Source organism: Brevundimonas sp. 01N35 (assembly GCF_056399785.1).
On record NZ_JBFTRZ010000014.1, the window covers coordinates 1 to 54,453 of the forward strand.

Sequence of the window (54,453 nt, forward strand, 5' to 3'; positions counted from 1 at the left end):
ATAGACCACACTCCATTCATGACGCCGCTGGGGCCTAGCGACGGGGCGTTCGACCCGTCCATCGTAGAGGCTCCGGTCAGGGTCGAGGGGGTTACTCGGACCGTTCCAGGACCGCGTCGTCGCGCGGCCTGCCCGTCATGGGCGCCGGGGGTAGCCGCTAACAACGGCGCCTGCCCCGAGCTCATGTCCAACTCTTCGCGCGGGGCGTCGGCCTTCGTCGAAACGGTAAAACTCATCTGTCTCCGGGCGAAGGCCCGGCGCCCCGCCCAGCCCTCCACCGCCCGTGCCAGCACGAGGCGGGCGTCCGCGCTCAAGCAGCCCGAAGGGCGGTAGCGCACCCAAGATGTTTCCTTCTCCCCTTGCGGGAGAAGGTGGCAGGCGAAGCCTGACGGATGAGGGGTCTCGCCACCGCTGAAATGAAGGGGAAGTTCGATGGGGTAGTGCAACCCCTCATCCGACCTCGCTCGGCTCGGCCACCTTCTCCCGCAAGGGGAGAAGGGTTTACACCCCCAGGATCCAACCCTCTTCGCTCTCAACCTGGGCCACCAGGGCTTCATCCGCCGTCTTCGGCGGCGCGAACGCCTTCTGCAGCGTCCCCGCGTCATCCATCTGGGCGAAGGCTTCGGCGGCGGTGCGGACCTGGGCCTGGGTCTTGTATTCCTTGACGCCCTCGCCGTTGATCTTGCGCTTGGCCTCGAACAGGGCGGGCCAGACCTCGACGACCACGGCCGACAGCGGCTCGATGTCGGCCTCGGTCAGTTCGCGCCAGCCGGTGTTGAACGGCCAGACGGCGGCGGAGGCGCCCAGCTTGTCCAGCAGGCGGCGCAGCATGGGCACGCCCAGCAGGGTCAGGCCGCCGACGGCGCCCGCGCCGTGCATCTGCCAGACGCTCTTGGGCGGCAGCTTGTCCTTGCGCGCGGCGACTTCGGCGGCGCGGAATTCGGGAATGTCGGCGCCGGCGCCTTCGGGCGGCTTGGTCGTGGTCAGCCAGCGCTGAGCCTGGCTGGCGGGCGCGCCCCAGAAGGGCCAGGGCTGGTCGGTCATCAGCCGGTTCATCTTGGCCGCGACCTGATAGCGGTTGTTGGTGTTGTCGGCCTTGTCGACGACGTTGGCGGCCAGGAACTTGCCCATGGCCTCCCACGGACGACCGTCCAGCTTCAGCCGCGCGGCGGTGCCGGCGGGGAAGCCGAAGTCGAAGTCGAAACCGACCAGAACCCGGTCGCCGCGCTTCCTGTGTTCCGCCAGCAGGTCGGCGATCATGGCCTCGCCCTCGGCGCGCGTGGCGACGTTGTGGGTCTCGGTGTAGAGGCGGAAGCGCACGTCGCGCTTGGCCACGCCGATCCACAGGGTCTGCTCGCCCAGCTTCTTGCCCTCGGCGGCGGTCCAGTCGGCGATGATGTAGGCGTCGAAGAGACGGGCCACGGCGGGCTCCTGAAACACAGTAAACGGTAGAGGCCGGGGTTCTAGCCTTCCGCGGCGGGGGCGGGAAGGGCGATCAACGCTTCATCAGGGCTTCGACGTGCGACAACCAGCGGCGCCCCAGCCGCAGCGCCTCGGAGGGCGAGCCGGTGGAGGCCGGCAGGTCGGCGTTCCACAGCGCCATTTCAAACTCGGGGTGGCGGGCGTCGTTGAACATCAGCCGCAGCACCACCTGTTCGGCGTCGGGCGCGGCGACGTCCAGATCCTTGCGCAGGGCGCCGCGCCGGGCGCGGGCCACGACGTGGCCGTCGACGATGATCTCGCCGCCTTCGACCTCATCGAAGGCATAGACCAGGCCCTGGGAACCGCGCTTCCACAGCACCACCACCTGACCGCCGTCGAAATCCAGCGCCGCCGCCCGACCCTCGGCGGGCGACAGGGCCTCGGTGTCGGCCTTGTGGCCCAGGGATTTCAGCAAGGCGCGTTGCAGCCGCCGCTGCGGCTCCATCCACCACGACAGCATCAGGGCGCCGGTCGTCAGGAAGGCGGCGGTCAGGGCGATCAGCAGGATGACCCGGAACGCCTCGCTCATGGATCAGGCCTCCAGGTCCAGATCGACCACCACGGGGACGTGGTCGCTGGGCTTGTCCATGTCGCGGGCGTCGCGGTGGGTCTCGATGCCCCGGAAGCGGTCGGCGGCCTGGGGCGACAGCAGGGCGTAGTCGATGCGGATGCCGTTGTTTCGCTGCCAGGCCCCGGCCTGATAGTCCCAGAAGGTATAGGTGCCCTTGGGCTCCTGACCCAGGTCGTGGGCGTCCGACAGTCCCAGCCACTTCATGCCGTTCAGCGCCGCGCGCGTTTCCGGCTGGAACAGGGCGTCGTTGACCCAGTCCTCGGGCTTGGCCGCGTCGTCAGGGGTCAGGATGCAGTTGTAGTCGCCACAGAGCGCCATAGGCTCTTCATAGGCCAGCAGGGCCTTGGCGTGGTCGTGCAGACGCTGGAACCAGGCCAGCTTGTAAGGAAACTTCTCGGTGCCGAGCGGATTGCCGTTCGGCAGATAGATGGACGCGACGCGCACCGGAATCGGGGCCTCGATCACGGCCTCCAGATAACGGGCCTGTTCGTCGCTGTCGTCGCCGGGCAGACCGCGCCGGATGTCGGACAGCGGGAATTTCGAAAGAATGGCGACGCCGTTGTAGGTCTTCTGACCATGGGTCTCGACGTTGTAGCCCAGGCTCTCGAAGGCCTCGCGCGGGAATTTTTCGTCCACGCATTTGATTTCCTGGAAGCAGACGACGTCAGGATTGGCGGATTCCAGCCAGGCCAGCACGGTGGGCAGGCGGGCGTTGACCGAGTTCACGTTCCAGGTGGCGATGCGCATGGGCTAAGGCTAAGGCGAGCCGCGTTCACCGGGAAGGGGGCGGCGAAAACAAAGACGCCGCCGGATCGCTCCGGCGGCGTTTCGTTCGTTCGAAGATGAGGCGTCTCTTACGCTTGGGGCGCAGCGGCCGGAGGCGTGGTCGTCAGCTTGCAGCCGCCGCCGATCTGTTGGGCCGTGGCGCAGGGATAGACCTGCTGCACGGCATGCTCGGCGTTGAAGCGGACGATTGCGCCGTCGCCGCCGGCGCAGGTCATTTCGACAAAGCGGCCGTTGGCGTTCTGGCCCATCAGGCGGACTTGCCCGACGTCGCAGCCGGCGGCTTCGGAGCCGGCCAGCCAGGACTTGACCGTCGCGGCCTGCTCGGCCGGCGTGGTGAACTGGCAGGTGGCGTTCTGGCTGACGATTTGCAGGCACTCGGTCTTCTCCCAGCCCGAGGCGCCCTTTTCGATCCAGTAGCCGTCCGCGCCGGCGCAACCGATTTCATAGACGACGGCGCCGTCGCTCGACTGTCCGCGCACCTTGGTTTCATCGACTGTGCAGGGCACGCCGGCCTGGGTCGCGTAGGCTTTCAGGAAGCCCTGAATGTCCTGGTTGCCGGGCATGGAGCAGGTCTGGCTTGGCGGGGCTTCCGGGTTGGCCGCCCGGGCGTTGTCGGCTTGGCTGGCCAGGACCACGCAATCGGCGAACTGGGGCGGCGTGGAGGCGACGACCATGTAGCCCGGCCCGCCAGCGCAGGTTGCCTCGTAAATTTTAACCTGTTCGGCGCTGACGCCGAGCAGTTTGGCGTCCGTCACCTGACAAGACGTCGTGCTGGCGGCGAAGAGGGCTTCCACGTCGGCTTTGACGACGGCGGGATCGACCGGAGCGGGGGCTTTCTGGCGCTCGCGCTGTTGACGACGATCATTGCGGTCGCCGCCGATACGGCCAGGCTGAACGCGTTCGGTTCGGGTCGGTTCGTTGCCTGCGCGGCTTGCATCAGCGCCGGGTTGGTCCTGGGCGACGGCGAATGCGGGGCTCAAGGTCATGACGGCGAGGCCGGCTGCGATGCCCAATGCGCGGCTGAAACGTTTGATGGTCACGAAAAAGGGCTCCCTCGGCCTCTGCTGATGGCGAAAGCCTTGGCGGGGTCTTTCGGTTCGGTCAAGCGCCGCTACGCGTGACGCCTCTGGACCGGAACCGCGCAATCGGGTTTAACCTGCGAGGGTTGCGATTGGAGACGGACTTGGCGGACGGCGCGATAAGCGATGGGGCGGCGACGACCGCGCGCGGTCTGACCTATCCGTCAGGGCCGCCGCCGGAGGCGGGTCAGGCGGTCGAGGTCGCGTCGGGCGTGCTGTGGCTGCGGCTGCCGCTGCCGATGACGCTGAACCATATCAATGTCTACGCCCTGGCGGACGGCGACGGCTGGACACTGGTCGACACCGGGCTGAAGACCGAGGCGGCGAAGGCGGGCTGGGAGGCGGCGTTGGCGGGGCCGTTGGGCGGCAAGCCGGTCAAGCGGGTGATCTGCACCCATATGCACCCGGACCATATCGGCCTGGCGGGCTGGTTGTGCGCGCGTTTCAAGGCACCGCTGCTGATGTCGCGGCTGGAGTATGTGACGGCGCGGATGCTGATCGCCGACGAGGGCCAACCCGCGCCGGATTCGGGCGAGCTCTTCTATCGCGCCGCCGGGTGGAACGACGAGCAGATCGCGCGCTGGCGGACGGGATACGGCGGCTTCGGCAAGGCGGTGGCAGCTATGCCCTCGGCCTATCAGCGGCTGTCCGAGGACGATGTGGTTCGCATCGGCGACGGCGACGGCGACTGGCGCGTGGTGATCGGCGAGGGGCATTGTCCCGAACACGTCTGCCTGTGGCGCGAGAGCGACGGCGTCATGCTGTCCGGCGATCAGATCCTGCCGCGCATCTCCTCGAACGTCTCCGTCTGGCCGACCGAGCCGGAGGGCGATCCCCTGGGCGAATGGTTGCGCTCACTGGCGGCGCTGAAGGCGCGCTTGCCGGGGGACTTGTTCGTCCTGCCATCGCACGGCGAGCCCTTCTACGGCGTCACGACGCGGCTGGAGGCCTTGATCCGCGGCCACGAGGTGGCGCTGAAACGGCTGGAGCGGACGTTGAAGACGCCGTCGCGCGCCGTCGACGTCTTTTCCGCCTTGTTCGCGCGCCCGGTGGGCGACGAGGTGCTGAGCATGGCGACGGGCGAGGCCATCGCTCACCTGAACTATCTGGCCCGCGAGGGGCGGGCCCGACGAGACCGCGATGAGGCGGGCGTCGATTGGTGGACACTGACGGAGGCTGGACGATGAGCGAACACATCAAGGTCGATCTGGACGGCGGCGTCCTGACCGTCGCCTTCGATCGGACGGACAAGAAGAACGCCATCACCCAGGCCATGTACACGGCGCTGGCTGAAGCGACCGAGCGGGCCAAGGTCGACGACGCCGTGCGGGTGATCCTGTTCCGCAGCGAGGGGGATTCCTTCTCGGCCGGCAATGACATCGCCGACTTCATCGCCCTGGGCTCGCAGACCGGCGGCGATCTGGTCGAGATGGGCGTGTTCCGTTTCCTGAAGTCGCTGGCCGATCTGGACAAGCCAGCGGTGGCCGCGGTGCGCGGCCGGGCGGTGGGCATCGGCCTGACCCTGCTGCTGCATTGCGACATGGTGGTGGTGGCCGAGGACGCCCTGTTGTCTGTTCCCTTCGTCAACCTGGCCCTGGCGCCCGAGGCGGCGTCGTCCCTGCTGCTGCCGGCGACCATCGGCCATCAGCGCGCGTTCGAGCTGTTCGCTCTGGGCGAGGCCATCGACGGCAAGACGGCCCTGGCCTGGGGCATCGCCAACCGCGCGGTGCCGGCCGATCAGGTCGACGCGACGGCGCGTGAACTGGCGGTCAAGCTGGCGGCGCGCGCGCCCAACTCCATCCGCAAGACCAAGGCCCTGATGCGCGACGCCGAGACGCTGTGGTCCCTTATGCAGCGCGAAGCGCAGGCCTTCGGGTCGCAGATGCGCAGCCCCGAGGCGATGGAGGCCTTCATGGCCTTCAGCCAGAAACGGGCGCCGGATTTCTCCAAAGCCGGCTGATTCACGCAAACGCGATTGATTCGAGAGGGCAGGGGGTTTAGGCGCCGCAGATGAATGCTGTCGCCGCCCCAGTATCTGCTGAATCCGTAACGCCAGTCCGCATCGTGCGAGAACGATCGGGCGACGCCGCGGCCGTCGACGCCCTGGTGCTGGCGGCCTTTGGTCCCGGCCGCTTCGCCAAGACGGCCGAGCGACTGCGCGAGGCGGCGGCCCTGGCGGCGGGCTTCTGCGCCTTTGAAGGCGAGCGCCTGATCGGCTCGGTGCGGCTGTGGTCGATCACGGTGGGCGAAGCGCGATCCGTCTTTCTGGGGCCGATCGCCGTGGACGCCTCCAGCCGTCGCGGCGGACTGGGCGCGGAACTGGTGCAGGCCTGCATCGAAGAGGCGAAGGCGATGAAGCTGGACGGCGTGCTGCTGGTCGGTGATCCGCCCTATTTCTCGCGCTTCGGCTTCCTGCCGGCACCCTACGCCGTCCTCGCGGGACCGGTGGATCGCCGGCGCGTAATGTGGCTGCCGATCACAGAGGTTGAACCGGTCGGCGCGGTCCATCCCGTCGCCTGAGGGCCTGTCCGGCCTTCCTTTGCCGGTCGGCGCGCCCCATAGTTCGCTTATGACGAACCCCGCGACATCGTCCGGCCTGTCCGGCGTCGCCGAGGCCGCCCGCCAGGCGCCGGGCCGCGGCTTGCCGCCGGTCCATCTGTGGCATCCCGAACATTGCGGCGACATCGACATCCTGATCCGCGCCGACGGCGTGTGGATGCACGAGGGCTCGCCCATCGGCCGGCCCGCCCTGGTGCGGCTATTCTCGACGGTGCTGCGGAAGGACCCGGACGGCTATCATCTGGTCACGCCGGCGGAAAAGCTGAAAATCCGGGTCGAGGACCTGCCATTCCGCGCCGTTACCATGCAGGCGGCGGACGGCGTGCTGAGCTTCACGACCGATGTCGGCGACAAGGTCGAGGCCGGCGAGGACCATCCCATTGTTGTCGAAACGGACGCCGCGACCGGCGAGCCGGCGCCGCGCGTCCATGTGCGGGCCGACCTGTGGGCGCGGATCGCCCGTCCGGTCTTCTATGAGATGGTCGAACGGGCCGAGGCGGTGGAAGGGGGGCTGGTTGTCCGATCCGGCGACGCGATCTTCGCCTTGGGACCGCCCGGACTTGGGTTAGAAGCGGCGGGGCTGGAATGAGCTGCGACAGTCTGAGGAAACGACTGGAGGGCCGTCTGGACCCGGTGGCGTCGTGGACGCCCGAACGGACGGCGATCCGGTCGGATTACGACCTGAACCCCAGCGCGGCCCGACCGGCGCGTGAGTTGCGGCCCGCCGCCGTCCTTGTGCCGATCATCGTCCACGCCGACGGGCCGACCGTGCTGATGACGCGGCGCTCGGACAGTCTGGCCAGCCATACCGGCCAGATCGCCTTTCCCGGCGGACGATTGGACCCCGGCGAGACGGCGGGACAGGCGGCGCTGCGCGAGGCGTTCGAGGAGGTGGCTCTGGACCCCGGCGTCGTGGAACTGCTGGGGCTGGGCGATCCCTATGAGACGGGGACCGGGTTTCTGGTCACCCCGGTGGTCGGCTGGCTGACGGCCCCGCCGCTGGTCGCGCCCTCGCCGGATGAAGTCGCCGAGGTGTTCGAGGTGCCGTGGGACTTCCTGATGGACCCGGTCAATCACCGTCGCGACTATTACGACCCCGAAGGCGGCGCGCGGCGTTGGTTCTGGGCCATGCCGTTCGAGGAGCGCTACATCTGGGGCGTGACGGCGGGGATTTTGAAGGGGCTGTTCGGCCGGCTCTACGGCGACGAGATCGAGCCCCTGTCGGCGGCGGCCGAGGACGCGGCGTGAGCCATCCTTTGCAGGGGCGGGGGCTGGAAGGGCAGGCCTGGTTGACGGCCTCGGCGACCCGCGCGGTCATGGCGGCGCTGGCGACTGCAGGCGGGCCGGACTGCGCGCGCTTTGTCGGCGGCTGCGTGCGCAACGCCCTGATCGGAGCGCCCATCGACGACATCGACATCGCCACGACGCTGACGCCTGAGGCGGTGGTCGCGGCGTTGAAGGCGGCGGGGTTGCGCTCGGTTCCGACCGGGATCGAGCACGGCACGGTGACGGCGATTTCAGAGCGTCAGCCGTTTGAGATCACCACATTACGCCGGGACGTCTCGACCGACGGACGCCGCGCCACGGTGGCCTTCACCACGGACTGGGCCGAGGATGCGGCGCGGCGCGATTTCCGCCTGAACGCCCTCTATGCCAACGCGGACGGCGTCATTCTGGACCCGACGCGACAGGGGCTCGACGACGCCATGGCGGGGCGGATCGTCTTTGTCGGCGAACCGGAGGGGCGCATCCGCGAGGACTATCTGCGCATCCTGCGCTTCTATCGCTTCTACGCCTGGTACGGCCGGGGTGCGCCCGATGCGGCGGCGGTCGCGGCCTGTGCGGCCCTGGCCGAGGGCGTCGAACGCCTGTCGGCCGAGCGGGTGTCCAAGGAACTGCTCAAGCTGCTGGCCGCGCCCGATCCGCGTCCGGCGGTGCGGTTGATGGCCGAGGCGGGGGTGTTGGGGCGGGTATTGCCCGAACCTGCCGACCTGACGCTGCTCGAAGCCATGACGGGTCTGAGTGGCGATCCGGTTTTGCGCCTGTCGGCGCTGCTGCCCGCCGATCCGACGAAGGTGGCGGAAGTCGCCCGAGGACTGCGCCTGTCCAATGCCCAGCGCGACCGTCTGGTCGAAGCCGTGGCCGGAGACGCCCCGACGACGCTGACGGATCCGCAGGCGCGGGCGGCGATCTATCGCGACGGGCTTCAGGCCTTTGAAGACCGGGTCATGCGGGCCTGGGCGGCGGGCGGGGATGAAGCCGGGGCGCGGCGTCTTCTGGCCTCGGCTAGGGACTGGACGCGGCCGTCTCTGCCTGTCGGCGGGCGCGATCTGGCGCGGCTGGGGCTGACGCCGGGGCCGGAGACGGGACGGCTGCTCAAGGCCTTTGAGGACGGCTGGATCGCGGACGACTTCCCCGACCACGGTCACGAAGAGCGGCTCAGGGCGCTGTTGTCGCCGCCAGCGTAAACCGCGGATGACCGGGCGATGATCCGAGCCGGCCTTGCGGTCCGGTTTCGTTCCAGCAGGGCCAGATCGGGCGAGCGCCGGACCCGATCGATGGTCATGCCTGCGGGGGCAGGCAGGACCGAGAGGCAGGCGCCGCGCCGGGAGCGGGCGCACGACGCGGATCGCCGCTTGGCGATATCCGAGCGGGGCGTCGTCTGTCGACGGCTCTGCGAGCCCGACACGAAACCTCGCGCGCAACCGGACGGGCCAATCCCGGGGATTTGCCGGGTTTGCCGCGCGCCGCCCGCCTTCAACACGCCGGGGCGCCGGGCCTGAGCAGACTGATCCTCCAACCTTTGGAGATCATTCGATGAGCGACGACGCCAGCGCGCGGCTGGGCCTGCCCTATCTGGCGGCGGGACAATTGCAGAAACATGTGACGCTGAACGAGGCGCTGACGCGCCTGGACGCCCTTACCCAGACGGCGGTCGTCAGCCGCACGACCGTCGCCGAACCCCCCGCGCCTGCTGACGGCGCCCTTTATATCCTGCCGTCCAAGGCGACGGGCACGCACTGGGGCGGGCGACCGGCGGGAAGTCTTATGCGCGCCGAAACGGGCGGGTGGGTCGTCGTGGCGGCCCCCGACGGCGTGCTGGCGGTGGTGCTGGACAGCGAGGAGGTGCTCGTGCGCCGGGGCGGAGCCTGGGCCCCGCTGTCTTCCGGCGCGACCGAGCCGGTCACGGCCCTGCAGAACCTGACCCGGCTGGGCGTGAACACCGAGGCCGACGCGACGAACGTGGTGGCTGCCCGGCTGAACAAGGCGCTTTGGACGGCGCTGGAAAGTGAGAGCGGCGGCGACGGCGACCTGCGCTTCACCTTTAACAAGCAAGGGGCGAGCCGTGTTCTATCCCTGCTGTTCCAGAGCGGATGGGGCGGGCGGGCCGAATTGGGCCTGGTCGGCGACGACGACCTGAGGCTCAAGGTCAGCGCCGACGGCGCGACGTGGCGCGACGCCTTCTCCGTGGACCGGACCACGGGGCGAATGACCTTCGCGCGCGGGGTGGCCCGAAGGGAGACCACGGTCCTGACGACCAGCGGAACCTGGACGCCGCCTGCCTGGGCGCGCTGGGTCGAGGCGGTTTGCGTGGGGGGCGGCGGCGGCGGCGGTTCAGGCGGGACGGGCTCCCTGGGAACTGCGCGTTTCGGCGGCGGAGGCGGCGGCGCGGGCGGCGTCTCCCGCGGGCGTTGGCCGGTCGACGGCCTGACGGGCGGCCTTGTCGTGGCGGTCGGGGGCGGCGGCGCGATGGGAACCGGCGTCGGCGGGGCCGGCGGCGGGGGGGCGTCGAGCACAGTGTCGCTGGGCGGCGCGACGATCCTGACGGGCGAGGGCGGCAAGGGCGGGAACGGCGGGGGGGCGTCGTCCGGGCTGGGCGGCGCGGGCGGCGCCGGGCTGGTCCGTTCCAATGCGGGCGGAGATTCTTCCAGCGTGGCCGTCGGCGAGGCGGGACAGGCGCTCAACCGGCCCGACGGTCCGGGCGGCGGCGGAGCGGGCGGGGGAATCACCCCGACCAACGCCCCGTTCAGCGGCGGTTCCGGAGGCGACGGCGCGGCCCTGCATGTGCGCGCCGCGGGCGGCCTGGGGCGCGCGACGGCTGGCCTGTCGGGACAGGCGTCGCCCGTGGCGGCGCTGTCCTGGGCGGGCGGCGGCGGCGGAGGCGGCGGCGGCGGCGATACCTTCGGCGCCGGCTCTGCGGGCGGGGCTGGCGGCCTGTACGGCGGAGGCGGCGGAGGCGGAGGCGCAGCCTTTTCGGCCTCGGGCGTCGGCGGCGCGGGCGGAGCCGGCGTCGTCTGGCTTACGGCGATCGGATGAGCGCCATGACGCGATATTTCGACCGGATCGTCGAGGCGGAGCTGCTCGACATGGAGGTCTGGAGCGCGCCCGAGCGCCTGACCCCGGATGACTGTTTCGACCAGTTGGGCGCGGACTGGCGCAGGCCGACCGCCCCGCAGGATCAGGAGGAGGAAGGATGAGCGATACGAGCTTGGCCGAAGGCCGCTGGCTGTGGCGGCGGCTGTATGTTTTCGTCGCCAGCGCGGCGCTGTGGCTGTTGCTGGCGCGGACGGTGGGACGCACGGCGCCGGCCGACCTGCCGCGCGTGGCGGACGGGCTGATGGGGCTGATCGCCCTGATGCTGGTCCTCTATCTGGTGGCGCCGACGGCCCAGCAGATGATCGCCATGCTGGCCAATCTGCACCTGCGCCTGGCGACGCGAGGGCGGCCATGACCTTCCGTCTGTCGCAGCGCTCGCGCACCCGGCTGCAGGGCGTCCATCCCGATCTGATCGCCGTGGTCGAGGAGGCGATCCGCCTGACCGATGTGGATTTCATGGTCACCGAGGGGTTGCGCGATCCGGCGCGCCAGGCGGCTCTGGTGAAGGCAGGGGCCAGCCGCACGCTGAATTCGCGGCATTTGACGGGACACGCCGTCGATGTCGCGGCGCTCATCGACGGAGAGGTGCGCTGGGACTGGCCGCTGTATGGCCGCATCGCCGCAGCCTTCAAGGCGGCGGCGCGTCAGAGGGGCACGCCCCTGACCTGGGGCGGCGACTGGACCCGGTTGCGCGACGGCCCCCATTTCGAACTGGATCGCAGAGTCTATCCATGAATCGGGCCGCTAGCTGGGTCATGACCGGCGGCGTTTCATGCGAACCCTGACGCCCGCGGCATCTGGCCGGTCGTGCCGGATCCGGAGGCCGCCTATATGCGCCGCGGCGGATTTTGCCGGGCGACCGGGCAATTTTTGCCGGTTTGGCGCGGCGAAGGCAAAAATTGCCGACCTATCCAACATGGTTTACCAAAACTAACGACGTGAAAACAATGATTTATTGGGCCGGTGCGGGGTGGCTGTTCTGGCCTCGTCCTTGCACCTGGTCTTGTCGAGCAGAAAGCTCCCGGCAGCCAAAATGGCGTCGGACATCGTCGAAGACAAAGGATGGCCAAAATGGCTAACAGCATCAACACGAACGCTGGCGCTCTCGTCGCTCTGCAAAACCTCAACGCGACCAGCCGTGACCTCAACGTCACGCAAAACCGCGTGAATACGGGCATGAAGGTGTCTTCGGCCAAGGACAATGGCGCTATCTTCGCCATCGCCACCAATCAGCGCGCCGAAATGGGCGCCCTGGACGCCGTCAAGCAATCGATGCAGCGCGGTCAATCGATGGTCGACGTCGCTCTGGCGGCTGGCGAGGTGGTCGTGTCGGCCCTTAGCGAAATGAAGGCGCTGGCCGTGGCGATCGAAGCCGGCGGCAGCACGGAAACCGTCGCGGCTCTGCAGGCGGACTATGACGCCATGCAGACGGAAATCGACAGCGCCCTCGCGGGTGCGAACTTCGACGGCTCGAACCTGTGGACGGCCGGCGAAAACGTCATCACTGACACCAAGGCGACCGCTTTCGCCATCGGCGGCGTCACGGCTGACGGCACCCCGGCCGGCGCGACCGCCGCTGAAGTTGAAGCGGCGATCACCGCCTTTACCGCAGACATGGCGAAGCTGGGCACTCAGTCCAAGTCGCTGGAACGCCAAGTGACCTTCACCAGCAAGATGCAGGACGCCCTGGAAGTCGGTATCGGCAATCTGGTGGACGCTGACCTGGCCAAGGAAAGCGCCAAGCTGACCGCCCTGCAAACCAAGCAACAGCTGGGCGTGCAGGCGCTGTCGATCGCGAACCAGTCGAGCTCGGTTCTGCTCGGCCTGTTCCGCTAATAAGACGTTGCCGGGGGCGGGCCGAAAGGCTCGTCCCCGTCCGCACGTCGGGAGACAGGAGGCGCGGCCTGGCCGCGCAATAGGGAAATGGCAGACAATGTCGCAAAAGTACCTGGAGTAGCCTTCATTAATCCTGACGCCCTGGGCCAGGGTGTCGAAGTTCAGCGGCCGATTCAGCACGACAACGACGCCGGACGTTACCGCCTCACCATCGAGGAGGGGCCGAACGGCTTCATCTACAAGACGCGGGATCGGATCACCGGCGAGGTCATTCGTCAATTGCCTCGCGAAGACGTCGTGAAAATGCGCCACAGCCCGGCCTATGGGCCGGGTGAGTTGATCAAGACCAGGGCCTGATCGCCAAGTGGCTTGGACCGCGGCGCCGCCGGCTTGCCGGACGGCGTCGCGTTCGTTTCTGCGCCGTTAACCATACGCTCAGGAATCAGCGACATTCTGGCGCTCAGAATTTGAACTGGGGCTAGAAGCCATGACCAACAGCGTTCTCACCAATGCCTCGGCGCTCATTGCGCTCCAGAACCTCAATTCGACCAATAACAAGCTGGCGATGACCCAGAACCGGGTGAACACCGGCCTGAAGGTCCAGGGCGCCAAGGACAACGCCGCGACATGGGCGATCGCCCAGAACCAGCGGGCGGACACCGGCGCTCTTGAAGCCGTCAAGACCAGCATGAACCGGGCGACGTCGTTGGCCGACGTGTCGCTGGCGGCGGGCGAGCAGATCTCGGACCTGCTGATCGAGCTGCGTCAGAAGGCGACGTCGGCCGCGGATCCGTCCGCCTCGGCCGCCTCGCGCAAGGCCTACGACGATGAGTTCCAGTCGCTGCTGAAGTCGCTTGATTCCTTCGCCAAGAACGCCACCTTCGACGGCGAGAACATTCTAGACGGCGCCAGCGCCACGCCTCTGGATTTCCTAGCTAACGTCGCCGCCACTGAAACCATCACCATGAACCGGCAGAACTTGTCTCTGGCTGGTCTGGGTCTGGGCGGCACTCTCGATCTGACCAGCGCCGCCAACGCCGAAACGGCGCGTGCGCTCGTTGTGACGGCGCTGGACACCGCCAGCGCCAGCCTGGCCGAACTGGGCGCCCAGGCCAAGCAGATCGAGAAACACACCACCTTCGTCGGCAAGCTGATGGATTCGCTGGAAGTCGGCATCGGCAACCTGGTGGACGCGGACATGGCGCGAGAAAGCGCCCGTCTGCAGGCGCTTCAGGTGCAGCAGCAGCTTAGCGCCCAGGCGCTGTCGATCGCCAACCAGGCGCCGCAGATCATCCTGTCCCTGTTCAAGGGCTGATCTATCTGAACTGGCGGGACGCGCCGTGCCCGAGTGAGATCGGGGGCGGCCCGCGTCGGCTGGGGCGTGGCATCAGCCCATACAGGCTGGCCAGTCTCAGGATCATCCAACGCAGATACGACATGGGCTCATACCCCTTGCCAGTGACCGGCGGATAACGTCGATCAACCGTCGCCGTTCCGGGGTGATCTTAAACAGTTCGTTACCGAGCGTACGGCACACTGCCGGCGGGAGCGCATCAGCCTGTGATCAACAACAGCTATCTTCTCGGAATGTACGGGCTGGCGCCGACGACCTCGGGTTCGTCGGGCGCGGCCTCGACCGTGAAGAAGCAGCCGACCGCGCCGTGGAACGCCTCGGTCAAGCCGCAGGCCCAGTCCGACCTGCTGCGCACAGCCCTAAGCGGACGACGCTTCATCAATGAAGCGACGACGTCGCTGGATATGCAGAGCGTCTCGTCGGGCGATTATCGCAAGATTTTCGCCATGTATCAGGGGCTTTCCATGCTGGAGGCCATCACCCAGCGCGCGGGTCAACGCGGCGTCAGCGCGTTGGAAAACGGTCAGCTTTCCAAACATTTCGATGCGGGCATGGCGGAACTGTCCGCCTTTCTTCGAGACTCGACATTTGACGGGCTGCGGATGGTCGAGGGGGTCTCGGCGACCAAGGCGCAGACGGGGGCCGGCGTCGCCCGCGACTCGGCGAAATACATCACCGGAGCGATTCATACCGGGGCCGTGACCGACGCGGTCGCCGCCTTCCAGGGCGACGTGCAGTTCAACATTACCGTGAAGTCGGTCGCCGGCGTCCAGACCATCGCCATCGACCTGGACGATATGGGGACCGAGCCGCGTACGCTTCAGTCGGTTGTGGCGCACATCAACGGCAGGCTGGAGGCGGCAGGGGTCCAGACCCGCATGAGCCGCGAATTGCTGCCGTCCGAACCCCGCGTCATCAAGGCCGGCGACAAGACCATCACCTTGCCCGCCGGCGCCGACAAATGGGCGTTGAGCGTTCAGGGCGTTTCGGCCGAGACTGTCAGCTTCGCGCCCGTGGCGTCGGCCGACGCCGTCTATGTGGTGCAGGGCGTAGGAAACGCCGGCGGTCATAATGTGCTGAAATTCCAGGAAGGCGCTGCCAATGCAACGGGCGCGGCCTTCTGGGTGGATGGGCAAATCGGGCAGTCATCCTTGCCGGACGGCGTTGAAATCGTCCGTGCCAGCGCTGTCGGTCCCGACGGCTCGATGTGGATTGTCGCCGACGTCAGTGCGGGAAACTCGACCCAGCCGATCAAGGGCCAGGGCGACGTCGTGCTGATGAAGCTGGATTCGGCCGGACAGGTGGTGATCAGCCGCGCGCTGGGCGCCGCGTCGACCGCCAGCGGCTACGCCATTTCCGTGGGCGCTGACGGCCGCGTGGCCGTGGCGGGCTCGGTCATCGGCGCGCTCGAGCCCGGCGCCGCGGGCGCCGCCGCCAATCTGGCCGACAGTTTCGTGACCGTGTTCGACGCCAAGGGCGTGGAGCAGTGGACCCAGCGCCGTGGCGCCAAGGCGGCGGACGAGGCGACGGCGGTGTCGTTCGGCGCTGACGGCCGCGTCTATGTCGCCGGACGTTCGCAGTCCGCCATGCCGGGCGCGATCGCCACGGGCGGCTGGGACGGCTACGTTCAGGCCTTCAGCGAAACGCAGGTTCACAGCCTGGCGCCGATCACGGCGACCGCCAGCGGCGTCACCCAGTTCGGCACGGCAGGCGACGACAACGTCCAGGCCATGACCGTCGACGGCGACAAGCTTTACACCGCCGGGATCGAGAACGGCCGCATGGTGGTGCGGCGCTTCCAGGTCGACGTGACCGGCGCGCCGACGCTTCTGTCCACCCGCGATCTGGGTTCGGCGGGCAGCGGTGAAATCAGCGGACTGTCCGTTGTGAACGGCCAGGTAGTCGTCGCCGGCGCCACGCGTAATCAGGCGCTGGATATCGGTCAGGTCAACAACGCCCATGCCGGGGGCTTTGACGCCTTCGTCGCGGTGATCTCCGATGGTCTGACGGCCTCGGCGAACGACCGGTTGACCTATTATGGCGGGGCGGGCGACGATTCCGCCGCCGACGTGAAGATCGTGGACGGCAAGGTTTGGCTGACCGGGGTCTCGGACCGGGCCATCGGCGCCAAGCCGGAGGACCCGACCTCGGGCTATCTGGCGCGTCTCGACCCGTTAACCGGCGCGGTGGAGTGGGAGCAGATCTGGTCGGGCGCCAACGGTCAGGCCGCGCCCATGACCATCGCCGTTGCGGCGGGCGGGGCCAGCGTGCTGGACCGCTTGGGTCTGCCGCAGGGCGAGATTCCGCATGCCGATTCCAAGAAGCTGATCGATGTGACGGCGCTGCGGACCGGTGACCGCTTCTATGTGACGTCGTCCAGCGGCCGCTCCGTCGCCGTGACCATCGACGCCAAGGAAACCCTGCAGACCCTGGCGCGCAAGATCGAGACGGCCTCGGGCCGATCCCTCAAGGTCACGGTCAAGACGGACAAGGACTACGCCACCGGCATGGATGGCGACGCCAAGGTCACGTCGGGCGGCGTTCAGCGCCTGTCCATCGCCTTTGCCGACGGCCGCGACGGCGCCGTGCTGCGGGCGGGCGAGGCGGGGCGCGACGCCCTGGCGGCCCTGGGCCTGACCCCAGGCTATATCGGCCCCAAGAGCAGCGACCTGAAGACCTTTGGCCTGGACCTGCCCACGACGCTGAATCTGCGCGACGCCGATGCGGTCAAGCGGGCGAATGACAAGCTGGGTGCGGCCATCGTCACGCTGCGGAGCGCCTACAGGTCGTTGGCGCCGAAGAGCGCGACGCACGCGGTCACGGGCGAGGCTCCCGCCTATCTCAAGGCGCAGTTGGCCAACTATCAGGCCGCCCTCGCACGACTCACAGGCTGAGCGAGAGGAACCGCGCTTTAGGTTGACGCGTGGCGCGTCGCCGGGGTTATTGGGGCCATCATTGGCGTTGAGTCCCGCATGGCCCTTCCTAAAGACAATCGTACAGTCCTGATCGTCGGGGGCGGCCTGGCCGTCGTCGCGGCCGTGGCGGCCGCCCTGGTGTTCAGCGGTGGACGAGGCAAGCCGACCGAGCCGCCGCCGGCGTCGCAAGGCGGTCTGACCATCGATCTGGCCGAGGCGCCGTCGCTGGAGCCGGCGCGCGAGCTGCGTTGTTTCGTCAATGGCCAGTTTGTCGGACAGGCCACCCTGGCGGACTGCGCCCAGCGCAACGGCGTCGCCACCAGCGCTCTGGACGTAGGGCTGGACGCCACCGGCGCCCTGGCCGCTGCGCCGACCGCCGCCTTCGCGCCGCCGCCCCAGCTTCCGGCCAATCCGGCGGTCGAGCCCGCGCCGACCGATCATGGGACCGAGGTCGTGGAATCCGGCCGCCCGGCGCCGGCCGCCGCCACGGCCTGCCTGCGTCATACGGGATCGGAGTGGCGGTCGATCGGCAACGGCATGAGCATGGGCGCCTGTGTTCAGGCCCTTTACGCCGGGACATGCCTGCGTCCGGGTGAGGCCGAGTATGGACGCTGGGGCGACACGACCCTGCGTCTGGTCCCGCGTCGGGTCGAACAATCGAGCGACAACAGCCGCTTCCGCACCCTGGCCCAACAGGACCGCAACTGTCAGTTCCCGGAGCTGGGCCGATGAGCCGCAAGACCGTCGCTTCCGCCGTCGCCCTGGGCCTTGTGGGCCTGACCGTCGCCGCCTGCAGTCCGAAGGCCGTCCAGGCCCCGCGCGACGAGGGCGTCTGCTATCATGTCATCCCGGCCGAGGACGGCAAGTCCGCCCCCCAGATGAACGTCGTCGCCCGCGATCAGCCACAGATCGAATTCTGCGCCGCCCGACTTGAAGAAATGCGCCTGCGCTTCCTGCGCCTGGGCGGCAACAACCGCGACATGATCGGCGCCTATCAGGGGCAGTTCATCTTCATTGACCGGGGCGGGGTGGCCTTTGGCAAGACCCTGACGGGGCAGCGCTTCTTCGCCTTGACGCGGACCGGCGACGGCCGCCTGGCCATTCCAGGCGCCATCCAGCGCGAGATCGACGGTCGCCCCGTCGCCGTCGCCCCCAAATAGAATTCTCGCCCGCTCGGGCGTGAACAAAACTGGAACATTCCGTCGGGATCCGCTAGGGATCGGCGGCAAGAACATAAAAGGACATCGGTCATGGCGGGCAGCGTCAACAAGGTCATCCTCATCGGCAACCTGGGCAAGGACCCGGAAATCCGCACGCTGAACAGCGGGGATCGGGTCGCCAACCTGCGTATCGCGACCTCGGAACAGTGGCGTGACAAGGCCACCGGCGAGCGCAAGGAAAAGACCGAATGGCACGCGGTCGTCATCTTCAACGAGAACATCGTCAAGGTGGCCGAAAACTATCTGAAGAAGGGCTCGACCGTTTACATCGAGGGCTCGCTGCAGACCCGCAAGTACACTGACGCCCAGGGCGTCGAGAAGTACTCCACCGAGATCGTGCTGCAACGCTTCAACGGCCAGCTGACCATGCTGGGCGGCCGTAACGACAGCCAGGGCAACAACCAGGGCGGCGGCTATGGCAGCGGTGGCGGTCGCAACGACGACGACTACTCCTCGGGCTTCTCGACCGGCGGCGCCAACAAGCCCTCGGGTCCCAAGGAAAGCTACGACCTGAACGACGACATCCCGTTCTAAGGTCCGTTCGACCCAACGATCAGGCCGCGTCTTCCGAAAGGAGGGCGCGGCCTTTTTCTTGGCCACGGCGCCTTTGGGGGCGCAGGATCGTCATGCTCCGCTCATTCCGGCGGACGCCGGGATCCAGTCCTTTGGTCTCAGACTTGAGCCGTATGCCGACGTGGTGCGGGGGGCTCTCACTGGATCCCGGCGTCCGCCGGGATGAGCGGTTGGGGGGAAGCCTCGGGCCAGACTCGGTCAGCGGGCGAAGCGGCCCCGCGCGGCGGCGGCGCTCAGAGCCTGGCGGACGGCGGCGGTCAGTTCGGTCAGGGTCTGGACCTGTTTGACGCCGTAGGCCTGGGCCGTGATGTCGACGTTGCCCTTGCGCCAGAAGCCGTCGGGGGCCAGCACGATCAGCTTTCCGCCGCGTGCGTGCAGGCCCATTTCCAGCAGGCTGATGGGGCTTTGCGTGCCGGGCGCGAAATACATGACGATGACGTCGGCGGATTCCAGCGCGGCCAGTTCCCATTCGACCTGACGGCGGAACTCGGGTTCGTCCGACTCGGGGCGCCAGTTCGGGTTCCAGTCGGGGCGGCGGGGGTTCAGGATCACCACGTCCATGTCGGCCAGGGCCGAGGTCATCGCCGCCTGCCAGTCGGGCGCGCCGCCCATATCGATGCTGCCGCCCAGGAAGACCCGCGGGCGTCTGTCGTCGATGGGCAGGGGCTGAGGCGAGACCACGGCGGTCGGTCCCTTGGCGCTCTGCGCCAGCGCGGGCGCGGCGCTCAGGGCGGCGACGGTCATCATCAGGGCGGCCAGCGTGCGGTTCATCGATCCTGCCTCGTTTCGCGAAGTGGCGGGGGGCATAGCATCCCGTCGCGCACAGGGCAGGGCGCCAGGGTGGAAATGGGGATGGAAAAGAGCGGTCATCGAACGTGACGGGCCTTTCGCGCCCGCCTGTGGCATCAGGTCGCGGTGTCCTGCCAACGTCATTCCCCGCTCAGCCTGCTCGAGATCGGCGCCATCATCGCGGTGATGCTGATCTGGGGCGTGAACAACGCCGCCGCCAAGGTCGCGACCGAGGTCATGCCGCCGCTGATGGTGGGAGCCTTGCGCTTCGCCATCGCCGCCGCCTGCCTAGTCTGGTTCGTGCGGCCGCCCTTCCCGAACTGGAAGAGTCTGCTGATCATCGCCGTGGTGGGCGGTCCGATCCACTATGGGCTGATCTATCTGGCCTTCTGGCTGGCTCATGACGTCAGCCCGGTGACGGTCTCGACCCAGTTGTGGATTCCGCTGACCTCGCTGTTCGCCTTCCTGATGCTGGGCGAGCGGATCTCCCGGGTGGCGACAATCGGACTGGTCATCGCCTTTGTCGGTGTGGCTTGGATGACGCTGGACCCCCACGCCTTGCAGGACTGGAAAGCCATCATGGTGGGCGCCGCCGGCGCCTCGGCCTGGGCGCTGACGACGGTGATCGCGCGGCGCACCACCTCCATACCGCCGCTGAAGATGCAGGGGCTCTTGGCCCTGATGGCCTTCCCGGCCCTGACGCTCGGGTCGGCCCTGTTTGAGACGGGTCAGTGGGAGGCCGCGCAGGTCGCGCCGCCTCTGGTCTGGGGCACCCTGGTCTGGGCGGGGCTGATTTCGTCGGTGTTTGCGACCAGTCTGGTCTTCTGGCTGGTGCAGCGGCGCGAGGCGGGGCGGGTGACGCCCTACCTGCTGGGCTCGCCGATCGTGTCCATCCTGATCGGCTGGCTGTGGATGGACGATGTGCTGACGCCGCAAATCCTGACCGGCGCCGCCATCGCCTTGGGCGGCGTCGTGGTCGTGACCTTGGCGGAGCGCGGCCTGCGCGCGGGCGCCGCCAAGGCCTGACCGTCGATCTTACTGGGCGCCGAGGACCGCGCAGGCCACGCGGTCGCCCGCACCGCCGATGGGCTGGCTGCTGTGGTCGTCGGGATTGGCGTGGATCACCAGGGCCGAACCGTCGGCGTCCCACAGCCACTGGCCGGGACCGTCCTGGCTGATGCGAGCGCGGGTGGTGAAGAACTCGCCATAGGCCGAACCGTCGGCGGCGGCGTAGAGGTTGGGCAGGTCGCCGTCGTCAGGACCTTGGGGGTTCAGCAGGCCATGCGCCTTTTTCGGGTCGCCGTGGTTGATGTGGGCGCCGGCTGAGGTGAAGGGGGCCGCGCACTGGCCCGTGGCGTGGATGTGGATGCCGTGCCAGCCGGGCGTCAGGCCCGTGGCCTCGACCTTGATCAGCAGGCCGGTGGGCCCTTGCGTCAGGGTCGCCTGGCCGATTTCGACGCCTTGGCCGTTGATGATGACGGCCTGACCCGTCTGGCCCGGCGTGGCGCGCGCCATCATGGCGGCGTGGTCCATGCCGGTCTGGCCGTGGGCGGCGTGGTCCATGGCGGCGTGGTCATGAGCCGGTCCGGGGCTTTGCGCCGAGGCGCTTGCGGCGATCAGGGAGGCCGCGACGGAGGCGGCGAGGGCGGAGACGGTCAGACGCATGGTTTTCCTGTCCTTTTGGGCATGGGGATATCACCGGCGTTTCTTTGCCACCACGGTCCCCGGATGCTAGAAACCGGAATAGCGGATCACGTTCCGATTCCGGCCATTTAAAGCCTGATTTCCTTGACCGACGACAGCTACGACAACGCCGCACCTTCGGCGCCCGGCGACATCTCCATCATCACGATCGAGGACGAGCTGAAACGCTCCTACCTCGACTACGCCATGAGCGTGATCGTCAGCCGCGCCCTGCCTGACGCGCGCGACGGTCTGAAGCCTGTTCACCGTCGCATCCTCTATTCGATGCACGACCTGAACATGACGCCCGAGCGGTCGTATTCGAAGTGCGCGCGCGTCGTCGGTGACGTGCTGGGTCGCTTCCACCCGCACGGCGACGCCTCGGTCTACATGGCCCTGGTGCGGATGGCGCAGCCCTTCTCGATGGGTCTGATGCTGGTCGACGGTCAGGGCAACTTCGGCTCGGTCGACGGCGATATGCCGGCCTCCATGCGTTACACCGAGGCCAAGATGGCCCCGGCGGCGGTGGCCTTGCTGACCGACATCGACAAGGACACGGTCGATTTCCAGCCGAACTACGACGAGAAGGAATTGGAGCCCGTCGTCCTGCCGGCGCGGATTCCGAACCTGCTGGTCAACGGCGCAGGCGGCATCGCCGTCGGCATGGCGACCAACATCCCGCCGCACAACCTGGGTGAGATCGTCGACGCGGCCGTGGCGCTGCTGGACAACCCCGACATGGGCGACGAGGCCCTGCTGGACATCGTGCCCGGCCCCGACTTCCCCACGGGCGGCGAGATCATGGGCCGCACCGCGCCGCGCAATGCGCTGCGCGACGGGCGCGGCTCGGTCATCGTGCGCGGGCGCGCCACGGTCGAGGAGATCCGCAAGGATCGCGACGCCATCGTCATCACCGAACTGCCCTATCAGGTGAACAAGCAGACCCTGATCGAGCGCATCGCCGAAATGGTGCGCGAGAAGCGTCTGGAAGGCATTTCCGACGTCCGCGACGAGTCCGACCGTCTGGGCATGCGGATCGTCATCGAGCTGAAGCGCGACGCTTCGGGCGACGTCATCCTGAACCAGCTGTTCCGCTACACGGCGCTGCAAAGCTCGTTCGGCGTCAACATGCTGGCGCTGAACCACGGCCGTCCCGAGCAGATGGGCCTGCGCAAGCTGCTGGAGCTGTTCCTCGAGTTCCGCGAAGAAGTGGTCATCCGCCGGGTCAAGTTCGAACTGGCCAAGGCCCGCGACCGCGGCCACGTCCTGGTCGGCCTGGCCGTCGCTGTCGCCAATATCGACGAAGTCATTCACATCATCCGCTCCTCGGCCGATCCGGCGGAAGCGCGCGAGCGGCTGCAGGCCAAGTCCTGGCCCGTCGGCGACATGATCGCCCTGGTCGAACTGATCGCCGATCCGCGCTCCGTGCTGATCGACGGCGACAAGCTGAACCTGACCGACGAACAGGCCCGCGCCATCCTAGCCCTGACCCTGTCGCGTCTGACCGGCCTGGGCCGTGACGACATCTTCGGCGAGGCGCGCGGCCTAGCCGACACCATCCAGGGCCACCTGACCATTTTGTCGGATCGCGCCAACGTCATCGCCATCATTCGCGAAGACCTGCTGGTGGTGAAGGGGCAGTTCGCCGTGCCGCGTCGCACCCTGATCGGGGAAGGCGATGCCGAGATGGAGGACGAGGACCTGATCCCGCGCGAGGACATGGTCGTCACCGTCACCCACGGCGGCTACGTCAAGCGTGTCGCCCTGAACGCCTATCGGACCCAGCATCGCGGCGGCAAGGGCAAGTCGGGCATGACGATGAAGGACGAGGACGCCATCACCGGCGTATTCTCGGCTTCGACTCACACGCCGGTCCTGTTCTTCGCCACCAACGGCAAGGCCTACAAGCTGAAGACCTGGCGCCTGCCGCTGGGCAACCCGCAGTCGCGCGGCAAGGCCTTCGTCAACCTGCTGCCCATCGAGCCGGGCGACAGCATCATGAACGTGCTGCCGCTGCCCGAGAACGAGTCGGAGTGGGACGACTACGACATCATGTTCGCCACCCGGTCCGGCGACGTACGGCGTAACAAGCTCAGCGACTTCGCCACGGTGAACCGTGCGGGCAAGATCGCGATGAAGCTGGAAGACGGCGACCGCATGGTCGGCGTGGCCATCTGCAACGCCGAGGACGACATCCTGCTGACGACCCAGCTGGGCCGGGCCATCCGGTTCAAGGCGGACGACGTGCGGGTGTTCAAGGGCCGGGATTCGACCGGCGTGCGCGGCATCCGTCTGCAAGCCGGCGACGAGGTCATCTCCATGGCAGTCCTGGGCCGCGTGGACGCTTCGCCGGAAGAGCGCGCCGCCTACGTCAAGCACGCCAACGCCATGCGCAAGGCGACGGGCGAGCACGAAGACGAAACCCCGGTCGAGGCTGACGATGAAGCGGTGGCTGACGCCGCCCTCAGCGTCGAACGCATCGCCGAACTGGGCGCGGCCGAGCAGTTCATCCTGACGGTCACGGAAACCGGCTTCGGCAAGCGGTCTTCGGCCTATGAGTATCGCCGCACGGGTCGCGGCGGGCAGGGGCTGACGGCCCACGGCCTGGGCGGTCGTGCCGGCACGCGTCTGGCCGCGGCCTTCCCGGTCGAGGACTCGGACGACCTGATGCTGGTCACCGACGGCGGCCAGATGATCCGCACCCCGGTCAGCCAGGTCCGCATCGTCGGCCGGTCCAGCCAGGGCGTGACCATCTTCCGCACCGGCAAGGACGAGAAGGTCGTCTCGGTCGAACGCCTGCCCGACTCGGGCGCCGACGATGACGCCGACGGCGTGGGCGAAACCGCGATCGAAGAGGGCGGCGAGGGCTGAGTCTAATCCTCCGCTCATCCCGGCGGACGCCGGGATCCAGTCCTTTGGCGTCAAGTGCGGCGTCGACCAAGGGCGAACGGCGGCGCGAATTGCTCTCACTGGATCCCGGCGTCCGCCGGGATGAGCGGAGGTTTGAGGTTTGCATGACGGCTGAAATGCAGATCGACGGCCGGCCCGCCAGCGCCGCCGACCTGGGCCATTTCGCCCTGTCCAACTACGGCGCCTTCACCTCGATGCAGGTGGAGGGCGGCGGGGCGCGGGGCCTGGACCTGCATCTGGCGCGGCTGGAGGCCGAGGCGGTCGAACTGTTCGGCGTCGCCGTGCCCGAGACGACGCTGCGCGACCGGATGCGACAGGCGCTGGATGGGCGTTCGGGCCGGTTCAGTCTGCGGATCAACCTCTTCTCGGACGCCGTCAGCCTGCGTGCGCCCGGCGCGATGGTCGAGCCGCGCGTTCTGACGACCTTGTCGCCGCCCGCCGCGCCGCTGACCACGCCTCTGCGTCTCCAGACTCAGGTCTATGCGCGCGAAGTCCCGCATCTGAAGCACCCCGCCACCTTCGGTCTGACCCGCGCGCGGCGTCAGGCGGTTCTGGCCGGGTTCGACGACGCCCTGTTCGTCGACGCCGACGGACGGATTTCCGAAGGTTCCATCTGGAACATCGGCTTCGTCCAGGGCGAGACGGTGGTCTGGCCCGAGGCGCCGATGCTGGCGGGGACGGGGCAGGCGCTGCTGGAGCGAGGGCTGACCGACGTCGGGTTGAGGTCTGAACGACGGGGCGTGAAGCGAAGCGACCTGGCCCGGTTTGACGGCGCCTTCATCTGCAACAGCGCCACGCCCGCCTGCGCGGTCGCCTCCATTGATGCCCACGACTTTGCGGATGACCGCAGCCTGGTTCAGCGATTGGCGACAACCGCATTCAGCCAACCGCTGCAACCGCTCTAACGCGTGTAGCTTGACCCCTGTCCTGTTCGTCCCATCATCATCGCGGGCAGGGGAGAAAAACGATGAGATCGGGACTTTGGCGCGGGTTGGCCTTGGCGGCGCTGAGCCTGGCGGGATGCCGAACGGCGCCGTCGCCGCCCGTCGTGGCTGAGGCGATCACCCCCTGTCCGAAGCTGGAGGCCAATGTGGTCTTCTCCTGCTGGTGGTCGGGCGATGATCGGCCGCTGAGCCACTGCGTACTATGGAAGGACAATGCGCCCGGTTGCGGCCTCGCGCCCAAGGCAGTCGCCTATTTCAATCGCGGCGCGCCGGGACACAGGGACGAGGGGTATCGTCCGGACGGAGGCTGGATGGGCATCTCCATCTTCGAAGATGAACTGGGGCGTGTGGGGCAGCGGTCGGAGAGGTCCACAGGTGAGCGTTTCCTGAGCCACCATTCGGAATCGCCGCTGATCGTCGCGGCTCGTGAACCCTTGCCGCCGCGCTGGCCACGTTGGCCGGCGGGACTGGAAGGCGGGCCCGAACAGCGGAGACCGCAATAGGGTCGACGTGGGGGTCGGCGTTGCTCGTTCAAAACCCGGTTATGACCGCGACGCTTGACCTGTTCCGGGTCCGTCGCACCTGCTAAACCGACGCGATGATGGGGAGCGACACCATGCGGATCGGGCTTTATCCGGGCACCTTCGACCCGGTGACCAACGGTCATATAGACATCATCGGCCGGGCCGTGAAATTGGTGGACCGCCTGGTGATCGGGGTGGCCCAGAATGACGACAAGGGGCCGCTGTTCACAACGGCCGAGCGCGTCGAAATGATGAAGGCCGAGGTCGCGCGTTTCGACGCCGATATTCAGGTGCGGCCCTTTTCCAGCCTGCTGATGCATTTCGCGGAAGAGGTGGACGCCAACGTCATCGTTCGGGGGCTGCGCGCTGTCGCGGACTTTGAATACGAGTTCCAGATGACGGCGATGAACCAGCGCCTCAACAGCGACATAGAGACCGTGTTCCTGATGGCCGATCCGCGCCATCAGGCCATCGCCTCGCGGCTGGTGAAGGAGATCGCCCGTCTGGACGGCGCGATCGAAAGCTTTGTCAGCCCGGCGGTCGCCGCCCAGGTTCGCGCCAAGGTGCAGCGCTAGATTTCAGGATACCGAATGAACCTCAAGATGCTTCTGGCCGCTGCTGCGGTCTCGATGATCGCGGGCGGCGCGGTCGCTCAGACCGCAGAATGGCGCACGGTTTCGCCTGACAATCTGTTGGTGATCGACACCTCCAAGGGCCGGGTTCTGGTCGAACTGGAGCCGCGCGCCGCGCCGAACCACATCGAACGCATCCGCACCCTGACCAATCGCGGCTTCTATGACGGGCTGAAATTCCACCGCGTCATCCCGAACTTCATGGCCCAGACCGGCGACCCTGAGGGCACCGGCGCGGGCGGCAGCGATCTGCCCGACGTCAAGGGTGAGTTCAGCTTCCGTCGCGGGCGCGACAGCGGCTTCGCGCCGGTCGAGAACAGCGGCCCGGGCCTGCGCGGGATCATGGGCAGCTTGCCGATCACGACCCAGCCGGACGCGCAGATGTTCGTCACCGCCGACTTCAAGACGACGGCCAGCGGCCTGTTCTGCCCCGGTGTGGCGGGAATGGCGCGGGCGGGATCGCCTGACAGCGCCAACAGCCAGTTCTTCCTGATGAGCGGCCAGAACGACAACCTGAACGGCGGCTACACGACCTTCGGCCGGGTGGTTCAGGGTCTGGACGTGGTCAAGGCGTTGAAGGCGGGCAGCGACGCCGAGGACGGCAAGGTCGCCAACCCGGATGTCATGACCAAGGTGCAACTGGCTTCGGCCCTGCCGGAGAGCCAGCGCCCGACCGTGCGCGTGGCCGTGCCCGGTTCGGCCGCCTTCAACACCGCTGTCGAGGCCGCCCGGGCCGCGCGCGGCGCCCAGTTCGGCATCTGTGACGTGCAGCCGGTCGTGCAGATCGCCGGCGGCTGAGTTTTCTGATCGGGGGAGGGGACGACGATGCGCTTTTCAACGGGTCTGGCGGCGGCGGCCGTCATGATGCTGGCCGGTCCGGCGGCGTGGGCGCAGGAGGCGGCGCCGGCTTCGACCGCGACCTTCGCCGCGACGGAGTGGCGCACCGTTCCGGCCGAGAACCTGCTGGTGATCGACACCAACAAGGGCCGCATCCTGATCGAACTGGCCCCCGAGATCGCGCCGGGCCATGTCGAGCGCATCCGCCTGCTGGCGGGGCGCGGCTTCTATGACGGCCTCGTTTGGCACCGGGTGATCGACCAGTTCATGGCCCAGACGGGCGATCCCCTGGGCACGGGCGACGGCCAGAGCCCCTATCCCGACCTGAAGGCCGAGTTCATCTTCCGCCGCGACGGCCAGACGCCGTTCACGGCGGTGGCCGCGCCCGCCGGGGCGGCGCTGGGCTTCCTCCATTCCCTGCCGGTCCAGACCCAGCCCGACGCCCTGATGGCCACGACGGCGGATCACAAGGTCCACGCCTGGGGTCTCTACTGCCCCGGCGTCGCCGGCATGGCCCGCGACGAGGCGCCCGACAGCGCCAACAGCCAGTTCTTCCTGATGCGTCAGCCCTATCCGGCGTTGGACAAGCGCTACACCATCTGGGGCCGTGTCGTGGCGGGGCTGGACGTGGTGCGGGCGCTCAAGGCCAGCCCCAATCCCGACGGCATCGTCACCGGCCCTGACCGCATGACGCGGGTGCGTGCGGCGTCCGACCTGGCCGAGGCCGAGCGGCCGACGGTTCAGGTGCTGGATACGGCCTCGGCCCGGTTCCGCTCTCTGGCGGACGCGGCGCGTCAGGCCAAGGGCGCGGACTTCTCGGTCTGCGACATCGACCTGCCGGTTCAGGTCGCCGGAGCGCCCGCCGCCTGATCGGCAGAGCCGGAGCGGCCCCGGCGACGGCGTCGGCGGGGTTTCTGCCGGTCTTCGCGCATCCGTTGCAGCAGCAGACCTTCGCGCAGGCCCCGGTCGGCGACCCGCACGCGCTCGCACGGCCAGGCGCGCTGCACCGCTTCCAGAATCGCTGCGCCCGCCAGCACCAGATCGGCGCGGTCAGGGCCGATGCAGCTTTCCGCCGCCCGTCCCGAGGGACCCAGGCCCTTTAGCCGCAGAGCCGCCGCCTCGCAGTCGCCGCGCGTCATCCACAGGCCGTCGACCAGATCGCGCTGATAGCGGCGCAGGCCCAGATGGATGCCGGCCAGGCTGGTGATGGCCCCCGACGTGCCGACCATATGCACCCGCCCGCTCTCGAACAGGGGGCGCACTGAGGCGTCGTTCGGTCCCCCGGCGGCCAGATGTGCGCCGACGTCGGCGACCATGGATTCGTACCAGGTCTCGGTGTCGTCGGACGGCTCAGGGTGGCGTTCGGCCAGGGTGACGACGCCCAGCGGCGCCGACATCCAGCCCTTACTCTCGAACCCGCGCGCGCCGCGCTTCATCCAGGACAGTTCGGTCGAGCCGCCGCCGACGTCGATGACCAGAACCGCCTCGGCCTTGGGATCGAACAGGTTCAGGCAGCCGGCGACCGATAGGCCGGCTTCTTCCGCCGGGTCGATGATCTTGAGTTTTAGCCCGGTGCCGCGACGGACCCGTTCGATGAAGGCCTGGCCGTTGTCGGCGGCGCGGCAGGCCTGGGTGGCGACGGCGGTCAGGCGGCTGGCCTCCAGACCCTTGCGGGCTACGCGCTCGGCGCACAGGGCCAAGGCGTCATAGGCCCGGTCCATGGCGCGGTCGTCCAGTCGGCCGGTGCTGGACAGGCCTTCGCCCAGACGCACGATGCGGCTGAAGCTGTCGACCACCCGAAATCCGTCACGCGCCGGGCGCGCGATCAGCAGGCGGCAATTATTGGTCCCCAGGTCGAGCGCGCCATAGAGGGGCGCATCACGACCGGAAGCCCCCGAATCGCGGGACTTCGTGGGCAGGGACCTCGCGTCGCGCCGTGCGGGCGCGCCAGGGGTCTCCGGCATGGGCCGAGCTTTCATGTGGGCGGTCCAAAACGGCGCCCGTCCCGATCAGCGTAAACCGGGAGCAACGGCCACGCCAAGTCCTTCCTGTCGGAAAGATGAACGGATCGCGATGCATCCGCTTCAACTTGCGGAGCGTATTGGATGCAGCATGACCCAGGTTCACACAGCCCGGTTCGGCCTCGGACAGATCGTCCGGCATCGCGACCACGCCTTCCACGGCCTGGTCATGGATGTGGACGCATCCTACGCAGGCCCGGCCGAAGAGACCGGCGTGGTCGCCAGCGATCAGCCCTTCTACAGCATCCTCGTCGCCGACGCGGCAGGCGGCCTTATCGCCTATGCCGCCGAAGAGGCGCTGGAGGCCAGCCCCGAGTCCGAGCCGCTGTCCCCCGACGACGAGCGACAGTGGTTCACCATCGACTCGCACGGTCGCCACGCGCCACGCTCGCAAACGCTGCAATAGCCGTGCGTGACGGCGGCCCGACGGCGCGCTAATCTACTCCCAACGGCCGTTAGAGCCGAGAGGAGCGTTCCCATGTCCGATTTCGAACACGTCTTTGAAGCGCCGCCCGAAGGCGCCGCCGCCGACTGGACCATCCCCCAGAACTGGGGGGCCTATACCGACGTCGAGCACGAGACCTGGAACACCCTCTACGCCCGGCAGATGAAGATCCTGCCCGGCCGGGCCTGCGACGCCTTTATGCGCGGGCTTCAGGCCCTGGACCTGAACATGGGCGGCATCCCCGACTTCGCGGTGATGAACCCCAAGCTGCAGGCCCTGACCGGCTGGACCGTGGTCTGCGTGCCCGGCCTGGTGCCTGACGATGTCTTCTTCGACCATCTGGCCCATCGCCGCTTCGTCTCGGGCCAGTTCATCCGGAAGCCGGATCAATTGGACTACCTGCAGGAACCCGACATCTTCCACGACGTCTTCGGCCACGTGCCGATGCTGACCGACCCCGATTTCGCCGCCTATATGGAGGCCTACGGCAAGGGCGGGCAGCGAGCGGCGTCGCTGGGGATGCTGGACAAGCTGGCGCGGCTGTACTGGTACACGGTCGAGTTCGGCCTGATGCAGGACCCGGCCGGGCTTCGCATCTATGGCGCGGGCATCGTCTCCTCGGCGACTGAGAGCGTCTTCGCCCTGGAGAACGCCTCGCCCAACCGCCTGGGCTTCGACCTCGAGCGGGTGATGAAGACCCTCTATCGGATCGACGACTTCCAGCAGGTCTATTTCGTCATCGACAGCATTGACGAACTGAAGGCCGTGACGCTGCAGGACTTCGGCCCGATCTACGCGCGGCTGAAAGGGGCGGAGGACCTGCCGATCGAGATCGTTTTGCCGAGCGACAAGGTCTTCACGCGCGGGACGCAGGCCTATGCGGCCAAGGGCGGGCGGTTCGCGGCCTGACGGAAGGCGCGCGGAAAAAACAGAGTCCAATTCGTCTGAATCGTCTGAAATCCTCCGCGGCGGTGGTCGGGAGGCCATGATGGGGCGAGGCGGCAGGAGGGCGAGGGAAAGCGTTCGGAACGCACGAAAACCCTGTGATTTTCCGGGATTGGAGCGCCGAGTTATGACGCCTCCCGCGATCCTCCACCGCTATGGTCTGCCTTCTCCCCCTGGGGGAGAAGGTGTCGTGCGGAGCATGACGGATGAGGGGGGCGCCGGCTTCGGGCTGAACCTTGTGTCTGTATCGAACCTACCCCTCATCCGAGCGGCTCCGCCGCCCACCTTCTCCCCCCAAGGGGAGAAGGATCATTTGGGCGTATCAGCATCAGCCCCTCTGGAACGGATAGAAGTCGCCGCCCAGGTCGAGGATCCGCGTCAGTTCGTCCAGGGCGCCGCGCGTCTCGTCCAGCAGGGCGGGGTCGGCCAGGTCGCTGGCCGTCAGGGTCTCGCGATACCAGCGCGTCGCCCAGGTCGAGAGGCGGGCGTGCAGGGCGTCGGTCATCCGCATGGCGGGGTTGGTCGCGGCCAGTTCCTCGTCGGTCAGGACGACGCGCAGACGCAGGCAGGCGGGGCCGCCGCCGTTGCGCATCGACTGGCGCACATCGACGTATTCCACACGACCGATGGGGCCGTTGGAGGCGGCGAGGCGTTCGGCGACTGCGTGGCTGCGGGCGTTGTCGCGCGTCTCGGTCGGGCAGATCAGGGTCAGGCGATCCTCGCCCGGAATCTGGATCAGCATGGAGTTGAACAGATAGGAGCTGATGGCGTCGGCCAGCGGCAGGTCGGCGGTCGAGACCTCGACGAACTGCGGCTCGAACAGGCCGTCGGCGGCGCGGCGGATGGCGGCCTTGGTCGCGTCCGTGTCTTCGAAGGCGAGTTCGTGGAAGAAGAGGGTGTCCAGGGCGCCGACGCAGACCACGTCATTGTGGAAGGCGCCCCCCACGATGGCGGCGCGCGACTGCTGGGCCAGAACCGGGCGACCAGCTTCGTGGCGGCGGACGACGGCTTCGGACGCTTCGCGCGTCTGCCGGGCGGGGAAGCGGCCGTCCCAGGGCGCGAAGGCTTCGCGGCCCCAGACCAGCAGATTGACCCCGCGCGCGCCGTGGGAGGCGCAGAGGCGGACGTGGTTGGCGGCGCCCTCATCGGCCAGATGGGCCACGGCGGGCAGGGCGTCATGGACGGCGAACCGGGTCGCGTCGGGGAAGAGGGCGTCCAGCGAGCGCTTCGTCTGGTGATGCTCCAGCGAGCGGTGCAGGTTGGTGTGCAGGTTGGCGGGGGTGAAATGCACCCGGCCGTCGGCGGCGTCGGCGCTGGGCGTCACCGTCGCGGCGTTGGCGGCCCACATGGGCGAGGCCGAACAGGCGGCGGCGGCAAACGCCGGGGCATCGCGCCAGGCCTTGGCCAGGACGGTCTTGTCGGAGCCGGTGAAGCCCAGGTGGCGCAGGAAGGGGACGTTCGGCCGTTCGTGCGGCGGCAGGACGAACTGGGGCAGGCCCAGGTCGGCCAGCCGCTTCATCTTGTCGAGACCCTGCAACACCGCCGCGCGCGGGTTCGACGCCTCGCCCTTGTTCAGGCTGGAGGCGAGGTTGCCCGGCGACAGCCCCGCATAGGAGTGGGTCGGCCCGATCAGACCGTCGGCGTTGGCTTCGATGGCTTGGGTCATGATGCTCACGAGCCCTCCCCCTCGAGGGGGGAGGGTTGGGTGGGGGTGTTGTCAGGAGGGGTGTCGGTGGGGCGCGGGAGGCGGGGCGGCGCCTCTTGCGTCAGAGCGTTCGATGGAGCGGCCTTACGCCATTCCCCGACCCCTTCACCCGCGAGGGGAAGGGGGGCTTTGAGGCGGATGGCTTGGGTGATTTCTGCGACGACGGCGTCGAGGTCGTGGGGGATGCGGCGGCTGTCGATGCGGAGGACGCGGTAGCCCTCGCTGGCCAGCCATTCGTCGCGTTTCAGATCACGCAGGGCGACGTCGGTACGGTTGTGGACGCCGCCGTCGACTTCGATCACCAGCCGTGCGCGGAGGCAGGCGAAGTCGGCGATATAGGAGCCGATCGGGGCCTGGCGCCGGATGCGGACGTCCAGCTTGCGAAGGCGTTCCCAGAGCTTGGCCTCGGTCCATGTGGGGATGGTTCGAAGATGGCGGGCGCGGGTGCGTTCACGCGGGGCGATGCGAGATGGGGTGGTGAAGGGTGTGGGCCCGCTCATTGGGCTGTCCGGTTCAGGGGCGCACGGAGCCTCCTGCGCATGGGAGGGAGATGGTGTGGGCGCACCCCCTCCCAACCCTCCCCCCTCGAGGGGGAGGGCTTTTGTGTGCGGGGTGAAGCGGGGTGAGAGGAGGTCAGTGTAAGCCCTTGATCTCGCTTTCGATGTTCTTGACCGCGCCGGCCTCGAAGCTGGCGACCGGGTAGGCGCAGTAGTCGGCGGCGTAGTAGGCGCTGGGGCGGTGGTTGCCGGAGGCGCCGAGGCCGCCGAAGGGCATGTCGCCGGCGGCGCCGGTGGTCGGGCGGTTGAAGTTGACCACGCCCGCGCGGATGCGGTTGATGAAGCGGTCCCAGTTCTTCGCATCGTCGCTGACGAGACCGGCGGACAGGCCGTATTTGGTGGCGTTGGCGGCGGCGATGGCGGCGTCGAAGCTCGGGACGCGGATGACTTGCAGGAAGGGGGCGAACATCTCTTCGTCCAGCACGTTCAGGCCGGTCACGTCGATGATGGCCGGGCGGACGAAGGCGCCGGGCAGATTGTCCACGGGGCCGGAGGCGCGGATGACCTTGGCGCCCAGGTCGATGCGTTGCTGCAGGGCTTGCAGGGCGGCCTGCGCCGCCTTTTCCGAGATCAGCGGCCCGGCGTAGGGCTCGGGATCGCTGTCCCAGGGGGCGAAGTTCAGGCGGTCGGACAGGGCGGCGACGGCCTCGACGACAGCGTCGCCGGCGGCGCCTTCCGGCAGGATCAGGCGGCGCGCGCAGGAGCAGCGCTGGCCGGTGGTGACGAAGGCGGACTGGACCACGATGCCGGCCACAGCCTCGGCGTCACGTGCGTCCCAGACGACCAGCGGGTTATTGCCGCCCAGCTCCAGCGCCAGGATGACGTGGGGATCGTCGGCGAACTTGCGCCGGAAATGCGCGCCTGCCGCGCCCGAGCCGGTGAACATCAGGGCGTCGATGGGCTGATCCAGCAGGGCGGCGCCGGTGTCGCGTCCGCCTTGAACCAGGTTGAACACGCCCTTGGGCAGGTCGGCGGCGTCCAGGCATTCGGCCATCAACTGGCCGGTCAGGGGCGTTTCCTCGGACGGCTTGAACACGACCGTGTCGCCCGCCAGCAGGGCCGGGACGATGTGGCCGTTGGGCAGGTGGCCGGGGAAGTTGAACGGGCCGAGCACGGCCGAGACGCCGTGCGGGCGGTGGCGCAGGGTGGCGCGACCGAAGGCGGTGTCGCTGCTGCGTTCGCCAGTGCGTTCGTCATAGGCGCGGATCGAGATGTCGACCTTGCCCGCCATCGAGGCCAGTTCGGTCTTGGTCTCCCACAGGGCCTTGCCGGTTTCGCGGCTGATGGCCTCGGCCATTTCGGGCGCGCGCTCTTTCAGCACGGCCTGATAGCGTTTGACCGCGTCGATGCGGTCTTGACGCGGGCGGTCGGCCCAGTCGGGGAAGGCCGCGCGAGCGGCCTCGACGGCGGCGCCGACCTGTTCGGTGGTGGCGGCCTCGCCTTCCCAGACGGTTTCGCCGGTGGCGGGGTTGGTGGAGACAAAGTGGGTCATGCGTTTTCTCCCCTTCTCCCCTTGCGGGAGAAGGTGGTCGCGTCAGCGACCGGATGAGGGGTTGCGACGACGTCTGCGAAGGCGTTGCAAGGATACAGGGTGGACGTCGCGGCGACACCCCTCATCCGACCTGCTTGGCAGGCCACCTTCTCCCGCAAGGGGAGAAGGGAACTCATTACGACTTCACCCGAACCGTGGCGCCGTCCTTGATATTCAGGGCGGCGGCGACGTCGGGGGTCATGCGGGCTGTGTCGCCGTCGACCAGGACGCGGGCGCGGACGGCGCGGAAGGCGGAGACGCTGTCGGTCGAGACCAGGCTGGGCAGGTCGACCTCCACCGCCTTCTCGATCCGGGCGGTCAAGACGCGGGCGTCGCGCACGGTGCGGATATTGTCGCGGCCGCAGGCCACGGTTGGCCCGGCGTCGAAGATGTCGATCAGGCCGTTGGGGCGGAAGCCTTCGCTTTCCAGCAAGGCCATGGCCGGCACGCCCTGCGGGTGGACCTTGCCGATCACGGCGCGGGCGGGCTCAGGCAGCAGTTCGACATAGATGGGGTGGCGCGGGGCCAGATCGAGGATGAACTGCTTGTCGGTCGAGCCGGTCATGCGATCGGCGTCGTCGAAGTCCATGGGGAAGAACTTGTGCGCCACATGGTCCCAGAAGGGGCAGTAGCCGTCGGGCGTGAAGACGCCGCGCAACTCGGCCAGGACGTTGTCGGCGAACAGTTCCGGCTGGGCGCCGATCAGCATGTAGCGCGACTGGCTCAGCAGGCGCCCGGCGCCGCCCTTGCGGCGGTCGGCCTTCAGGAACAGGGAGCCGACCTCGGTCCAGCCGGTGCACTCGTTCACCAGCACCAGGGTCTGTTGGGTCATCTTCACGCCCAGCGACGGCGACTGGACGGTGTTGTTGACCACGCGGAACGAGAAGAAGGGCCGCTTCAGCCCCACCGTCGCCTTGACCGAGCCGATGCCGTCGATGTCGCCCGTGTCGCCGTCTTCCAGCATCAGGGTGTACCAGGCTTCCTCGGGCGGGACGCGCCCCTGGAAGCTCTTCTGGCTCAGCTCCAGCCGCTCGCTCAGGACGTCGGCGTCTTCCGGCAGGCTGGTGAAGCCCGGGCCGGACAGGATGGCCAGTTCAAGCAGGTGATGGAGGTCGGCGGGGCCGGCAGGGCGAACAACGAGCATCGGTTACAGGGTCTCCAGTCGGAGCTGCTTCAGTTTCAACGCGTCAATCTCGCCGGAGGCGATCTTGCACAGGATCAGGGCCGACAATTGCGCCCGTTCGACGAAGCTGGCGGGCCAGGCGAACTCCTGATCCGAATGGATCTCGCCGCCGACGACGCCGAGGGTGTCGACATTGGGCAGGCCCGCGGCGTGCAGGTTGTTGCCCTCGCAGACGCCGCCCGATGGCTTCCAGGCGATGGTCTGGCCCAGCAGTTCGCCCGCGTCGCGGACGGCGTGGAACAGGGCGGTCTGGCTGGCGTCCATCGGCTTGGGCGCGCGGGTCATGCCGCCGTGCAGGTCCAGGGTCAGGCCGGGGAAGGGGGGCTCGGCGGCGATGGCGCGCACCGTGGCGTTGATCCAGTCGGAGGCCGCCTGATCCGGCACGCGGACGTTGAAGCGGACCACGGCGTTGTCGGCGACGACGTTCAGCGCCCCGCCGCCGGCGATCCTGGCGACATTGACGGTGACGCCCTCGCGCTGGCCGTTCAGGGCGTGCAGGCGGGCGGCGATGATGGCCGCGCCCGCAACCGCATTGGCGCCCTCATGGAAGGCGCGGCCCGCGTGGGCGGCCTTGCCCGCGACGATCAAGTGGAAGTTGCCGCTGCCCTTGCGTTCGCCGGCCAGCGTCCCGTCCGGCAGGGCGGGCTCATAGGTCAGGCCGATGTGGCCGCGCGCGCCGAGGTCAGCCAGCAAAGGGGCCGAGGCGGGCGAGCCGATTTCCTCATCGGGGGACAGCAGCACGGTCCAGCCGAGGCGAGCCTTGTCCGGGTGGGTCTCGAAGGCTTCGAGCGCGGCCAGCATGACGCTGATGCCGCCCTTCATGTCGGCCACGCCGGGACCGTTCAGGGCGCCGTCGGCGCGGGCGACGACGGTCTGGAAGGCGCTGTCGGCGGGAAAGACGGTGTCGTAATGGCCGGTCAGGACGACCTGGATCGGAGCCTCGGGCCGGGCGGTGATCTTCAGACAGTCGGCGTAGGATTCAGGGATCACGGCGCCGCTGTCGGCCACGGTGGTCGAGGCCTGGGTCGGCACGCGCACCACCTCGGCGGGCAGGCGACGCGCCTCGGCCTCCAGCACGTCCAGCATCCGCGCCAGACCGGCGGCGTTGCGACTGCCGGAGTTGATATTGGCCCATGCGATGGTCCGCGCGACGATCGCGTCGCCGCGCGCCGCAACATGGTCGAGCACGGCCTGGTCGTGGGGTTCGATCCGCATAACAGCGACCCTAGACGCGGCCAGACCAAAGGTGAAGGCGAGGCTGTTTCTCGCTCACGGGCTTGGGAAATGGGGGCGGCGCGGGATAGGTTTGCCGCCGCATTCTAGGAGTCGCGCATGAACCGTCGTTTCGTCTTCCCCAATCCGTTCGGTCCCGTCGATTCGGGTTCGACGGCGGCGGCGATGGCGCGCCTCAGCGGCTGGGGCTTCTGGCTGTGGGCGGCGGTAGGGCTGATGCAGGCGGCTCTGGTCTGGTTCAGCCCTGACGCCGGTCAGGCGGCCTTCCGCGGCGCGACGACGGGGTTCGCGGTCTTCTTCGCCGGGGCCGCCGCCGTTCTGGGCCTGATGCAATGGCGTCGTCCCAACCGAGTCATGCCGGTCTTCGGCCTGGCCTGGGCGCTTTATGAACTCAGTTCCTTCGGCGTCAGCCTGCTGGTCGGCGCGCCGCTGGGCGTGGCGGGCGTGCCGGTATGGGGCAGCGCGGTGGCGGCCGTCGCCATGCTGGTCTGCGCCGTCCTGCACGTCGGCGGCCTGCGAGGCTCGGCGGCGCTGGCGCGGCACGACCTCAAGGCCTAGGTGAGGGCTTCAGACAGGAGCTTCGCCATGACCGTGACCATCTTCCACAATCCGAAATGCGGCACCTCGCGCAACGTGCTGGCCATGATCCGCGAGAGCGGCGTCGAGCCGACGGTGGTCGACTATCTCAAGGCGGGGTGGGAGCCGGCGACGCTGGAGCATCTGGCCTCGGCTTCGGGCGCGGGTCTGAAGGGCCTGCTGCGCAAGAAGGAAGCCAAGGCGGCGGAACTGCTGGCCTCGGACGCCGACGACGCGGCCGTCCTGGCGGCCATGATCGAGAACCCGAACATCGTCGAGCGCCCGATTGTCGAGACGCCGAAGGGCGTAGCCCTGTGCCGTCCGTCGGAAGCAGTCTTCCCGCTTCTGGACAACCCGCCCGCTCGATTCGTCAAGGAAGACGGCGAGGTCGTCGGCGGCTGATCAGTTCGAGTTGCGGTTCCGGTTCGGACGGCGGTCGCTACGGTCGCCGCCGGGGCGGTCGCTTTCGCGGCGCCAGCGGATCGACAGGCTGGCGTCGCCTTCGCCGCCGACCTTGGAACTGACCGCCAGATTGCGGCGCACCTGCCATTCGACGTTGACCGCCGCCCCGCCCTGGCCGCCGCCGATGACCTCCAGATAGACGTTATCGGTGATGTAGCGGCCGCCCGCGACCGTCAGGCTGGACGCCTCGCCGCCGAAGGACAGGCGGTCCAGTCCGGCCAGTTCGCGCAGGTTGCCGATGACGTCGAAGCCGCCGCCGCCAGCCAGCGACGCCACGGCCGAGGCCAACTGCGCCGCCTCGAAACCTGACAGCTGAGACGCCGAGCGGCCGAAAAGCACCTGCGACAGAATCTCGTCCTGGGGCAGGGAGGGGGTCGAGGTCAGCTCGATCTTGGGCGCGGCGGCCGTGCCGGTGACCTTGATGGTCGCCGTCAAGGTCGGATCCTCGCGCACCGCCGCCAGGTTCAGGCGGATGCGGGCCAGATCGGTCGAGAGGGTCACCGAGCCGGTGTCGTCGAAGACGAAGCGCTTGCCCGCGAAATCGTAGTCGCCGCGCACCACGTTGGCGGTGCCGGTCAGCAGCGGCTGGGCGATGGTGCCGCGCACGCGGGCGTCGGCGGTCAGTTCGACGTTCAGGCCGCGTCCGCGCACGTGGATCTGGCGCCCGGTCAGGTTCAGGTTCAGGCCGATCTGCGGGCCGCGCGACCTGGCCTCGACCTCGACCGAATCGCCGCCGGGTCGGTTGATCTCGACCACGTCCATCTTCACCACGCCATTCGAGCCGGGCAGGTTGGGCGAGATGTTCGCCTCGTCGATGTTGAGGTCGCCGCTCAGCTGGATATTGCCGTCCGCGCCGCGCACCGCCGTCAGCACCCCGTTGGCGCGCGCCTCGGCGATGTCGTTGTCGATGACGCGGAAGCGGGTCAGCTCCAGCCGCAGGGTCGAGCCCGAGCCCTGACGCAGGCCGAGATTGCCGTTGCCGGTCACCGCACCCTTGAGGCCGTCGGTCGCATCGAACCGTTCGATCACGGCCTGGGTGTCGTCGAAACGACTGGCCAGGGTGACGTTTTCCAGGCGCAGTCCGGTCGAGCCGTCGCGGAAGGCGCCCTGAGTCAGGTCCAGCCGCCCGTTCAGGCGCGGTTCGTTCAGCGTGCCGCCGAGAACGGCGCGCGCGGCAACCTGACCCGACAGCGACTGGGCGCCGCCCAGGAAAAGGTCCCAGATGGGCTGGATCTGGCCGTTGATGGCGATCTGACCCGACATATCGCGGGTCCGGGCGACGGCCAGGCGCAACGGGGCGGCGGAGGCTTCGACCGGCAGGCTGACGTCGGCGGAGGCCTGAACCGCCGTGCCGTCGTTGGCCTGGGCCCGGACGCGCAGGACATTGTCGGTCAGGCTGGCGTTCAGAGTGCCGTCCACGGCCAGGCCGCGCGGGGCGTCGATGCTGCGCAGTTGCTTCAGATCGACGTTGGCCGAGCCGTTCAGCCTGTCGCCCGAGCCCTGCAGCGAGACGCGGCCGGTGACCTGACCGCGCAGGTCGGGGGCCAGCGAGCCCATTTCGATATTGGTCAGGTCGGCCTGAATGGCGCTGCCGGCCTTGTCCTGACGCAGTTCGCCGGTCAGGACGCCGCCGCCGACGCCGAGGTCGACGCGCACCACCCGGCCGTCGCCATTCAGGGCGACGATGGCGGGGGCGCGGGTGGTGAAGGCGACATCGCGCACGCGGCCGCCGCCGCGCAGGGTGACGCTCTGAGCCGGGCCTTGGCGCGAATATTCGCCCGTGCCGTTGAACTGGACCGGCGTGGCGCCGCCGACGTCGGCCGCGAGGGTGAAGGGCAGGCGTTCCAGCGTGCCCTGACCCTTGAGCGCCAGGCTGCGCACGACCCAGGTCGAGCCGGAGAAGCGCACGTTGCGGCCGGTCACGTCCAGAATGGCGCTTTGGTCGCCGCCGCCGTCGCTCAGGCGCACGCGGCCGTTGGCTTCGCCCGACGCGAGGAAGGCCCCCTGACGCGCGGTGAAGGTCAGGTCGGCGCTGGAGGGGAAGTTGTTGGACAGGGCGATCGCGCCCTGGGCTGTCACGCCGCCGGCGTTCACGTCCACCTCGGTCAGGCGGATGCGCTGGCCGCCGAGGAAGAAGTTGCCGGAAGCGCGTGCGGGACCGTAGTTCGAGCCGGAGTTGAGCACGATGCGACCGTCCGAGGCGTCGGCGCCCTGGCGGAAGCTGAGGATCAGGTCGGCGTTGGTCAGGATCAGGCCGCTGGCCGAGACCTTGTCGAAGGCGGCGCGCAGGTCGGCGCGCGGCTGGGCCAGGGTGCCGGTCAGGGCGCCGTTTCCGCTCATGGCGCCGTCGATGGCGACCGGGCCGACGCCGAACGGGCCGCGCGCGTCCCAGTCCAGCGCCAGACGCATCTGGCCGCCCTCGATCAGACCCTTGGCGCCCATGCGGCCGGCAGCGCCGGTCAGTTCGCTGCTGTCGACGGAGAGCACGCCGTGGCGCCATGATCCGGCGGCCTTCAGGCGCGGGGTCTGGCCCAGCAGCCGGTCCAGCTCGTCCATGCCGATCGTCATGTGCGAACCGCGCCCGTCGAAGCTGAGCGTCCACGGCGTGTCGCCACGGGCCTTTCCGGCCTGGATCGGGCCGCTGAACGAACCCTTGGCGCCGGGGCGGATGCGCGAAATGTCGGTGATGTCGGCGTCGCCGCGGAAGCTCAAGCCCCCGGTAATGCTGCGTCCGCCCGAACCGGTCAGGGTCAGGGCCTGGCCGCGCCCGTCGATCCTCTTCAATAGATAGGCGCCGTCGGCGGTGCGAGAGCCCTCCAACTGCGCGCGCGGCGTCGCGCCGAGCAGGGCGCCGATGATGCCGGCGGTCGAGCCGCCGACGGCGCGCGCGTCAGTCGAGGCGTCGAACCGTCCCTTGCTCCGGCTCAGGCTGAGGGGCCCAAAAACGCGGGCGGCGCGATAGCTGGCGATGTCTGCGTCGTGAAGGTCGGCCGCACCCTGCAGCGTCCAGGTGCTGGCGTCGCCCCGGAACACGCCCGCATAGGTCGTCGGCCCGGCCAGGGTGAACCCGACCAGACGGCTGAGCGAGGGGGTCGCGAGGTTCAGGTTCACGCCTTCGGGCGCGGTGCGATCCTTGAGGTTGATCAGGCCCTGCGCGCGCGTCGTGAGGTTCTCGGAGGTCAGGGTCCAGGCCATGCCCTGAACGTCGTCGCGATCCCGCACCGGAAGGCTGGCGAAGCCGAAACGGGCGGTCGTGCCGATCCGCCGGGCGAAGGGCTCCAGCAGGTCCGAGCCGGAGAAGTCGGCATTGCCGCCGATGCGCGCGCCGGTCTTGCCGTAGCGGCCCTTGACCGACAGGGGGGTGAAGTCGCCCGTCTTGACCACGACATCGACCACCTCTCCGTTGACCACGGCGACGGCCGAGAAGGGCTTGTTCGTGGAATAGCCCAGGGCTCCGGCGATCGGCCCGCCCTGGGCCTCGCCGGCGCGCAGGTTGACGCGCAGGTCCTCGGGCTTCTTGCCGATGACGGCCTTCAGCAGCAGGTGGTCGCCCTTGTGGTCCAGGCTGAAGGCGTTGACATTGATTTTCTTGTCGCCCTGACGCGGGACTTCCGCGTCGCCGCTCAGGGTCCAGCGACCGTATTCCTTGGAGAAGTCCTCCATCAGCTCGACGTTGGCGCTGAACTTGTCGATGTCGACCGATAGCGCCTGCGGACCGCTGGGCTCGATCTTGGGCTCCAGCAGGGGGCGGCGGATCACGCGAATCTGGTCGGCGGTGATCTCGGTGGCGTGGAAACGCCGCATCAGCAGCGGCCAGTAGGACCAGTCGACGCGGACGTTCGTCGCTTCCAGCCAGACCCCGTTCGCATCGGTGACCGTGACCCGGCCCAGGGTGAAGTCGTCGAACAGGTCGCCCTTCAGCCCCTCGACGTGGATGTAGCCATAGCGGCTGATCTTCTTGCCGGCGACGAAGCTGGTGATCAGTTCGCGGCCGGAATCCGAGACCAGATACATCCGTCCGCCGACGGCCAGAACGATGGCCAGGGCCAGGAGAGCCGCGACCACCATCCCCGAGAGGAAGCCGATCAGTTGCAGGCGCGTGCGTTTGCGCTTCGCCTTTTTCGCCGGCGTTTCGGCGGCGGTTTCCGCTTCGGAGTCGTGAGGCGGAGTGTCGGTCAAAACGCCTGGCCGATGCTGATGTAGAGCTGGAAGTTGGCGTCGCCTTCACGCCGGTCCAGAGGAACGGCGATGTCGGCCCGCACCGGACCGAACGGCAGTTTGTAGCGCACGCCTACGCCTGCGCCATAGCGCATGTTGTTGAAGTTCGGCGTCGCCAGAAAGCCGACCGCGCCCGAGTCGACGAAGGCGACGGCCTGGAATTTCTCGCCGATGTCGTGGCGCACCTCGATCGAGGTCTCGAACAGCGACAGGCCGCCGCGGGGCTTGTTGTTCGGCAGGCGCGGATTGATGCTCTGATAGGAATAGCCGCGCACCGAACCGCCGCCGCCGGAATAGAAGAGGCGGTCCGACGGCACCGTCAGCTCCTGACCGCCGATGATCGAGCCCAGCCGGGCGCGACCGGCCAACACCGTTCGGGCGCCGTCCTGCAAGGGCAGGTAGCCGGTCGCCTGGCCCTCGGTGCGCAGGAACAGAATCGTGTCCTCGCCCGTCACGGCGGTCGGCTGGGCCGAGAGATAGAGGCGGAAACCCCGGGTCGGATTCAGCGGATCATTGGAGCGATCCATGTAGGCGGCGCTGCGCGCGGTCAGGAGGGCGAGGTCGCGGTCGAAGGTGATCGGCGCCTGGGTGATCGGATCGAAGCGGTTCTCGGTATAGCGGCCCGCGTCGAGGCCCAGGCCGTAGGTGAAGAAAGAGGTCTTGCCGATGCGCTGCGTCAGATCGGCGGCCAGGGCGACGGCGCTGCGGTCGTAGGCGTCGGTCCGTTCGCGGACGAGATAGGACGACAGTTTCAGCGTCCGCCCGGGGCGGCCCCAATGCGGCAGGCTGGCCTCGCCGCCCAGGCGGCTGTCGATACTGGCGAAACGGAGCCCGTATTTCAGCGTCGCCGCGCGGCCCAAGCGGTTGTAGCGGGTTTGGAACACGTCCACGCCCGCGCCCTCGGCGGTCGAATAGGTGGCGCCGGCTTCCAGCAGGCTGCGAGGGCGGTCGGACAGGGTGACCATGACGGGGCGCAGACCTTCGGGCGTGACCTGGTCCAGGGGGGCCAGCGCAACGCCGACGCCGTCATAGACGCCGGTGTCCAGAATCCGACGCTCCAGTTCGGCCACGTTCTCGGGGTCGTAGCGGTCGCCCGCCTTCCACGGGGCCAGTCCGGCGACCCATTCGGGATTGGTCGGTCCACGCGTGCGCACCTGGACCCCATCCAGCCGCACCAGGGCGCCGGAGGCGATGTTGAAGGTCGGCTGCACGGTGAAGGCGGCGTGGTCGACGACGACCCGACGGGGCTCGGCCTTGGCGTCGGCATAGCCCTCGCGCGTCAGGCCGGCCACGACCCGCCCCTCGGCCGCCAGGATGTCGGCGGCCCGGCCCGGATCGCCCGGCTTCAGCGAAATGTCGGCGATCGCGACCGTTTCCGTCACGGAATCGGGCACGGGGGCGATCCAGTTGACCTTGGTTTCGCCCAGTTCGAAACGGTGTCCGGGCGTGACTGTCACGACGGCGACGGGCTTTTCCTCGCCCTCCACGTCATCCTGCAAGGTCGGTTGATAATAGCCTTCCGAGCGCAGAAGGGCCTCGGCCGATTCCATCGCGGTGCGCGCGCGCCGACGGGCCTCGAACCGGGTGGAGGGGGCGCCGTCCACGTCGCCGACGGCGCGTTCCAGTTCACGACGCAACTCGGCGTCGATGTCGCCGCGAATCTGGGCGCGCGGCTCGGCGGCGACCGGGTGTCCGCTGACAGCCCAGAGCGCCATGCCGGCGAGAAGGAGATGTGGCCTCGACGTCAAACTGCAACCTTGGCTCAGGGCGCGGGAATGGGGCGCGGGTACGGGCGCGAACGAGGGACGCGAACGCCGCGCCGACGGAATCAGTAGAACAGCGTATCGCTTTCGGGCTGAACCGTCTGTGCCGAGGTCCGTTGTTCGGCCGGCAGCGCGTCGACGGGCGGCGGAGCGTCCGCCGCGGGCGCTTCGGCCACGGCGGGAGCGGCCGATTCTTCGGCTGCGGGCGCGGTCGTGTCCTGAACCTGGACTTCAACCGTCTGAGCCTCGGCGGGGGGCTCGTCGCAAGCCGATGTCGCGGCGGCGGCGCCCAGGGCCGCGATCAGCAGCAAACGGTTCAGATTCAATCGGTTCATCGGATAATCCCCCTTATGGGGCAGCAAACGTCATCCGGGGAGCCCGGTTCCCTCTCTTGTTGAACGATCCAAGGTGAACCGCAACTGACCGCGAGGGTTGTTCTCATAAAATACGTGTCTTGCGGCGCCGTGGGCCTTGACCTCCCGACGCGAATGAACCAGAAACCGCCTCCGCAAACCGGCGACAAACTGGTTGGCGGAGAAGCGACCTAACAGGTTGATTCTAAAGCGTGCGCCCCTAGCTCAGTTGGTTAGAGCATCTGACTTTTAATCAGAGGGTCCTCGGTTCGAGCCCGAGGGGGCGTACCATTTTCCCCTTCATAAACAATGACTTGTTCTGGGCGTGTGGAGCCTGGATTTCGTCGGTTGCGTTTTGGGGCACATATGGGGCACAGCCGGTCTCCATTTTTTGACGCGTTTCAGCGCGTTTCAGCGCGTTTTTTTGCCCGCATGCCGGGCTGATTTGCTCGACCATCAGGGACGCGGCTCGCAGAAGGATGCCCGCCCTTCAACTTCATTCCACACGATGATCGGCGTGCGAGCGATCTTGCCTCCAATGCCGACGAGTCGATTTCGGCTATGAAGGAGGCGGGCGGATAAGCTGGCTGGGTGCTCTCGACTCCTTCGATAATATGCTTGGAGTTAGGACTGGCGCGCCTGTCGCCAGACGTCGGTCTGTGGCCGAACTCCTCACTGGCGCACACTCGATTCCTTGCGCCGCTCCGCCGGGGTGAGGTGGTGCGACAGGAAACGGCGTTGAGCAACATGCGCCTTGGGCCCAGCCAGTATTTCCGGAGGGCGGGATCGTCGGCGAACATGACCACGTTGCCGGCGCCGTTGTGCGCCGTCTGGGCCCAGACCGCGCCCGTCAGATTGCGGCAGTCCCTTTGGCAGATAGCGATTTTCGCTCCTTATGACGGCGGCGCTGATCTCTTTCTGCGGGGGGCGGCAAGCGGACATTGAGCGACAGAGGGCCCCGCCCAGCTGTCGGGAGATGCCCTTACTCAGCAGTGGTCGGGTCGATTACCGCCCTCACCGGCAAGATGCTGTTAGCAGGAAAGCCAGCCTGCTCCGCATGCTGCCGGATCATCTGCTCGTCAGGGGCCCGGTAGATGCAATAGATTTTGTCGTCAGTTACATAGCTTTGAACCCACTGGATTTCTGGTCCGAGGTTCCTGAGGACGGAACAAGAGGTCTGAGAGGCGTCTCTGAGATCCCCTGGGCCGAGTTGACCGACATCCGGCATTTCTCTCTCGATGACGAACTGGGGCATCCTGTCACTTCCCTGTCTGATTAGATGGTTTGCTGGCCCGGTCCCCCGGCAGTCGGGTCACGCAATAAATCACGTGGGGCTCGCTTTGAAAAGACGCCGTTCGTCGAAGTGGCGCGGACGCTTGCCCGCTGACGAAGCCTTAGTCAGGCGCCGACATCCGTCGCAGATCGGTTCCCAAGTTCGGTAATCGTTCGGTTTGCGAATTAGGCGCTGGGCAGTGTCCGCAGAGCGGTTGATCGTCGGCTTACTAATCGGTTTCGGGGGACGGCTAGGCTAGGCCCTGCGTTAGATTTGGCCGCGGAGCGAATCGGGGGCTCCGGTGTTGTATCGGCGCGGCGGATTCAAGCGCGCCGGGAGACCCGTATCATGGCGTATCGACCCACCTGGCAGGGACACCTGCGACTGTCCCTCGTGACCTGCCCGGTCGCGCTTTACACCGCAACCAACCCGGGCGGCGAAGTCCACTTCAACCTGATAAACCCCGAGACGAACAACCGAATTCGGATGGTGACGACAGACCCCGATACCGGCCCGGTCGAGCGGTCTTCCCTCGTGAAGGGCTATGCCGTCGCCAAGGACGAATACATCCTTCTCAGCGATGACGAGATCAAGTCGGTCAAGCTGGAGAGCACCAAGACGATCGACATCGAGCGGTTCGTTCCGGAAGAGGAGATAGACCGTCTATACTGGGACAACCCCTATTATCTCGCGCCCGCGGGTGCGATCGCGGAAGAGGCGTTCGCGGTGGTACGCGAGGCCATGCGGTCCGAAGGCAAGATCGCACTGGGCCGGGTGGTCCTGTCGACCCGCGAGCGTCTGCTGGCGCTCGAACCCCGGGACCGGGGCATTCTCGCCTATTCGCTGCGCACGCGCGGGGAAGTCCGTGACGCGCGGGACGTGTTCGGCGCCATATCGGACAAACAACCCGATCCGGCCATGATCGACATCGCTAGGCGCATCATCGAGCAGCAGGCCGGCCCCTTCGACCCCGACCAGTTCGTCGACCGCTACGAGGAGGCGCTTAAGGCGCTGATCGCCGCCAAGCAGAAGGGCCAGAAACCGGTGCGAGCGGCCGAACCGGAAGACACCCCGGTCGTGGACCTGATGGCGGCGCTGCGCGCCAGCCTTCAGGGCCCCGCGCCGCGAACCGGGGGACGCGGCCGGGCGCCGAAGCTCGCGGGGGCTCCGACCAAGGTCAGCCGTGCCTCGCCGCGACGTCGCGCAAGTTGACTCTAGCAAGGCAACGCACGATCTGGTTACGCCGGACGGTCGAGCTTCGCCTCCGGGGCCGGCTGTAGCGGCGGTACTTCAGCGCAGGGGAACGTCAGGCTAGTCCAACGGGCCTCACCGAATTTCACTCAGGTCCATTCGCGATCTGCTGACGTCAGGACCGGGCGCCGCAGTTCGGGTTTATAGCGCGCGGATTGGAGGCTGCAGCCCAACTGGGACGAGCGCGTTGACGGACCATGATCTCTGAAGACGCAAAATCCCTGGCTGTACGCGTCATCAATCGCCTGCGCGGCTACGGCATCGTCGTCTTCGAGAGGGATGGCCACATCACTCGCTGGCTGGCCGACGCCACAGCCGTGACGGGGTTCGTTGACGATGAGATTATCGGGCAGAGTATCGCGACCATATTCACCGAAGCGGACGAGGCCGCGGGGATCCATCGTCAGGAGATCGAAACGGCGCTTCGCCGGGGGTCCGCTGAGGACAGTCGTTGGCACCGCCGCAAGGACGGTACGCTCTTCTGGGCAAACGGGGCGACCTTGCTGCTGCAGGACGACGGCCAGGCCTTCGTAAAAATTTTTCGCGACGAAACCCACATCAGGCAGGCGGAAGAGCACCGCCTTCTTCTGTTGAACGAACTCAACCACCGCGTGAAGAACACGATCGCGACCGTCCAGTCGGTCGCCGAGCAGACCCTGCGGAGCGCCGGCGTGGCGGCCGAGGTGCGCCGCGACCTCTCCAATCGCTTCATCGCCCTGTCCCGCGCACATAATGTGCTGGTCGATCAGAATTGGGCGGGCGCCGATCTCAATGCACTCATCGCCGAGGCGGTCGCGCCTCACGACCAGCAACCCTCGCCGTTCCGCATCCAGGGCCCCAAGGTCTGGCTTCACCCCTCGCAGGCGGTCGCCTTGTCCCTTCTTCTCCACGAACTGATCACCAATGCGGCCAAATACGGCGCGCTCACCTTGGCTTCGGGCTGCGTGGACGTCAGCTGGAACGTCGGCGCCGATGGCGAGGGCCGCCGCTCCCTGGTTCTTCTTTGGCAGGAGACAGGAGGGCCTCCGGTCTCGCCTCCCGTCCGTCGGGGCTTCGGCACCCATCTTATCGAGAAGAGCTTTTCGGGGGGCGAGGGCGGCGCTCGACTTTCCTACGAATCCGGAGGCTTGAGGTGCGTCCTGACTATCAGTCTCATTGACGAGTGAGGCGGCTCAGGCCGCGAGATTCTGGTCGCTGAAAGTGGACGGAAGGAATGGGGAGCCTTTGGGCTCGACGCACGATCAGTCCCGAACTAGCGCAAGATGGGAAACTGCCGGCGAGGTGCCATAGTCGCAATCCGACCCTGAGCAGACATCCCGCTATTGGCATAGAGGATGCTGCGAGAGCGCAGAACGAGATCATCAACTGCCCTCCGGCTGGACAGGTCTCGAAGCGACGTGCCGCCATTCCGTTCCATACGAACGGCCGGCTGCGGCAAGACTGCCGAGTAGCATCGCCGAGTCGAAAAACGGACCGTCTGGAACCCATCGGCCTGTTCCGATCTGACTGTCGGATTCAGGAGGTTCCGATGCCGAAAAAGATCCTGCTGCGTTCCCGCGCCGGCGTGCAACTGGAGCGGCTGCCCCGTTCACCGAAGAACGGAGACGATCTTCCCCGCTTCCGGGTCTCTGACGCTCGGAGCGGCCTCTTGCTCATGATCCACGATGAAGGCGAGGCCCATCGCGCCTTTGCCAGGGCGGTAGCGGCACGTCTGCAGGCGCGCCCAATCGTCCCGAAGACCGCCCCGACGGCGGCAGGATTTTGATCGGATTCCACCGCCGTCGGGCTGTGACAGGTTCCGGTCGGAACAGCAGAGCCATTCTCCGGTTCACCAGCCGCATTCTCCCGCAAAGGAGCTTTGCTCGCTGGCACGGCCGCCGCGCCCGCCAGAGCCCCGGTAAACAGGCGGGCAACCAAACCCGGTAGGTTTGTCCGGTCCGGCGCCGAGGCCATCTTGTCGCCAGCCAACTCCCCGGCCGCCAGGATGGCGGAGGCAGCGACCAGGGGACTCCATAGTAGGGGCGGAAGCCCGTGACCGATGGCGATGCGGCCGCTGGCGGCAGACAGGGCCGTCGCCGCCACGGGGGTCATCGAGCGCTGTCCAGCGACCAGGCCGATAAGCAGGGATCTGATCAACGTCTTCTCCTGATGCTTCCGATGAACATGACAATCAAGCGCATGGACGAGACTGTCGTTGCCGATCGACCCGTGACAATGATCAGTCAGCCGGGTTGAACGGAACCCGCGCCGGCCGGATAGCGGGCATCGGCGCAGAGCGTGCGCAACTGGGCCCATGTGGCCTTGCCCTCGAGCTGGAACAACTCCGCCTGGGTATATCGCTTCTCCACTAGGGCCCTGCGCACCTCGCTCGGCACGCGATATCGACCGCTTCTGGCGAGTTCGAAGGCTTCTTCAATCACAGGCCGCCTGTTGGTCATCACGCTCTTCCTCCCGAAAGCTGGATCGGATGAACGCGTCGTCCCGCCAAGGTTTCCGAGTGTCCGCAAGCGGTCTCAAGCTCTTTGCGGACCAGGAATGCGGGCGCGAAGCAGGCGGCGACCAGCGGAACCGGGCTCGGCCGATCGGTTGAACGCAGGTGCGACGACGCAGGCAGGGCAATGCTGACTGGCTCGTCGGCAGTGGCCGTCCACGCCTTCAGCGACCGACTCAAACGCTGGCGAGGTCGACCTGGCGGATGTGCAGATAGCGACGGTTGAAGGCGGCGACGTCCCTGCAGCCTTTCCCAGGAAGGGAAGCTGATAGTCCGCTTGTTGCGCAGGATCAGCCCGTTTGCTCCAGCGCCTTCAGCGTCCGGTTGACGTGAACGGCGGTCGTGCCAGGGGCGTCCGCAAGCTGTTCCTGGGTGATGGGCAGCTCATAGCCTCGGCCGTCAGCCAGGCCCTGGCCTGCATTCGCACCGCGAACTCGCAACGCAGATGGGCCATGCGGGTCTTGGCGTCCGTGCGGCGGGCTCCGCTCGGCGGCCCCAGGCGAACCCAAGGTCGGTCTCGGCGTTGCAAGGCCATGGAACGTCTATTTGTGAAATTCTCGAACGCCGCCGCCAGCCTTGCCGGTCGGCCTTGGACCTTCGTCGTCTGTCTCGCCCTGGTCCTGATCTGGGGCCTCACGGGACCGCTTTTTCATTTCAACGAGAGCTGGCAGTTGGTTATCAACACCGGGACCACCATCGTCACCTTCCTCATGGTGTTCCTCATCCAGAACACCCAGAACCGCGACGGAGCGGCGATCCACGCCAAGCTGGATGAACTGATCCACGCCGTGGAAGCTGCGGACGAGCGGTTCATCGGCCTGGAGCGCCTGACCGACCGAGATCTCAAAATCATCCTCCAGCAGGTGGAAGAGCGCGCCCGGCGGTTGCAGGGCAGCGGACTGCCGGCTATTCGCACCCGCGCCGAGGACGGGGGGGGCGAAGAGTCTGGAGCAGCGACGGACCCTTCGCAGCCGCTCGAAGAGGGACCTCTAGGGGAGAACGTCCGCCACCATGGCGGCGGCGACCCAACGCTCTCAGGCGACGGCGAGAAGCGCCAGAGCGATAATGACAAGGGGCGGACGACGGGCGGACAACATCAGCGACGCTCCTGATCACGGCCTGGAGGGGGCTTGTCGCAGCCATACCCGGCGTAACGGGCGCCAACTCCTCCGCCTGGGTCTTGGGCGGAGGTCCGTCGGCGTGCTGACGACGGTCGCCCAGAACCTCCCGCATCGACTGAATACTTTCCTGCGGGCGCATCAGGGGAGCTGAGGCGTCCGCGGCCTGGAACTCGGAGAGACGACGCGCAACTTCCGCTGCGGGCCGCTGTCGCTGCCGTCAGGCGCGCTTCGATGCCAAAGAAGGGTGTGGCCGTGAAGAGACTTGCCCAGGTCCCGGACAAGGCGTGCGTATTCCGCCATGCGGAGGTGATCCCCCAGTTCAACTCCATCTCGGGGACGATACTTGAACACTCCTTCGCCAGGTGCCTTGAACCGTCGAGTCAGCCCGGATCTCGGAACGAAAGGCGGCGGAGCCGAAGAAAAGTCCGGCTGCGCTGGCAAGCTTGTGCAGGGGCCGTCGGGGCGCACTCCAGGCCAAGTTCGGGCGAAGCGCGATGGCTCCGCTTAACTCAAGCATACGGCGCCGGCTAAACGCTGCGTGGCTTCGGAAGACAGGAGAATATGTGCGCCGGCTCATGTCGGGCCAGGTTGTCCTGGGCTTCACGCCCCCGGCTTCGCCTTGAAGGTGTCGCCGATCAAGGTGGCGTCGGGGCCGTCAGGACCGGCGGCGCGTCGGGATTTCAGGCCGGTCCGTTTGACTGCCTCGTCGGATGTGGTGACGTCTGGCCTTCCCCCGGGCGCCGCCCCGTTGTCCTCGCGGCCCTTCGTCTGCTTACGATCCATCTTTTCTTACCTTTCCGCAGTATGGCCAGGGCCAAGCCCTCCTGGTTGTGGCGACCGCCGAAAGACAAAAAGCTCGACGATAGCGACGCGGCGCGGGAGCAGGCCTTCGGTCCCTACGGGAGGATGCCTGCGTCTCGTCATCGGACTGTGGCGCCCCCCGGCGTTCTCATGCGTTGATCGGCTTCACCGGAGGCGATCTTGATCGAAAGGCCAGATCTGACATCGACGACTGAAGCCTTGCAGGCGCGCGCCGGCGCAGCCTGGGCGCGCGTGAGACGCAAGGCGAACGCGCTGAAAGAGCACGTCGTGACCCGAGATCCCGTGTGGCTCGCTGTTCGTCATCCCGGACGCCCAGAGTTCGTGGCGCTGGGAATCCTCCTGACCGTGACGGCCGCGTTTCTGGTTTTTCTGATCTTGTTCGACTGGAACTGGCTGAGAGGACCGATCGGACGATCGGCGTCGGCATCGACCGGCCGGGAGATCGCGCTGAACGGCGATCTGGACGTGAAGCTGTTCAGTTGGACGCCGTCGGCGACGGTGCGCGGCCTGAGCATCGGCGGTCCTGCCTGGGCGCGGGAGAAGAAGACGGCCGAGGTGTCGCGGCTGGACGTCTCGGTGCGGCTGCGACGACTGTTCATTGGCCAGGTCGAAGTGCCGTCCCTGACGATCACGCGCCCGGTGGTCCATCTGATCGTCGACGAGCAGGGGCGACGCAGCTGGGACCTGAATCCGGACCGGCCGGACGACGGCCGGGGCGCGAAACTGCCGGTCATCCAGCGGCTGGTCATCAACGAGGGCCGCCTGACTCTTGACGAGCAGCGACGCGGGATGAAGCTCGACGCCACGGTCACGGCGCGCGAGGCTCGCTCCCCTGAGGACGGCGAAAGCGGCTTTCTGCTCGACGGCAAGGGGACCATGAACGGAGAGCCCCTGACGCTGCGCGTGACGGGCGGTCCCTTCATCAACATCCGTCGCGACAGGCCCTACGACTTCACGGCCGACCTGGCGGGCGCCGGGACCAGGCTGAAGGCCGACGGGTCCGTCACCCGACCTTTCGACCTGGGCCGTTTCAACGCCGTGCTGGAGCTGGAGGGGAGGGACCTGGCGGACATCTATCTGCTGACCGGAATCACCGCGCCGAACACCCCGCCCTACAGGCTGCGCGGGAGCCTGAGCCGGAACGGCTCCCTGTTCCGCTTCGCCGATTTCAGTGGACGGGTCGGGTCGTCGGACCTGTCGGGCGTGGTGGAGGTAAAAAAGGCCAACGACCGTCGTCGCGTGGATGCTCAGCTGGCCTCGCGCTCGCTGGACATCGACGATCTGGCGGCGGTGCTGGGGGCCCGCCCGCAGGTCACGAGCGGCGGCACGGTCGCGACCTCGGGCAAGCCCGGCAAGCTTTTGCCTGATGCGCCGCTGAGAACGGAGCGACTGCGCACGATGGACGGGACGCTGTCCTATCGCGCCGGTTCTGTGAAAGCCAATGCGCTGGACATCCGCCAGGTCCGGCTGGGCGCCGACCTGAAGGATGGAATTCTGAAGCTTGACCCGGTTTCATTCGCCTTCAGTCGGGGAGAACTCAACGGGACAGCTCGGATCGACGCCACCAGGGACACGCCCTACAGCGCCGTGGATTTTCGACTGGGCGGCTATCCTCTGGAATCGATCATTCCGGCGCGCGGCGGCGCGCCGACGGTCACCGGCCGCGCCCTTGGCCGGGCGAAGCTGGAAGGGCCCGGCGCCTCGATCCATGAACTGGCGGCCAATTCGAAGGGGACGATCAGCCTGGTTGTGCCTCATGGCCAGATGCGTTCGGCTTTCGCCGAGTTGCTGGGCATCAATGTCGGGGCGGGTCTGGCCAAGCTGTTGTCGGGAGACCAATCGAGCTCGGCGATCCGGTGCGCCGTCGCGAATTTCAGCGTCGCGGGCGGAACCGCCACGGCGAGCACTTTCGTGATCGACACCGACGTGGTCCTGGCGCAAGGGACGGGGACCATCGATCTGGGCGCCGAGACGCTGAATCTGAGGATCGACGGCAAGACCAAGAAGCCGCGACTGCTTCGGATCTGGGCCCCGATCACTGTCAACGGGCCGCTCGTGTCCCCCCGGCTCGGCGTGGACATTGCCGCTGTGGCGGCTCAGGGGGGAATCGTCGGGGCGCTGGCGACCCTGATCAGCCCGATCGCGGGACTGCTGGGCTTCGTCGACCCGGGCCTGGCGGAAGACGCCGACTGCGGAGCTCTGATCGCCGGCGCGCGCTGAGATCAAAGAGCTGCGGCGCTTCCTTCACTCGGTGCATCGGACCGCAGGGCTCTGCCCGGGTGCTGATGCCCTGTCACAGGCGATCACGGGTCTGAAGGACGTAGAGGGCGCGCAGACCCACCGCTCGTGGTGGGTGGCGCGTGCGTCCCTCGCAGGCGTGGTCGAGGACGGACGCAAGCTGCGGCTGCGGCTGACCGATGGTCTGGAGGCTCCGGTCTCCCGCGCGCGAGTCGGGGTCTTGCGTGAAGAGGGCTGGTTAACTGCGACGTCGGCGAATGATCCCGGCTGGTTAGAAAGTCGGCTGAGGGTCGCGTGCAGTCCTGGGCTCGACGATCTGCAGTCGATACCGGCCTGCCAGGAAGCGGATGACGGAAGCGTCAGCCTGGATTTAGGCCGATGTCGCGTTCCGGTGCTGGCGCCATGACCGCTCATGGCGCACACTGCCGACTTCTTGCTGCGACCGCCCCTGCCTCAAAACGCCGCCGCACGCGATGCGCGGCTTGGTGAGGCGGCGTCTGACTCACTCGGCACATGAAAGAGCCAGAAGGTCGCAGACGTGGGTGACGGGCGTCGAAGCTTGTTCTCGACGGCGCTACGCCGACCTGAGCGAACATGTAGTCTGATCGCTGGCGGCGTTACTACAACTTCGATTATGAGGGGGGCCGGGGGACGAGGAACGCCCCAGCTGGACCCGGCGGTCGGGTCGCTAACAGATTTAAGCGCTTTCCGATTTTCCTGGCGCGGCCTTCTCTCCTGAAGCGGCGCCCCGTATGGTCAGGCTGGCGGTCGTGGTGTCGCCGTGAGGAGGGGTGGGCGGATCAGAATGGCGAAGTATGATCCCCTTGCTCGATACCTGCGCCGCCAGAAGGCGGCGGCGGTCGAACTGAGTTTTCGTGACATCGAACGGATCGTGGGCGGCCTTCTGCCGAAGGCTTCGGCCGACCTCAAGTGGTGGCGGGTCGTGGATGCCCCTTCGGCGCTTCCGCAGCAGCGCGCCTTCGCCCAGGCGGGGTTCACGCCTGAACCGGATTTACGGGCTGAGCGTGTTCGCTTTGTGCGTATGGGCCTCCATGTGCAGGCCTATGTCTGAGCTGCGCTGAACATGAACGCCCTGTGCATGAGGCGCACATGGGGCGTATCCGGTTCCAGGCGTCGCAAAAGCAGGAAAAGCGCCCGACCCCGAAAAGCGAGGGGCTAGTACGTGTCGGGCGG

Annotated in this window: 55 protein-coding genes and 1 tRNA gene (1 of these 56 only partly in view); 36 read left to right on the forward strand and 20 right to left on the reverse strand. The window is 67.7% G+C overall.

All coding sequences use genetic code 11. The annotated features are described in order from the left end of the window. Positions 1–501: 501 nt before the first annotated feature. The 4 genes from AC1DJ5_RS13240 to AC1DJ5_RS13255 form a co-directional block, all read right to left on the reverse strand. The gene (locus tag AC1DJ5_RS13240; protein WP_441454927.1) at positions 502–1,422 is read right to left on the reverse strand and encodes a cobalamin biosynthesis protein CbiG; all 921 of its coding nucleotides are present in this window, start codon (positions 1,420–1,422) and stop codon (positions 502–504) included. Between the two features lie 73 nt (positions 1,423–1,495). Beyond that, entirely contained in the window at positions 1,496–2,011 is a 516-nt protein-coding gene (locus tag AC1DJ5_RS13245) for a hypothetical protein (protein ID WP_441454926.1), read from the reverse strand. Between the two features lie 3 nt (positions 2,012–2,014). Next, on the reverse strand, positions 2,015–2,800 hold the full coding sequence (xth, locus tag AC1DJ5_RS13250; RefSeq protein WP_477020913.1) for an exodeoxyribonuclease III: 786 nt from the start codon (positions 2,798–2,800) through the stop codon (positions 2,015–2,017). Positions 2,801–2,907: 107 nt separating this feature from the next. After that, positions 2,908–3,879, reverse strand: coding sequence for a hypothetical protein (locus tag AC1DJ5_RS13255; protein WP_477020914.1), 972 nt, complete (start codon positions 3,877–3,879; stop codon positions 2,908–2,910). Positions 3,880–4,022: 143 nt separating this feature from the next. Here AC1DJ5_RS13255 and AC1DJ5_RS13260 point away from each other — a divergent pair, with 143 nt between their 5' ends. The 17 genes from AC1DJ5_RS13260 to ssb all read left to right on the forward strand — a co-directional run bounded on the left by AC1DJ5_RS13260 (position 4,023) and on the right by ssb (position 18,713). Beyond that, positions 4,023–5,105, forward strand: coding sequence for an MBL fold metallo-hydrolase (locus AC1DJ5_RS13260; RefSeq protein WP_477020915.1), 1,083 nt, complete (start codon positions 4,023–4,025; stop codon positions 5,103–5,105). After that, on the forward strand, positions 5,102–5,878 hold the full coding sequence (locus AC1DJ5_RS13265) for an enoyl-CoA hydratase (protein WP_477020916.1): 777 nt from the start codon (positions 5,102–5,104) through the stop codon (positions 5,876–5,878). Before AC1DJ5_RS13260 ends, AC1DJ5_RS13265 begins: the two co-directional genes overlap by 4 nt. Before the next feature lie 50 nt (positions 5,879–5,928). Next, positions 5,929–6,438, forward strand: coding sequence for a GNAT family N-acetyltransferase (locus AC1DJ5_RS13270; protein ID WP_441454921.1), 510 nt, complete (start codon positions 5,929–5,931; stop codon positions 6,436–6,438). A 49-nt stretch (positions 6,439–6,487) separates the two neighbouring features. Beyond that, entirely contained in the window at positions 6,488–7,066 is a 579-nt protein-coding gene (locus AC1DJ5_RS13275) for a DUF1285 domain-containing protein (RefSeq protein ID WP_477020917.1), read from the forward strand. Continuing rightward, positions 7,063–7,725, forward strand: a complete 663-nt coding sequence (locus tag AC1DJ5_RS13280; protein WP_477020918.1) for a CoA pyrophosphatase — start codon at positions 7,063–7,065, stop codon at positions 7,723–7,725. Before AC1DJ5_RS13275 ends, AC1DJ5_RS13280 begins: the two co-directional genes overlap by 4 nt. Then, a complete protein-coding gene (locus AC1DJ5_RS13285) occupies positions 7,722–8,945 on the forward strand; it encodes a CCA tRNA nucleotidyltransferase (protein WP_477020919.1) in 1,224 nt (407 codons plus the stop codon). The genes AC1DJ5_RS13280 and AC1DJ5_RS13285 overlap by 4 nt, the downstream gene beginning before the upstream one ends. Positions 8,946–9,294: 349 nt before the next feature. Then, positions 9,295–10,794: a DUF2793 domain-containing protein gene (locus AC1DJ5_RS13290; RefSeq protein ID WP_477020920.1), complete on the forward strand. Its 1,500-nt coding sequence runs from the start codon at positions 9,295–9,297 to the stop codon at positions 10,792–10,794. Between the two features lie 5 nt (positions 10,795–10,799). Next, positions 10,800–10,955: a hypothetical protein gene (locus tag AC1DJ5_RS13295; protein ID WP_441454916.1), complete on the forward strand. Its 156-nt coding sequence runs from the start codon at positions 10,800–10,802 to the stop codon at positions 10,953–10,955. Beyond that, positions 10,952–11,209: a hypothetical protein gene (locus AC1DJ5_RS13300; RefSeq protein ID WP_477020921.1), complete on the forward strand. Its 258-nt coding sequence runs from the start codon at positions 10,952–10,954 to the stop codon at positions 11,207–11,209. Before AC1DJ5_RS13295 ends, AC1DJ5_RS13300 begins: the two co-directional genes overlap by 4 nt. Beyond that, the gene (locus AC1DJ5_RS13305) at positions 11,206–11,589 is read left to right on the forward strand and encodes a M15 family metallopeptidase (RefSeq protein ID WP_477020922.1); all 384 of its coding nucleotides are present in this window, start codon (positions 11,206–11,208) and stop codon (positions 11,587–11,589) included. The genes AC1DJ5_RS13300 and AC1DJ5_RS13305 overlap by 4 nt, the downstream gene beginning before the upstream one ends. A 336-nt stretch (positions 11,590–11,925) precedes the next feature. Further along, positions 11,926–12,690, forward strand: coding sequence for a flagellin (locus AC1DJ5_RS13310; protein ID WP_441454913.1), 765 nt, complete (start codon positions 11,926–11,928; stop codon positions 12,688–12,690). A gap of 87 nt (positions 12,691–12,777) precedes the next feature. Then, positions 12,778–13,047, forward strand: a complete 270-nt coding sequence (locus AC1DJ5_RS13315; RefSeq protein ID WP_441454912.1) for a flagellar protein FlaG — start codon at positions 12,778–12,780, stop codon at positions 13,045–13,047. Positions 13,048–13,177: 130 nt separating this feature from the next. Continuing rightward, positions 13,178–14,005, forward strand: coding sequence for a flagellin (locus AC1DJ5_RS13320; RefSeq protein ID WP_441454911.1), 828 nt, complete (start codon positions 13,178–13,180; stop codon positions 14,003–14,005). A 245-nt stretch (positions 14,006–14,250) separates the two neighbouring features. Beyond that, positions 14,251–16,938: an NHL repeat-containing protein gene (locus AC1DJ5_RS13325; protein ID WP_477020923.1), complete on the forward strand. Its 2,688-nt coding sequence runs from the start codon at positions 14,251–14,253 to the stop codon at positions 16,936–16,938. A 78-nt stretch (positions 16,939–17,016) separates the two neighbouring features. Continuing rightward, positions 17,017–17,691: a hypothetical protein gene (locus AC1DJ5_RS13330; RefSeq protein ID WP_477020924.1), complete on the forward strand. Its 675-nt coding sequence runs from the start codon at positions 17,017–17,019 to the stop codon at positions 17,689–17,691. Continuing rightward, a complete protein-coding gene (locus AC1DJ5_RS13335; RefSeq protein ID WP_441454908.1) occupies positions 17,688–18,119 on the forward strand; it encodes a hypothetical protein in 432 nt (143 codons plus the stop codon). The genes AC1DJ5_RS13330 and AC1DJ5_RS13335 overlap by 4 nt, the downstream gene beginning before the upstream one ends. A 90-nt stretch (positions 18,120–18,209) precedes the next feature. Continuing rightward, positions 18,210–18,713, forward strand: coding sequence for a single-stranded DNA-binding protein (gene ssb, locus AC1DJ5_RS13340; protein ID WP_441454907.1), 504 nt, complete (start codon positions 18,210–18,212; stop codon positions 18,711–18,713). Positions 18,714–18,950: 237 nt separating this feature from the next. Here the strand turns inward: ssb and AC1DJ5_RS13345 are convergent, their stop codons facing one another. Beyond that, positions 18,951–19,523 carry a nucleoside 2-deoxyribosyltransferase domain-containing protein gene (locus tag AC1DJ5_RS13345; RefSeq protein ID WP_477020925.1) on the reverse strand — a complete coding sequence of 191 codons (573 nt, stop codon included), beginning with the start codon at positions 19,521–19,523 and terminating at the stop codon, positions 18,951–18,953. Positions 19,524–19,667: 144 nt separating this feature from the next. Here AC1DJ5_RS13345 and AC1DJ5_RS13350 point away from each other — a divergent pair, with 144 nt between their 5' ends. Beyond that, a complete protein-coding gene (locus AC1DJ5_RS13350) occupies positions 19,668–20,567 on the forward strand; it encodes a DMT family transporter (protein ID WP_477020926.1) in 900 nt (299 codons plus the stop codon). Between the two features lie 9 nt (positions 20,568–20,576). On the opposite strand, the gene AC1DJ5_RS13355 is transcribed toward AC1DJ5_RS13350, so the two are convergent. Further along, positions 20,577–21,104 carry a superoxide dismutase family protein gene (locus AC1DJ5_RS13355; protein ID WP_441455009.1) on the reverse strand — a complete coding sequence of 176 codons (528 nt, stop codon included), beginning with the start codon at positions 21,102–21,104 and terminating at the stop codon, positions 20,577–20,579. A gap of 225 nt (positions 21,105–21,329) precedes the next feature. Between AC1DJ5_RS13355 and gyrA the strand changes: the two genes are divergently transcribed. The 6 genes from gyrA to AC1DJ5_RS13385 all read left to right on the forward strand — a co-directional run bounded on the left by gyrA (position 21,330) and on the right by AC1DJ5_RS13385 (position 27,941). After that, positions 21,330–24,095 (forward strand): DNA gyrase subunit A, encoded by a 2,766-nt coding sequence (gene gyrA, locus AC1DJ5_RS13360; RefSeq protein WP_477020927.1) that lies wholly within the window; start codon positions 21,330–21,332, stop codon positions 24,093–24,095. 143 nt (positions 24,096–24,238) lie between these two features. After that, positions 24,239–25,039 carry an aminotransferase class IV family protein gene (locus AC1DJ5_RS13365; RefSeq protein ID WP_477020928.1) on the forward strand — a complete coding sequence of 267 codons (801 nt, stop codon included), beginning with the start codon at positions 24,239–24,241 and terminating at the stop codon, positions 25,037–25,039. Positions 25,040–25,101: 62 nt separating this feature from the next. Then, positions 25,102–25,581 carry a hypothetical protein gene (locus AC1DJ5_RS13370; RefSeq protein ID WP_441454902.1) on the forward strand — a complete coding sequence of 160 codons (480 nt, stop codon included), beginning with the start codon at positions 25,102–25,104 and terminating at the stop codon, positions 25,579–25,581. Between the two features lie 113 nt (positions 25,582–25,694). Next, a complete protein-coding gene (gene coaD, locus AC1DJ5_RS13375; protein WP_477020929.1) occupies positions 25,695–26,177 on the forward strand; it encodes a pantetheine-phosphate adenylyltransferase in 483 nt (160 codons plus the stop codon). Between the two features lie 15 nt (positions 26,178–26,192). After that, positions 26,193–27,032 (forward strand): peptidylprolyl isomerase, encoded by an 840-nt coding sequence (locus AC1DJ5_RS13380; RefSeq protein WP_441454900.1) that lies wholly within the window; start codon positions 26,193–26,195, stop codon positions 27,030–27,032. A gap of 27 nt (positions 27,033–27,059) precedes the next feature. Continuing rightward, positions 27,060–27,941 carry a peptidylprolyl isomerase gene (locus AC1DJ5_RS13385; RefSeq protein WP_477020930.1) on the forward strand — a complete coding sequence of 294 codons (882 nt, stop codon included), beginning with the start codon at positions 27,060–27,062 and terminating at the stop codon, positions 27,939–27,941. On the opposite strand, the gene AC1DJ5_RS13390 is transcribed toward AC1DJ5_RS13385, so the two are convergent. After that, positions 27,914–29,035 (reverse strand): Ppx/GppA phosphatase family protein, encoded by a 1,122-nt coding sequence (locus AC1DJ5_RS13390; RefSeq protein WP_477020931.1) that lies wholly within the window; start codon positions 29,033–29,035, stop codon positions 27,914–27,916. The two genes, AC1DJ5_RS13385 and AC1DJ5_RS13390, sit on opposite strands and share 28 nt — an antisense overlap. A gap of 148 nt (positions 29,036–29,183) precedes the next feature. Between AC1DJ5_RS13390 and hspQ the strand changes: the two genes are divergently transcribed. Together hspQ and phhA are read left to right on the forward strand one after the other, a co-directional pair. Continuing rightward, the gene (hspQ, locus tag AC1DJ5_RS13395; RefSeq protein WP_441454897.1) at positions 29,184–29,498 is read left to right on the forward strand and encodes a heat shock protein HspQ; all 315 of its coding nucleotides are present in this window, start codon (positions 29,184–29,186) and stop codon (positions 29,496–29,498) included. Positions 29,499–29,570: 72 nt separating this feature from the next. Further along, on the forward strand, positions 29,571–30,446 hold the full coding sequence (gene phhA / locus AC1DJ5_RS13400) for a phenylalanine 4-monooxygenase (RefSeq protein WP_477020932.1): 876 nt from the start codon (positions 29,571–29,573) through the stop codon (positions 30,444–30,446). Positions 30,447–30,810: 364 nt separating this feature from the next. Here the strand turns inward: phhA and astB are convergent, their stop codons facing one another. The 5 genes from astB to AC1DJ5_RS13425 all read right to left on the reverse strand — a co-directional run bounded on the left by astB (position 30,811) and on the right by AC1DJ5_RS13425 (position 36,673). Further along, positions 30,811–32,148 (reverse strand): N-succinylarginine dihydrolase, encoded by a 1,338-nt coding sequence (gene astB / locus AC1DJ5_RS13405; protein WP_477020947.1) that lies wholly within the window; start codon positions 32,146–32,148, stop codon positions 30,811–30,813. A 5-nt stretch (positions 32,149–32,153) separates the two neighbouring features. Further along, on the reverse strand, positions 32,154–32,687 hold the full coding sequence (locus AC1DJ5_RS13410; RefSeq protein ID WP_477020933.1) for an endonuclease domain-containing protein: 534 nt from the start codon (positions 32,685–32,687) through the stop codon (positions 32,154–32,156). A 133-nt stretch (positions 32,688–32,820) separates the two neighbouring features. Continuing rightward, positions 32,821–34,236 carry a succinylglutamate-semialdehyde dehydrogenase gene (gene astD, locus AC1DJ5_RS13415; protein ID WP_477020934.1) on the reverse strand — a complete coding sequence of 472 codons (1,416 nt, stop codon included), beginning with the start codon at positions 34,234–34,236 and terminating at the stop codon, positions 32,821–32,823. Between the two features lie 175 nt (positions 34,237–34,411). Continuing rightward, positions 34,412–35,419: an arginine N-succinyltransferase gene (locus AC1DJ5_RS13420; RefSeq protein WP_477020935.1), complete on the reverse strand. Its 1,008-nt coding sequence runs from the start codon at positions 35,417–35,419 to the stop codon at positions 34,412–34,414. Between the two features lie 3 nt (positions 35,420–35,422). Further along, positions 35,423–36,673, reverse strand: a complete 1,251-nt coding sequence (locus AC1DJ5_RS13425) for a hydrolase (protein WP_477020936.1) — start codon at positions 36,671–36,673, stop codon at positions 35,423–35,425. 117 nt (positions 36,674–36,790) lie between these two features. On the opposite strand from AC1DJ5_RS13425, the gene AC1DJ5_RS13430 reads away from it, so the two are divergent. Next, positions 36,791–37,249: a hypothetical protein gene (locus AC1DJ5_RS13430; RefSeq protein WP_477020937.1), complete on the forward strand. Its 459-nt coding sequence runs from the start codon at positions 36,791–36,793 to the stop codon at positions 37,247–37,249. A gap of 27 nt (positions 37,250–37,276) precedes the next feature. Beyond that, a complete protein-coding gene (locus AC1DJ5_RS13435) occupies positions 37,277–37,669 on the forward strand; it encodes an ArsC/Spx/MgsR family protein (protein ID WP_441454890.1) in 393 nt (130 codons plus the stop codon). Here AC1DJ5_RS13435 and AC1DJ5_RS13440 read toward each other — a convergent pair whose 3' ends face one another. From AC1DJ5_RS13440 to AC1DJ5_RS13450, 3 genes are all read right to left on the reverse strand, one after another. After that, positions 37,670–41,908: a translocation/assembly module TamB domain-containing protein gene (locus tag AC1DJ5_RS13440; protein WP_477020938.1), complete on the reverse strand. Its 4,239-nt coding sequence runs from the start codon at positions 41,906–41,908 to the stop codon at positions 37,670–37,672. Beyond that, positions 41,905–43,662, reverse strand: a complete 1,758-nt coding sequence (locus tag AC1DJ5_RS13445; RefSeq protein WP_441454888.1) for an autotransporter assembly complex protein TamA — start codon at positions 43,660–43,662, stop codon at positions 41,905–41,907. The genes AC1DJ5_RS13440 and AC1DJ5_RS13445 overlap by 4 nt, the downstream gene beginning before the upstream one ends. Positions 43,663–43,775: 113 nt before the next feature. Next, positions 43,776–44,045, reverse strand: coding sequence for a hypothetical protein (locus AC1DJ5_RS13450; RefSeq protein ID WP_441454887.1), 270 nt, complete (start codon positions 44,043–44,045; stop codon positions 43,776–43,778). Between the two features lie 232 nt (positions 44,046–44,277). On the opposite strand from AC1DJ5_RS13450, the gene AC1DJ5_RS13455 reads away from it, so the two are divergent. Next, a tRNA-Lys gene (locus AC1DJ5_RS13455) sits at positions 44,278–44,354 on the forward strand. Positions 44,355–45,045: 691 nt separating this feature from the next. On the opposite strand, the gene AC1DJ5_RS13460 is transcribed toward AC1DJ5_RS13455, so the two are convergent. Further along, entirely contained in the window at positions 45,046–45,318 is a 273-nt protein-coding gene (locus AC1DJ5_RS13460; protein WP_441454886.1) for a DUF4242 domain-containing protein, read from the reverse strand. Positions 45,319–45,684: 366 nt separating this feature from the next. Here AC1DJ5_RS13460 and ku point away from each other — a divergent pair, with 366 nt between their 5' ends. The 3 genes from ku (at position 45,685) to AC1DJ5_RS13475 (ending at position 48,352) form a co-directional block, all read left to right on the forward strand. Then, positions 45,685–46,548 (forward strand): non-homologous end joining protein Ku, encoded by an 864-nt coding sequence (gene ku, locus AC1DJ5_RS13465; protein WP_441454885.1) that lies wholly within the window; start codon positions 45,685–45,687, stop codon positions 46,546–46,548. A gap of 236 nt (positions 46,549–46,784) precedes the next feature. Then, complete coding sequence (locus AC1DJ5_RS13470) at positions 46,785–47,753, forward strand: sensor histidine kinase (RefSeq protein ID WP_441454884.1); 969 nt, start codon at positions 46,785–46,787, stop codon at positions 47,751–47,753. Positions 47,754–48,115: 362 nt separating this feature from the next. Next, the gene (locus AC1DJ5_RS13475; RefSeq protein WP_441454883.1) at positions 48,116–48,352 is read left to right on the forward strand and encodes a hypothetical protein; all 237 of its coding nucleotides are present in this window, start codon (positions 48,116–48,118) and stop codon (positions 48,350–48,352) included. Between the two features lie 457 nt (positions 48,353–48,809). Here the strand turns inward: AC1DJ5_RS13475 and AC1DJ5_RS13480 are convergent, their stop codons facing one another. Together AC1DJ5_RS13480 and AC1DJ5_RS13485 are read right to left on the reverse strand one after the other, a co-directional pair. Beyond that, positions 48,810–49,025 carry a hypothetical protein gene (locus tag AC1DJ5_RS13480; RefSeq protein WP_441454882.1) on the reverse strand — a complete coding sequence of 72 codons (216 nt, stop codon included), beginning with the start codon at positions 49,023–49,025 and terminating at the stop codon, positions 48,810–48,812. Positions 49,026–49,368: 343 nt separating this feature from the next. Further along, entirely contained in the window at positions 49,369–49,587 is a 219-nt protein-coding gene (locus tag AC1DJ5_RS13485) for a helix-turn-helix domain-containing protein (RefSeq protein ID WP_477020939.1), read from the reverse strand. A gap of 24 nt (positions 49,588–49,611) precedes the next feature. Here AC1DJ5_RS13485 and AC1DJ5_RS13490 point away from each other — a divergent pair, with 24 nt between their 5' ends. Then, complete coding sequence (locus tag AC1DJ5_RS13490) at positions 49,612–50,190, forward strand: low affinity iron permease family protein (protein WP_477020940.1); 579 nt, start codon at positions 49,612–49,614, stop codon at positions 50,188–50,190. A 609-nt stretch (positions 50,191–50,799) separates the two neighbouring features. Here AC1DJ5_RS13490 and AC1DJ5_RS13495 read toward each other — a convergent pair. After that, a complete protein-coding gene (locus AC1DJ5_RS13495) occupies positions 50,800–50,982 on the reverse strand; it encodes a hypothetical protein (protein WP_441454879.1) in 183 nt (60 codons plus the stop codon). A 306-nt stretch (positions 50,983–51,288) separates the two neighbouring features. Between AC1DJ5_RS13495 and AC1DJ5_RS13500 the strand changes: the two genes are divergently transcribed. The 3 genes from AC1DJ5_RS13500 to AC1DJ5_RS13510 all read left to right on the forward strand — a co-directional run bounded on the left by AC1DJ5_RS13500 (position 51,289) and on the right by AC1DJ5_RS13510 (position 54,331). After that, the gene (locus AC1DJ5_RS13500; RefSeq protein WP_441454878.1) at positions 51,289–53,241 is read left to right on the forward strand and encodes an AsmA family protein; all 1,953 of its coding nucleotides are present in this window, start codon (positions 51,289–51,291) and stop codon (positions 53,239–53,241) included. A 31-nt stretch (positions 53,242–53,272) separates the two neighbouring features. After that, a complete protein-coding gene (locus tag AC1DJ5_RS13505; RefSeq protein WP_477020941.1) occupies positions 53,273–53,665 on the forward strand; it encodes a LytTR family DNA-binding domain-containing protein in 393 nt (130 codons plus the stop codon). 399 nt (positions 53,666–54,064) lie between these two features. After that, positions 54,065–54,331, forward strand: a complete 267-nt coding sequence (locus AC1DJ5_RS13510; RefSeq protein WP_441454876.1) for a DUF7662 domain-containing protein — start codon at positions 54,065–54,067, stop codon at positions 54,329–54,331. Positions 54,332–54,435: 104 nt separating this feature from the next. Here AC1DJ5_RS13510 and AC1DJ5_RS13515 read toward each other — a convergent pair whose 3' ends face one another. Further along, positions 54,436–54,453 carry the final stretch of a helix-turn-helix transcriptional regulator gene (locus AC1DJ5_RS13515; RefSeq protein WP_441454875.1) on the reverse strand. It continues 219 nt past the right edge of the window, so only the last 18 of its 237 coding nucleotides appear in the window; the start codon falls outside the window, past its right edge; its stop codon occupies positions 54,436–54,438.

Coding starts and splice junctions, on each gene's coding strand:
- AC1DJ5_RS13245 (WP_441454926.1), bottom strand. CDS start 2,011: ATGAGCGAGGCGTTCCGGGTCATCCTGCTGATCGCCCTGACCGCCGCC.
- xth (WP_477020913.1), bottom strand. CDS start 2,800: ATGCGCATCGCCACCTGGAACGTGAACTCGGTCAACGCCCGCCTGCCC.
- AC1DJ5_RS13265 (WP_477020916.1), top strand. CDS start 5,102: ATGAGCGAACACATCAAGGTCGATCTGGACGGCGGCGTCCTGACCGTC.
- AC1DJ5_RS13270 (WP_441454921.1), top strand. CDS start 5,929: ATGAATGCTGTCGCCGCCCCAGTATCTGCTGAATCCGTAACGCCAGTC.
- AC1DJ5_RS13275 (WP_477020917.1), top strand. CDS start 6,488: ATGACGAACCCCGCGACATCGTCCGGCCTGTCCGGCGTCGCCGAGGCC.
- AC1DJ5_RS13280 (WP_477020918.1), top strand. CDS start 7,063: ATGAGCTGCGACAGTCTGAGGAAACGACTGGAGGGCCGTCTGGACCCG.
- AC1DJ5_RS13290 (WP_477020920.1), top strand. CDS start 9,295: ATGAGCGACGACGCCAGCGCGCGGCTGGGCCTGCCCTATCTGGCGGCG.
- AC1DJ5_RS13295 (WP_441454916.1), top strand. CDS start 10,800: ATGACGCGATATTTCGACCGGATCGTCGAGGCGGAGCTGCTCGACATG.
- AC1DJ5_RS13300 (WP_477020921.1), top strand. CDS start 10,952: ATGAGCGATACGAGCTTGGCCGAAGGCCGCTGGCTGTGGCGGCGGCTG.
- AC1DJ5_RS13305 (WP_477020922.1), top strand. CDS start 11,206: ATGACCTTCCGTCTGTCGCAGCGCTCGCGCACCCGGCTGCAGGGCGTC.
- AC1DJ5_RS13310 (WP_441454913.1), top strand. CDS start 11,926: ATGGCTAACAGCATCAACACGAACGCTGGCGCTCTCGTCGCTCTGCAA.
- AC1DJ5_RS13315 (WP_441454912.1), top strand. CDS start 12,778: ATGGCAGACAATGTCGCAAAAGTACCTGGAGTAGCCTTCATTAATCCT.
- AC1DJ5_RS13320 (WP_441454911.1), top strand. CDS start 13,178: ATGACCAACAGCGTTCTCACCAATGCCTCGGCGCTCATTGCGCTCCAG.
- AC1DJ5_RS13330 (WP_477020924.1), top strand. CDS start 17,017: ATGGCCCTTCCTAAAGACAATCGTACAGTCCTGATCGTCGGGGGCGGC.
- AC1DJ5_RS13335 (WP_441454908.1), top strand. CDS start 17,688: ATGAGCCGCAAGACCGTCGCTTCCGCCGTCGCCCTGGGCCTTGTGGGC.
- ssb (WP_441454907.1), top strand. CDS start 18,210: ATGGCGGGCAGCGTCAACAAGGTCATCCTCATCGGCAACCTGGGCAAG.
- AC1DJ5_RS13345 (WP_477020925.1), bottom strand. CDS start 19,523: ATGAACCGCACGCTGGCCGCCCTGATGATGACCGTCGCCGCCCTGAGC.
- AC1DJ5_RS13355 (WP_441455009.1), bottom strand. CDS start 21,104: ATGGACCACGCCGCCCACGGCCAGACCGGCATGGACCACGCCGCCATG.
- AC1DJ5_RS13365 (WP_477020928.1), top strand. CDS start 24,239: ATGACGGCTGAAATGCAGATCGACGGCCGGCCCGCCAGCGCCGCCGAC.
- AC1DJ5_RS13370 (WP_441454902.1), top strand. CDS start 25,102: ATGAGATCGGGACTTTGGCGCGGGTTGGCCTTGGCGGCGCTGAGCCTG.
- coaD (WP_477020929.1), top strand. CDS start 25,695: ATGCGGATCGGGCTTTATCCGGGCACCTTCGACCCGGTGACCAACGGT.
- AC1DJ5_RS13380 (WP_441454900.1), top strand. CDS start 26,193: ATGAACCTCAAGATGCTTCTGGCCGCTGCTGCGGTCTCGATGATCGCG.
- AC1DJ5_RS13385 (WP_477020930.1), top strand. CDS start 27,060: ATGCGCTTTTCAACGGGTCTGGCGGCGGCGGCCGTCATGATGCTGGCC.
- AC1DJ5_RS13390 (WP_477020931.1), bottom strand. CDS start 29,035: ATGCCGGAGACCCCTGGCGCGCCCGCACGGCGCGACGCGAGGTCCCTG.
- hspQ (WP_441454897.1), top strand. CDS start 29,184: ATGACCCAGGTTCACACAGCCCGGTTCGGCCTCGGACAGATCGTCCGG.
- phhA (WP_477020932.1), top strand. CDS start 29,571: ATGTCCGATTTCGAACACGTCTTTGAAGCGCCGCCCGAAGGCGCCGCC.
- astB (WP_477020947.1), bottom strand. CDS start 32,148: ATGACCCAAGCCATCGAAGCCAACGCCGACGGTCTGATCGGGCCGACC.
- AC1DJ5_RS13410 (WP_477020933.1), bottom strand. CDS start 32,687: ATGAGCGGGCCCACACCCTTCACCACCCCATCTCGCATCGCCCCGCGT.
- astD (WP_477020934.1), bottom strand. CDS start 34,236: ATGACCCACTTTGTCTCCACCAACCCCGCCACCGGCGAAACCGTCTGG.
- AC1DJ5_RS13420 (WP_477020935.1), bottom strand. CDS start 35,419: ATGCTCGTTGTTCGCCCTGCCGGCCCCGCCGACCTCCATCACCTGCTT.
- AC1DJ5_RS13425 (WP_477020936.1), bottom strand. CDS start 36,673: ATGCGGATCGAACCCCACGACCAGGCCGTGCTCGACCATGTTGCGGCG.
- AC1DJ5_RS13430 (WP_477020937.1), top strand. CDS start 36,791: ATGAACCGTCGTTTCGTCTTCCCCAATCCGTTCGGTCCCGTCGATTCG.
- AC1DJ5_RS13435 (WP_441454890.1), top strand. CDS start 37,277: ATGACCGTGACCATCTTCCACAATCCGAAATGCGGCACCTCGCGCAAC.
- AC1DJ5_RS13445 (WP_441454888.1), bottom strand. CDS start 43,662: ATGGCGCTCTGGGCTGTCAGCGGACACCCGGTCGCCGCCGAGCCGCGC.
- AC1DJ5_RS13450 (WP_441454887.1), bottom strand. CDS start 44,045: ATGAACCGATTGAATCTGAACCGTTTGCTGCTGATCGCGGCCCTGGGC.
- AC1DJ5_RS13460 (WP_441454886.1), bottom strand. CDS start 45,318: ATGCCCCAGTTCGTCATCGAGAGAGAAATGCCGGATGTCGGTCAACTC.
- ku (WP_441454885.1), top strand. CDS start 45,685: ATGGCGTATCGACCCACCTGGCAGGGACACCTGCGACTGTCCCTCGTG.
- AC1DJ5_RS13470 (WP_441454884.1), top strand. CDS start 46,785: ATGATCTCTGAAGACGCAAAATCCCTGGCTGTACGCGTCATCAATCGC.
- AC1DJ5_RS13475 (WP_441454883.1), top strand. CDS start 48,116: ATGCCGAAAAAGATCCTGCTGCGTTCCCGCGCCGGCGTGCAACTGGAG.
- AC1DJ5_RS13480 (WP_441454882.1), bottom strand. CDS start 49,025: ATGACCAACAGGCGGCCTGTGATTGAAGAAGCCTTCGAACTCGCCAGA.
- AC1DJ5_RS13490 (WP_477020940.1), top strand. CDS start 49,612: ATGGAACGTCTATTTGTGAAATTCTCGAACGCCGCCGCCAGCCTTGCC.
- AC1DJ5_RS13495 (WP_441454879.1), bottom strand. CDS start 50,982: ATGGATCGTAAGCAGACGAAGGGCCGCGAGGACAACGGGGCGGCGCCC.
- AC1DJ5_RS13510 (WP_441454876.1), top strand. CDS start 54,065: ATGGCGAAGTATGATCCCCTTGCTCGATACCTGCGCCGCCAGAAGGCG.